Genomic DNA, 55,861 nt, shown 5'->3' with positions numbered 1-55,861 from the left:
ATCGTGTAGAAAAGGGTGAAGCCGCTCAGCGGTTTGGCGCTGTCATTGACCAGCTGAATCTCGAGGTGATCGGGCGCGTCCGTATGGGTCGCGGGGTCGACATTGTTCTCGACCAGCAGTTCTCCGATATGGAACAGCGCGGCGGTACCCCCGGGCTGGATCGGGCTTTGCGCCACCACCGGGTTCTTGTCGGCCAGATCGTTCTGCCCGTCGCCATCGGTGTCGGGGTTCTGCGGATCGGTGTGCAGCAGTGGCTCTGCCATGTCGGGCACGCCATCCTTGTCGGTATCGGTCTGCGCGGCTTGGGCGCCGCCAGCGGCGAGCATCAGCAGCACGGTCAGGGTAGAGAGAGTCTTGTTCATCGTCAGGTCTCCTTGGTCAGACGGTCGGCACGGATCGGACGCAGCAGGACGAGCCCGCCGAGGCCGAGGGTGAAGAGAACGAGGAACCAGGCATCGCCCTTCTTGTCGGCCCAGATCGGCCCGAGCGCTTTGCCGGTGTAGATGTCCTTGATTCCGAGCACCGCGAAGGTGAAGCGCTCGTAATGCTTGGTCACGGACGAGACCTCGATCCCGTTGCGGATGGTCTCGTAGGTGGCGAAGCCCTGCTTGATCTTGGTCTGCTCGGCCTTCGGGATCGAAAGCTGCGCGAAGACACCGCCCGCGACCTGATTGTCGGGGTCCATCGTGTCGCCGATCTGCGGCGCGACGAGGACCACCAGCAGCCACAGAGCGAAGGCGTAGAGCAGCCCGCTCGCGGGGCTTTTCAGCCAGAGGCTGAGGCCGAAGCCCACCGCGAAGATCGCGCTGAGATAGAGCGTCGAAGCCCCCCAGGTGATCGCGAGCCGCAACAGGTCATTCGCCCCGATGCCAATGCCTGAACCGAGCGCGAGCACTACGGCGCAAAGCGCGAAGACGAAGGCCAGCGCGGTCGCCATCAACCCGGCCCCGCCTAGCAGCTTCGCGGCGAGGAACTGCCAGTTCGAAAGGGGGCGCGTCAGGATCAGCGCCAGCGTCTGGCGCCCGCGCTCTTCGACGGCGGCGCGGTAGCCCGCGATCAGCGCAATCACTGCGCCCATGATCTCGATCTGCTCGATCGTGCCGCGCATCAGCTTGAGCGGGTAGAATTCGGGGGCCGCGATCGAACCGAGGCTTTTGCCGAGCGCCAGCAGCTGCTGTTTCGCGGCCATGTAGGTGGCGACATCGGTGCGCATCGCGACCGTGCCGGTGATCAGCGAGATCAGCGCAGCGGCGACGAGCGCCAGGGTCGCGGCCAGCAGGAAACGGTCGCGCAGCGCGATCCGTGCATCCTTGAGCGCAATGGTGGGAATAGCGGAGAGATCAGGCATCGGGGCCTCCCTTCGTCATGTCGAGCTTGAGGCATCCGCGCAGCGCATAGAGGCCGGAGCCCGCAGCGAAGAGCATCATCACGACCAGCGGGGGCACGGGGCCGCGCGGCGGCAGGCCGTCGGGCAGATAGCCCATCAGCTCCGCGCCGAGATACTTGTAGGCTTCGGCCAGAGAGAACGGCCCGAGCAGCATCGCGGAGAGGTCGAAGATCGTGGATTGCGGGGCGGGTGCGAGCGCCGAGATCGGGTTGATCGCAGCGGTGGGCAGGATGTTCCCGGTCAGCGCGGGCCAGACGAAGGTCAGCACCAGCCAGACCACCGTCGGAACCATCAGCCCCACGGTTTCGCTGCGCGCCCGCGCCGAGGCGCCGATCGCGATCAGCCCGAAGGTCATCATGTAGAGCCAACCCAATGTGAAGAACGCAGCGAGCCGCGCCCAGTCCCCGGCGGCGAGATGCACCGAAGGTAGGATGGCGAGGGTCGCAGCCCCCACCACACCCGCAAGCGCCGCGAGACCGCCGACGGCCAGCGCCAGCGCCGAGACCTTGCCCCGCGCGTAATCGAGCCGCTCCAGCGGGCGCGCGCCGATCAGCGGCAGCACCCCGGCCCGACGGTCGGTCTCGACCATCCGGTAGCCGATCACGATGGCCGAGAAGGCGCCGATCAGGCTGATATAGATCGTGAGATTGCGCAGCAGCGCCAGCGGCGAGCCTTGCGTGACCGGGTTCGACGGCACCAGCTTGCCATTGGCTTCGAACCAATGCGTGGCGCTCGCGTAGATCGCGTCGACCGTCGAGGTCGCGGACCAGCCCAGATAGGCCGAGACCAGCACCAGCGCGGCGAACAAAGCGGCCACCAGCGCGATCGTCCGCTCGCGCGCAAGCGCGGCGAGCGCGTGGCGGCGTAGGATCGTGGAAGGTGTCACGCCGCGACCTCGCGATCCGGCACCACCGAGAGGTAAAGCTCCTCGAGGGCCTCTTCCGAGCCGTAGCGCGCGTTCACCGTCTCGATCGTGTCGTGGAAGACCAACTGGCCATGCGACAGCACGCCGATGGAGGAACAGGACCGCGCCACTTCGCTCAGCAGGTGGGTATTCATGAAGATCGTCATGCCCTGCCCGTTCAACCGCTCAAGCACCTCGCGCAACTGGCGTACCCCCATCGGATCGAGCCCCGAGGTCGGTTCATCGAGGAACAGGACCTGCGGGCGGTGGACGATGGCCTGCGCGAGCCCGACCCGCTGGCGCATCCCCTTCGAGAAGGTCGCGATCCGGCGGTCGGCAAGGTCTGTGATGCCGAGGAACTCCATCACCTCCTCGACGCGGTCGCGGGCGTCCTCGATCCGCGAGAGGGCCGCGAAGAAGCGCAGGTTCTCGCGCGTGGTGAGCGTATCGTAGAGGCGGACGTTTTCGGGCAGGTAGCCGATGGCACGGCGCAGCGCGATCCGGTTATGCGCGAGGTCGCAGCCGGCGACGCTCGCCGTGCCGCCGCTGGGCTCCATAAGTGTCGTCAGAAGCCGGATCGTCGTCGTCTTGCCCGCACCGTTATGGCCGAGAAATCCGAAGATCTCGCCGCGGCCAATGTCGAGGTCGAGCGGCTGGAGCGCGGTGAACTCGCCGCAGCGCAGGGTAAGCCCCCGCGTGCTGACGGCCGGTGTGTCTGTTTGCATCTCTGGGCACCTCCTTTTGATGTTGAGAGGAGCTTGCCCGCCGCGATCCGGATCGAATTCGCCCGTTTCTTACAAATCCGTGAGAAGCCGGGTTTCTGACTTGGCCAGAACGAAAAACCCTCCGCCCCGGACGGTCGGGACGGAGGGCCACGCGGCGTACGATCTGGAAAGGGAGTCAGACGCGCCTGCGTTTCACAGTCATCGCGGCAACGGTGATCGCGATGACGGCAAGGAAGCCGAGGCTGGTGGGAATGGTGCCGAAGCCCAGCCCGCCATACTCGGTGGGTTGCGAGAGAAGATCGCCGAAGGACGCGCCCAGCGGGCGGGTGAAGATATAGCACAGCCAGAACGCCCAGAGCCCGTCGAGCTTGAGCGCGGCATATCCCGAAGCGAGCGACGCGATGATCAGCCCGAAAAGAATGCCGGTCGCGAGATAGCCGATGCCGAACTGCTCCGAGATCAGATCGCCGACCGCTGTACCGAGCGCGAAGGTGAACAGGATCGCGAGCCAGTAGAACCCTTCGCGCCGGGCCGTGTAGACCTCATGGATCGAGAGCGTGCGCTCGGAGGCGAACCACGCCGCAAAGGTCGCGCCCAGCAGGATCGTGAACCCGATCGTCGAGTCGATCAGCGGAATCCCGAGATTGTCGGTCATGTTGTCGGTGATCAGCGTCCCCACGATCGAGATCAGCACCACCGCCGACCAGTAGACCGCGGGCACATAACGGCGCTGCGCGAATTGCCAGCGGATCACGAGGGCGAGGATCGCGGTCATCAGGATAGTCGTCGCGGTCAGGCCGAGGCCCAGATTGACAGCCAGAAAGTCGGCTGCCGTCTCGCCCATCGTCACCGCCATCAGTTTGATGAGCCAGAAGCCCGGCGTGACCTCGGGAACGCGGCTGACTGGATTGGTCAACTCTTCGTCGGGGTAGATGAAAGTCTGTTGGTAACTCATGATGCGCCTCAGTTGTTCAGCATTGCCAGCGCCTGCGCCGAGAAGGCATCGGCGCGGGTGTCGTCATCCGCGTTGCAGCGCTCTAGCGCTTTCGCCTGAAGATCGGAGACCGCTTGCGGCGCGGTTTTGCCGCCGAGCGTATCTCGCACTTGCCCGATCATCGCCTCGCAGGGCAGCGCGTGGCCGGTCTTGTCGGTCACCGCGATGCCCGCGACTTTCTGCACGGCCCCGACTTCCGAGGGCACCGGATCGGCAAGCGCCGTCTGCAGCCCGTCAAGGCTCTGCATCACGCTCTTCGCGTTCGGCGACTTCGTCCGCAGGGCGGCGAAAGCCTTGTCCGCCGCCCCGTCGATCACGCCCCAGGCCGAAGGATCGGCCTTGCGCAGCTTGGCCGCGTTCTTGTCCCAAAGGGTCTCCAGATCGGTGATGCGTTTCTCTGCGGCGGTGAACTCGCCTTTCTTGGCAAGCGTCTGTGTATCGCTCACGATCGTCTCGTAAGGGCTCATATCGCCGAGGCTCGCAGCTTGCGGCGCGGAAGCGCCCGGCGCTCCCGTACTCATGGCCATTTCGACCATTGAAAATGACGCGACCGGCACCGCGATCAGCGCGGCGGAGAGAAGCAGGTTTCGCATAAGGTCCTCATTGCTTGCGATGCATCCACATCGATGCCGCCAGCAATCCCCTGCAGAAGGACGAAGCGTTTTGCTCCCGTCTTACGAATTTGTAAGAAATCGCACAGACCTTGCGGAGCCGCCCGTGACAATCCCGGTCCGTTATCGAAGGATGGTGCGATGAAGATCCTGATTGCCGAAGACGATGCCGAAACCGGAGACTACCTTCGCAAGGGGCTGACCGGCGAAGGTCATGCCGTCGACCTGCTCCGCGACGGGCGCGAAGCGCTGACGCAAGCGACCGCGCAGAGCTACGATCTGTTCATATTCGACCGGATGATGCCGGGGCTCGACGGGTTGGCCCTGCTCAAGGCGCTGCGCGCGGCGCAGATCGCCACGCCCGCCATTCTGCTGACCGCGATGGGCAGCGTCGAGGATCGCGTCGCCGGGCTGCGTGCGGGGGCCGACGACTACATGGTCAAGCCCTTCGCCTTCGTGGAACTGCTCGCGCGGATCGACACGATCGCGCGCCGCCCCGCCCTCAAGGCCGAGGTGACCGAACTGGTTCAGGGCGATCTGCGTCTCGACCTTCTCGCCCGCGAGGCATGGCGCGACGGCCAGTGCATCGAATTGCAGCCGCGTGAATTCATGCTCCTGAAGCACTTCATGGAACGTCCCGGCCGGGTGCAGACCAAGACGATCCTGCTGGAGGCGATCTGGGACATCCATTTCGACCCGAAAAGCAGCGTCGTCGAGACCCATATCAGCCGTCTGCGCGGCAAGATCGACAAGCCTTACGCCACCCCCTACCTGACCACGCTGCACGGGATCGGCTACGTGTTCGAGGCCTCGTGATGCGTGCGTTCACTTGGTCGATGCGCTTCGCCATCGCGATCTCCACGGTCTTCGCATTCGCGGCACTCGTCGCGGGCGGCGTGTCATACGTTCTGCAATCCAAGGAAATGAGCCTCCGCCTCGAGGGCGAGGTCCGCGCCGATACTGAGGCGCTCGCCCTCTCCGCCCGAGGCGCCGACATGCAGGACCTGAGCGAGCAGATCACAGCGCGGATGACGACGAGCCGCGACGGCGCGAATATCGTGACCTTCGTGCCAGCCGATGGCTCTGACGCACTTGGCAATGTCCGCGTCGCCGCCTCGTTCGAAGGCACGCGACACCTCGAACCGGGGTCCGGCCTGACGCTGCTCGACCCACCCGGTGCGAATGTGCCCGAGGGCTATGTCACCTACGGGATGCAGCTTCCGTCAGGCTGGCTGATGACGGGGCGCGACGATGCGTGGCTGCGCGAACAGGGCGAAATCCTCGCCACGAGCTTCGGCTGGGGCCTCGGGCTCGCGCTTCTGCTGTCGATCAGTTTTGCGGTCTTCATCGCGCGGCGAAACGAGGCTCGCATCGACCGGATGGAGCAGGTCCTTCACGCGGTTGGCGAAGGCCGCCACGGATTGCGCATCCGCGACGAAGGCGATGACGACGTGGCGCGTCTGGCGCAAAGCGTGGATGAGGCACTCGACCAGTTGGAGGCAGGGATCGCGTCGATCCGTCAGGTCTCGACCGATGTCGCCCATGACCTGCGCGCGCCGCTCGCCCGACTGCGGCTGCGGCTCGAACCGGTGGCATTGGATGCGTCCCTGCCGTTGGCGCAGCGCGGCGAGATCGGGAAAGCCCTGAGCGATCTCGATCAGGTCTCGGAAACCTTCGATGCGATCCTGCGCCTCTCCCGGATGCAAGCCGGAATGGTCGAGATCACGCGCGCGCCCGTCAATCTCACGCAGCTCTGTCAAGATGTCGCGGAGATGCTCGGCGCGGGGGCGGAGGATGCAGGGCAGGAACTGGCACTTGATCTGCCCGAGGACATTTCTATCGAGGGCGACCGCGAGCTTCTGTTTCAGGCGCTCGTGAACCTCGTGGACAATGCGCTTCGCTACAGCCCCTCCCCGGCACGGGTCTCGATAGGCGTGCACGAGGCAAGCCAGAATGTCGTGCTGAGCGTGACAGATAACGGCCCCGGCATCCCGGACCGCGATCTGGCGCGGGTGCGCGAACGTTTCGTCCGCCTGGACCAGAGCCGTAATACCCAAGGCAGCGGTTTGGGCCTGAGCCTCGTCGACGCCATCGCGCAGATACACGGGGGCGAGCTGCGCCTGCAAAACCTCGAACGCGGTCTGCGGGTGGAGATGCGCTTTCCAACGTTGTGATGGGGGAAATGTGCCGCGCTAATGACGTTCTACCAGCGAAGGGACAAACGCAGGTGACATGCACGCATTCACACGCTTCTCGATGAGCCCGCCCGACCCATGTCTCTCGCGGCTGGGACACGGTTTCGCGAGCTTTCTTTCCCGCCTTCATCGCCGCCACACCTTCAGATTGCCCCACGACCGCAAGGCTGTGTCTTTGCCGGAAACCTCAGGGGAAGCACTGGGCCAGATGCGGGAGGAATGAGACATGATTTCAGGACTGATGGGAGCCATCGCGGGCTTTATAACCCATGCGATCAGTTCCATGGGCTATGCCGGGATCGCTGCGCTGATGGCGGTTGAATCCGCCTGTATCCCGCTCCCATCGGAAGTGATCATGCCCTTCTCGGGCTATCTCGCCTCGAAAGGTCAGTTCTCGCTGCTTTTGGTCGCCACCGTTGGCGCAATCGGCTGCAATATCGGGTCGACCCTCGCCTATTTCGTTGGTGCTTACGGCGGTCGCCGCGCCGTCGAACGTTGGGGGCGATACATTTTGCTCAGCCAATCGGATCTGGACCGGGCCGATCGCTGGTTCTCCCGTTATGGCAGCGCCGCGGTCTTCGTCTCGAGGCTCTTGCCGCTGGTGCGGACCTTCATCTCCCTCCCGGCCGGAATCGCTCGGATGCCGTTCTGGAAATTCCAGATTTACACGTTCATCGGATCTTGGCCCTGGTGCCTCGTCCTCGCCTATGTCGGCCTCAAGCTCGGCCAAGCGTGGGACAAAAGCCCAGCCCTGCGCAACACGATGCACGCCCTCAATGGCGTGGTGCTCGTTGCGATCCTGATCGGGGTCGGCTTCTACGTCCGGCGCTTTTTCAAAAGTCGTGAGGCGTAACTGTTCGGTGCAGCCGCGTAGTCCAGCGAACTGGTGCGATGCCCGCAGGGCCGACCGAGGGTGTCGCGGCCACGGCTATCGTAGCCGTCTGACCTGTTCTCCAGCGCCAATCATGCCGAACCCCATGGGCGGCATTTGACCCGGATCGTCCATTGAATTGTAGCCCTCGTCCCAGAGCGACACCTTCACGCAGGACCTACATCAGTCCAAACTGCAAGGCGATGGCAACGGCCTCCGCGATGGTCCGTGCCCCGAGTTTGCGGCGAAGATTGGCGCTATGCAGATCGACTGTCGGAATGGCGATGTCGAGATCATTGGCGAGTTGGTCCCGCCTGCGGCCCCGGATAATTCCCTGAAGAACGTCCCGCTCGCGTGGCGTGAGCCGCATCTTCTCACGTGGGGCCGCGACCAGATTTCGTATTCCATCCTCTTCGTCACTCGTCGCGATAACCCAGACCTTCCGGCCCCCGTCAGTTCGCGGCAGGAGGTTCAGCCTCAGTTTCGGTATAATTCGCCCGTCAGTCGCGCGCATTTGAGGTAGGTCGAGCGCGCCTGCCTGGCTCTTCACCGCATCTGTCGACCGTCCGATGGCTTGGCGCAAAACCCCGTGCATCGGCCCGCGTGACCGTAATTTCCGTTCGAAGTCGAGCACCAGCAGCGGATGAAGATCGAGCAGCAGCTCGGCTTTCCCGTTCATCCGCACGAGCCGCCCTTCGTGGTCGAGCTCGAAGATCGGGGCGTCATCAAGCAGGCTACGGTCGGGCGCGGTGACCTGCTGGATACTGGCGCGATGCAGCTCCCGGCGGATCTTGTGCAGGCGTCCCAGATCCTGGACATGCAAACCGAGAGTCTCCACCTCGGGATCGGTGAAATCGCCCCCGCGCTTGCCTTTGTGGAAGGCCGTAGCGACCAGACCGTCGCGGGTGCTCTGCATCATCGCGAGACACCAGTAGCGATCGACACCGTTCTTCACGATGAAATCGTTATACATTTCGCTGCGCTCGAACTCCTGTGCGCTCACGTGGTTCGACAAACGAAACAGGCCTCTGCCGCACTTCTCCGGCGTACCGTGGGCCAACCAGGGATCGTGACCTTCGAAAGAATTGTAATCGAGATTGGCATCCGCCTGCGTTCCGGCGGTAACTTCCCGATAATCGCCGGGATGGAGCCAGATGAAGACAGCGGACGGGATGCCGATCACCTGCGCGAGCATGTTTGGCAGCGCGGTGAAAAGCTCGTCATCGAGCGCGGCATCGTAAATTTCGTGATGCGATATGAAACGTGGCATCGTGTCAGGTCAGCCGGTGCGGTCGGGTCAAATCTAAAATTGCGTGCGTTTCTCGGAAAACGACGCGCCGCGGATCGAAACTCGGCATGGGACCCCCAAAACTCTTCAAATCAAAGCCAACCGGACCGCCGAGCAATGCGCCGAAAAAAACACTGAAGCTAAAATGCTCACCGATTAACATTCGACATAGATGCCGAATTTCGCTCAAAAATCAAGCTTTAGGGACAAAGCGCAATCAACCGAGTTCGTCGTGTAGAGCGCGACATTCGACCGGGTGCGCCGCGCGCTGCAGGTGATCCGGGGCGTTTGACCGAGGATTTTCGCTCGTTTCAATTCGAGGCTCAGCCCGAGGCTCGCGGTCCGGTCCCGACGGTGCACCCCGACGATCGGAAAGGCGGCGTCGTAGCGGCGCTCTCCGTAGCTGAGCGACAGCCCCCCACGTACTCCGTCGAAAAGCGGTCGATCGAAGCCCACGCGCAGCTCGACGCCGGAATAGCGGTGGTAATCCTTTCGCGGCAAGGCGCGTTCCAGCCGCAGGCCATAGCTCAGAGCGCTACGTTGCCCCAATCTCGTTCGGCGCGCGAGGTCCACGAAATATCTCGGGCCCGTCAGGTAGGGCTTCTCACTGTAGCTGGCATACTCGCCGTCCAGCCGGAAAATCGTGCGCCCGCCCCCTGCGGACCGCCACACTTTCGCGAACCGCACTCCCCGCGTGAGGTTGTCCGACGTGATATCCTGCGACCCGCCTCCATAGCGCCGGTCGCGCAAAAACGCCTCGACCGACCAAGGCGCGCCCCCGCCGAGATACTCGTAGCGCAGGGCGAGCCCGGGCTCCGAATAGCGCAAAATCGCGGTGTGATACCACGCCCCCGCATAGGAGGCGCGCAACCGGATGCGATGGCCCGGGCGCGGCTGAACGAACCAGTCGAGGTTCGCGCCATAACCGAGCCCGACCCCGGAAGTCTCGTTGCCGCCATCATTTATCAGAAACGTGCCGAAATCGGTCACCAAATACCGTTCGGAGGCGACGTGATCGACATTGCTGCTCGGCAGGATCGAGGCCGTGGCGGAAAAGCGAAACGGATGCGCCCGATCCAACGCCTGCCATGCCGCGAGAAGCGCCGCTTCGTGCTTTGGATCCTTGGCGAGCGCGTAACGCAGGAACGCTTCGTTGCGGCGAACGGAGCCAAGCTTGGTGAAGCTCTGCTCCAACCCGGTCTGCGCCGGGGCAAATTCCGGATGGCGCGCCGCGATTTCTCCGAAAATCAGAAGCGCCCGCCCCGGTTTGCCCTGCGCGAGCTGCGCATTCGCCACGCCGAGCCAATCCGAAACCGTCTGTTCCGCAAAGCTGCGCGACGGTGAGAGCAGACAGACGACAAACGCGAAGGCGAGCCAGATCAGGAGGAAGGAAGAACGGTATCGCATCGCGCTTGTCGTTTGCCTCTCGGCGAGACGGAAAGAGACCGGGCGCAGAACGCCCGGCCTGTGCAGGAAAAGCCCCGCCTCAGTTCTCGGTGGCGTAATAATTGCCGTCGACGTTCTGGACGTCAGAGCCGTCGGTCATCGTCCCGGAGATATCGCCCACCGCAGTCAGCGTGCCCGCGTCGTCATAGAAACTGCCGGTCATATCCAGAGCGAAGTCGGCGCCCGCAGAGGAGCCATCCGACATCGTACCCGTCGCGGTGGCGGTCATGTCCGAGGTCGAAACCGTGCCCGCAACGTCGAGCGAGCCTGTCACATCTGCTTCCTTGGTCAAGACGTCGCCGCTATAGATGCCGAAATTGGACCCTTTGCCGGTCAGCGTCCCCGCGTCGAAATCGACATCCATCGCCAGTTCCCCCATCACGGTCGTGGTCGGGTCGTCGGGATTGACGTTGCTCACGCCCATATAGCCCGACATCGACGCCTGCCCCGTCGGCACGGTCGTCGTCAGGTCGCCCGTACCGATCCTGTCCGCGTAGTCGGAATAGGTTGCTTCGACGTTTTGCGCCTCTGCCGAGGTCAGCGCCGCGGAAGACCCGTTGCTGCTGTTGCACGCGGCCAGCGCAAGACAGGCGGCTGACGCCGCGAGCGCGAATTTGAATGTCATGAGAATACCCCGATTTATTGGTGTTTTGTCACGGCCCAAACACACGAACCGATCACGCGCATTTCACGTCACAGTCCCCCGCGCGCGCAATCTATGAGAAACTATAGGCTTCAGCGCGATCTCGGCTTGGCCGCCGCGAAATCGTTCCGCGTAATGCAGCAAGCTGCGCCAATGCTTCAGGAGCAGACAAACGCGAAAGAGCCTTTTGACAGCCTCAATCTCCACAATAGTCATGCAGTGATCCAACTGTTAATGGGGCCGAAGCATCATCCAAAGTCGACGAGAACATCCGGAAGCCGAACCGAGATAGAAATTCGAAGCTGACCTTCGCCGCTCAGGCCATAGATGTCCGCTATGGGCCGAGATTTTCCCTCTCGCCAAAGGGGGAGCATGGATATTAGGTGCACCCGGCGCGAATGGCCGGTTCCATGCTCAGACAGTTTGGGCAGTCCGCCGCATGACGTGCCTTCCCTGATCACCATGCAAGCGGGCGGAACAGGTGCAAACTCGGAGAGCAATCTTCTTCGTCTGTTTCTCATAAAATGCTAGAATTCGCCGTGTCCCCAAGGATTTCGGCGGCGGCGAGGAAAATTTGGACTGCAGGGAGCGAGGCTCGGCGATGGAAGCGACAACGGAACGACATCACATCGTCGGCGGCGGCATCGCGGGCCTCGCCACGGCGGTCTTTCTGCTACGCGACGCGGGGGTGGATGGCGCGGCGATCAATGTCTACGAACAACTCGGCACGGCGGGCGGTTCGCTGGACGGCTCGGGCGATGGCGAGGACGGGTATCTCGTCCGCGGCGGCCGGATGTTCGAGGAGCATTTCGCCTGCACGTTCGATCTGCTCGGCTCGATCCCCTCGGCCGACGATCCCGCCACCTCGGCAGCACAGGATATCTTCGCCTTCAACCGCATGGTGCCCGGCTCGGCCAATTGCCGCATCGTGCGCAAGGGCAAACCGGCAGAGGACCGCTTTGACCTCACGCTCACGGCGCAGGACATCGTCGATATCAACCGCCTGATCCTGCATCGCGAAAGCACGCTCGGGGCCCAGACGATCAAGGACTGGTTCCAGCCCACGTTTCTGGACAGCAACTTCTGGCTGATGTGGTCGACGATGTTCTCCTTCCAACCATGGCATTCCGTGGTCGAGATGCGGCGCTACCTGCGACGCTTCATCCATCTCTTTCCCGGTTTCACCCGGATCGCCGGCATTCTGCGCACGCGCTATAATCAGTATGATTCCCTTATCGCACCAATCGTGAGCTGGCTGCGCGACCGAGGCGTGCAAATCGTCACCGGCACGCAGGTCGTCGACGTGCGGATCGAGGGCACGCGGCAGGACCGCCGCGTCAGCGCGCTGGCCTTTGCCAGCGGCGAGGAGGTACCGGTCGCCGAGACCGACAAGGTCTATCTCACGCTCGGGTCGATGACCGATGCCTCGGTGACGGGGGCGAACGATCGCGCGCCCAGCCGCGATGACCGCGAGGGCGGCGCCTGGACGCTGTGGCGAAAGCTGGCGGCGGAACATGAGGGCTTCGGCCGTCCCGAGGCGTTCTGCGGCGCGACCGACAAGACCGCCTGGCATTCCTTCACGGTCACGCTCGATGGGCCCGATTTCTTCGAGTTCATGGAGGATTTCACCGGCAACCGCACAGGCACGGGCGGGCTCGTGACCTTCGCGGATTCGGGCTGGACGCTCTCGATCGTGCTCTTCCACCAACCCCATTTCCGCGGCCAGAAACACGGCACCTATGTCTTCTGGGGATATGGCCTGCGCGGAGATCGTCCCGGCGACTTCACCGCAAAACCGATGTGGGAGGCGACCGGCGACGAGATCCTGACCGAACTGTTCGGCCATATGGGCCTGACGCCCGAACAGCAGGCCTGGTTCAAGACCGCCCGCGTGATCCCCTGCCGGATGCCCTTCATCACCAGCCAGTTCATGCCGCGTCAGCCCGGGGATCGCCCCTACACCCGGCCCAGCGGCGCCAGCAACTTCGCGATCATCGGGCAATTCTGCGAACTCCCGCGCGATTGCGTCTTCACGGTGGAATATTCCGTCCGCTCGGCCCGGGCCGCGGTGGCGAGCCTGACGGGACGGATCACACCTCCCCCGCCGGTCGCACGCACGGACCTCGACCCGAAAGTGCTCTTCAACGCCGCGCGGGTGCTGGTGGGCATGTAGCCCTTCAGAACGTGCGGCCTGTGGCCGATGCCGGCTCGGTCTGCCACAGCCTTCGACGACGCGCGGACCGGGACGGCGACGCGGCTCAGGAGGCGAGCTTTTTCTCGGCTGCGAAGGGGCTGAGGCCCAGCCATTTCTGCATCGAGGCCACCACGTCTCGGGACCCGATGAGGTCGAGCTTGCGGGCGGCCTTCGATACGGTCGTGAGGCCCATCCAGATCTCTGTCATCGTGCGCAGATCCGTCGTGACAAAGAGGTCGACATCGAACCCCGGGTCGACCTGACACAGATCGACATCCCCGCTCGCCTCCACGATCAGCCACCATGAGGATTTTGACGCCGCGAGCTCGGGGAAGTGGAAATTCAGGATAGTCCGGCCCGGAGGAAGCGGTGAAGGATCGAGATTGCGGCGCATGTCCCACATCAGCAGCGACACATCGAGCCGCTCCAGAGACGGCTCGGATTCCACCCATTTCTGCCCCCAGATCCCGAAGGCCTCGACGAGCGGCAGCAGGTCCTTTCCCGCATCGGTGAGAAGGTAGTCGACGGCTTGAGTGCCCTCGACCGGGTGTCTCTCGACGATCCCGGCTGCCTCCAGCTCCCGCAGGCGCTGCGCAAGCAGTGTGCGCGACATGCGCGGGACACCTCGCCTGATATCGTTGAAGCGGGTCGATCCGGCCACGAGTTCGCGCACGAGGACCATCGTCCACCGGGTGCAGAGGATTTCAGCGGCCATCGCGACCGGACAGAACTGGAAATAGCTGGCGTTGGACATCGGAGATCTCCTCCATGGCTTTTCCCAGCATAGCGCAAATTGCGCTTCTTGTATCCAACTATGTGCCCACACCCTGTGCCCGAGCGGGCCGGTCCAGTTTCGCCACTGGTTTGAGACCCGCGGCGCGCTCATCCTTTCAGAACCGCAAACAATCGAACGCGGCAGACGCGCGAGGGGTGGATCGCGTCGCTGTGCGCCATGATCTCACAGGGAGAAAGACATGTCGGATATCATTGAAATGAACGGGCTGGACGGCACGCGCAAGAAGATCACCGGCGCGGACCGGGAGGCCCTTGGAGCCGCTCTGCGCGGCAAGGCCCTGATCGAGGGAGATGAGGGCTATGACACCGCGCGGTCGATCTGGAACGGGATGATCGATCGCAAACCGGGGCTCGTCGTGCATGCGATGGGAGCCAGCGACATTCAGGCCGCGGTCGCCTTTGCCAAGGATAAAGGGCTTCGGATGGCCGTTCGGTCCGGCGGCCACCAGATTGCCGGTCTCGCAGTCGAGGACGGCTCGCTGATGCTGGACCTGTCGGGCATGCGCTCGGTTCACGTCGATCCTGAGGCCGGAACCGTCCGGGCCGAGCCGGGCGCGACACTGGGCGATGTCGATCGCGAGTCGCAGGTGCATGGGCTTGCCGTGCCTGTCGGCGTGAACTCGACAACCGGGATCGCGGGGCTGACACTTGGCGGCGGCTTCGGCTGGATCACCCGGAAATACGGGATGACCATCGACAACCTCTTGTCGGCCGATGTGGTGCTGGCCGATGGGCGCTGCGTCAAAGCGTCGAAGACGGAGCATCCGGACCTTTTCTGGGCGCTGTGCGGCGGGGGCGGGAATTTCGGGGTGGTGTCCTCCTTCGAATTCCAGGGTCACGCCATCGGCACCGAGGTTCTGTCCGGCCTCGTCATCCATCCCTTCGCGGAGGCGGCCACTCTGCTGCCGAAGTTTCAGGAGATATGCGACAAGGCGCCGGACGAGCTGACGGTCTGGTCGGTCCTGCGCAAGGCGCCGCCCCTGCCCTTCCTGCCGGAAGACTGGCACGGGCGCGAGGTGCTGATCTTCGCGGCCTGTTACGTCGGCGACATGGCCAAGGGCGAAGAGGCGATGCGGGAGCTGCGCGCCCTCGGCACGCCCATTGTCGATGTGATCGGCCCGCATCCCTTCACCGGCTGGCAGGCGGCCTTCGATCCGCTGCTGACGCCCGGCGCGCGCAATTACTGGAAGAGCCGGGACTTCCTGAAGCTCGGCCCCGGCACGATGGAGGCGATTCTCGGCGCGGTCGAGGAGCTTCCCGATCCGCAATGCGAGATCTTCATCGCCCATGTCGGCGGCGCGATGGCCCGCGTCCCCTCCGACGCGACCGCCTATCCGCAGCGCGACAGCCACTTCACCATGAACGTTCACACCCGCTGGGACGACGCGTCGAAGGACAAGGCCTGCATCGCATGGGCGCGCGATCTGTTCAACGCAACGGCAGCGGACGCGGCGCCCAGTGTCTACGTGAACTTCCTGCCAGCGGATGACGCGGATCGCCTTGCCGAGGCCTATGGCGGCAACCTCAACCGGCTGCAGGAGATCAAGGCGCGCTACGACCCCACGAACCTCTTCCGGGTCAACCACAACATCCAGCCGCAGCGTGTGCAGCAGGCCGCGCAATGAGCCCTCATCCCGGGCGCAAGCCAGCGCCCGGGGTCCAAGCTGCAAACAGTTCGGATAGCGAACAAGGAGCAAGAACGATGGAACAGACCCTCTACGACCGGCTGGGCGGAAAGCCCGGGATCAAGGCGCTCGTCGACGATGTCCTCGAGGCGCATATGGTAAACCCCGCAATCAGCGCCCGTTTCCTGCCATACCGCGAAAGACCGGACGACCTGAAAGACGCCAAGGCCCAACTCTGCGCTTTCTTCGGCGCAGGCAGTGGCGGCCCCGAGCAATATACCGGGCGCGACATGGTGGCGGCGCATCGCGGCATGAATATCAGCACCGGCGAATACATGGCGGCAATCGACGACATCATGTCGGTCCTCGCCGCGCATGAGATCGACGAGATGACCCGCAAGGACGTGCTGATGATCGGCTACTCTCTCAAGGGCGACATTACGAACCAATGAACGTGTCGGACGGGGTGGCTGTGTCGTCAATATTCGGACGCAGCTATGGAAACCTCGCTGCCTTTTACGCTCCGGTTGGTCGGCACTGACACTCGGCGTGCCAAGCTCAGGCGACCAATACCTCGAAGCATTGGAATTTCGACTCCAATTCGACTGGCACCTTCTGGCTGGTCGGAGCTAATCTCGAGATGAGCTAAGAACACTTGGTGAACGCAGCTAAACCAACCCTTTTGTCAAGCCGAGCGATTTTTCGGCTCGATAGCGTGATCGGACTACCGAAAATACCTTGCCGCGCCGAAATCGAGCACCTATCCGCAGGGCATTCAACTGTGGCAAAAACCACGGAACTACGCAGACAATCATTAACGATTTCAAACCATTAAGACTGAAGCCAAGACAACGCTGCCCCCTGCCACCGGGGCCAAATATCTCGCAAGAGACTGATTTCGAAGAGAAAAGCCCAGAGTTCGCTCCGGGCTTTCTTTTTTCTGGCTTCCCGAAGGCACAAACGCGGCACGCTCCAAGGCACATTTGCGGCACGGACCGACGGAGCCGCGCCGGGGGCTTACTGCGCGTCGCGCGCCGCCTGCACCGCTTGCATCCGCTCGGGCCATGTCGATCGGATGAAGCCGAGGATATCGAGGATCTGCGCGTCATCGAGCGTTCCGCCGAAACCCGGCATCCCGCTTGGGAAATCGGCAACCCCGCGCGCGGCCAGCGCCTCTGCCCCACCCTGCTTGACGTAATCGAACAGCAGCGCGGTCTCGTGGTGCCATGTGTGGCCGGTTTCGTCATGCGGCGGGGCGGGAAGGACGCCATCGGGTCCCGCCTCGCGCCAGTCCGGCTGACCTTCGAGATTGGCACCGTGGCAGCTCGCGCAGCTCTGCGCATAAAGAGCTTTGCCCGCCGTGATGTCGCGCCCGTCGAGCAGGCTGGCGCCGTGCGCGCCCCCTGCCCCGAGCGCGATCACGGCAACCAGACCTACGGCTTCAATTCGCATCGCCGCTTACTCCCGATACTCGTCATGGCACTCCTTGCAGGTCACCCCGAGCTTGACGAGAGCAAGTCCAAGCGCTTGCCGGGACTCGATCGGCTCCGAGAGCGAACCGGCCGCTTCCTCCAGCGCATGCGCCTGACCGCGGAAGTCATGGAATTCATCCCAGATCGACGGATGGGCCTCGGATTTCGGGTCCTGCGCCTCGGGCTCGAAAAGCACCGGAATCTGTCCCGCTTCCGCCTCGATCCGGGTGATCGCGCGCCGGACCTTTTCGGCTTCGAAGTCTCTCTCCCCCTTCGCCATCGTGCTGAGAAGCTTCATCTCAGTCCCGAGCCGCTTCATGCCTTCCATCCGCGCGAGAACCTGCGGGTCCTCCACCCCGCCATGGGCAGACGCCATCGGCGCCCAGCCGAGCAGGAACAGGGTCGTCATCAGGGGTTGTTTCATAGTCACTCCTTTCAACGTCATCTCAGGTCACCTCGATCCAGGACGACATGCCCGCCGCCGCATGGGCGAGCATGTGACAGTGCAAAAGCCATTTGCCCGGATTGTCGGCAGTGAACGCGACCTCGTGACTGCGTCCGGCAAAGGTCAGCACCGTGTCGCGCATCGGGCCGAGGCGTCCATCCTCGAGCACCTCGCGGAAATGCATCCCGTGCAGGTGCATCGCATGCGGGAAGGCGGTGTCGTTGACGAAACGCAGCCGCACCGGCTCGCCCTGTGACAGCCGCGCAAACGGCGCATCCCCCGGCCCGGCCTTGCCGGCGAGCGTCCAGAAATTGCCGCTCTGCATCAGCCCCTGCATCTGGCTGCGTGACATCCGGCCCATCGCGCCGCCTTCGATCTTCATCTCCAGCGGGCGGGCCTGCGTCAGATCGGTCGGGGCCATGTTCGGATTGGGCGGCAGTGGCGCAGGCGCGTCGCGCCGCGTGCGGCTTGCCTCACCCGAAATCTCGAACGCGACCTGGCTGTGCCATTGGTCATCATTGCCCAACCGTTCGATCGCGGCCTGAGCCCCGTCGCCGGTGACATCGACGATCAGATCGACGCGCTGCGCGGGCGCGAGGACCAGTTCCTCGGGAATGGCCTCTGGCGCGGGCAGCGGCATCCCGTCCAGCGCCACCTGCCAGCCCGAGAGCCCGGTCAGCCGCAGCACGAAGATCCGCGCATTGGCGGCGTTGATCAGGCGTAGCCGCAAGCGCTCGTGGCGTTTCGCCGTCAGGGTCAGGGCGTAATGCCCGTTGGTCCCGACCAGATTACCGAAACGCCCACCGTGGCTGAGGTCCATCGGATGGGTGAAATCCGGCTCCAGCTGCGCGGTGTCGGGATTGAGCAGCCAATCGTCGAGCAGCAGCACCTCGTCGCGATCGACATCCGGCACGTCGGGCTCCTCGATGATCAGCGCACCCGAAAGCCCGCGCGCGACCTGCTCCATCGAGTTCGTATGCGCGTGATACCAATAGGTGCCCGCATCGGGTGCGACGAAATCGTAGTCGAAGCTTTCTCCGGGCGGCACGGCGTCCTGCGTCAGCCCCGCCACGCCATCCATCGCATTGTCGATGCGGATGCCGTGCCAATGCACCGAGCTTGGCACGTCGAGCTTGTTGACGAAGCGCCGTTGCAGGCGCGCGCCCTGCGGCACCCGCAGCTGCGGCCCCGGCAGCGTGCCGTCATAGGACCAGACCTCGGTCTGCGGATAGCCCTCGGGGGCAATCTGGGCCATGGCGCGCTGCGCGGTCAACGGCGTCGGGGCGGTTGCCGCGTTTCCGATGCGCGCCGTCAGCGCCGTGGCCCCCATTCCGGCAAGGACCGCGCGGCGGGTCAGTTGGAAATTCTGCATCTCACTCGATCCCGTTCGCGCGCTGCAATTCGCGCACATAAGTGACGATATTGGCGACATCGCCACGGGTCAGGCCCTCCTGCGGGGGCATGTTGCCGAACTTCCAGTGATGCGCGCGCACGCCCGCCTGAACGGCGGCCTGGAAGGCCATGTCGCCGTGATGGGACGGCTCGTAGATTTTGTGCACGAGGGGCGGGCCGAAGCCCATTTTTCCGGTGGCATTCGCGCCGTGACAGGCCGCACAGGTCGCGTCAAAAGCGCGTTTGCCCATCTGGGCCTGTTCGGAGAGCGTGTTCGGCAAGGAGACAGCGACGAGCGGATCGCCTTTGGCAGGCGTGGCCGCCTCTGCCTCACTCGCGGTGTCGGGCTGCATCACGAGCCAACCGCCCGCCGCGAGGGCCGCGACGACGGCGGCAGAGAGAATATAGCGTTTCATAGAGTATCCTGTTCGATCATGCGTCCGGGATTGGGACGCGACAGACGAGCCCCCTCAGGGGCCGGTGACGGTGTGATCGATCAGATACGCGGTGGCGGAAGGTCGAGCTGGGGCTCATGCGCCAAGGGCGCGGGCGTCTCCGCAGGCAGGAGCGTCACGGACAGGTCGGCCCGGCTCAGAGAGAATTCCGGCGCGAAGTCCAGCGTAGCCGAGACCATCATCTGCGCGTGGGGGCAGGTCTTGTCCTGCATCGGCCCCGCATCGTGATGGCTGTCGGGACAGGCCGAACAGTCGCTCACGGCGACCGTCTCCATCGCATCCATCGCACGCACATGGGTCATCGCAGCGGCAGGTGCGCCCAACTGCGAAAGACCGATCAAACAGACCAGCCCGATGACGACGATATGCAGCGCTTTGCGCATGGCTCTCCCGGTTCTCCCTGCCCTCTATCTGGTGGGCTCTGGCGCGGCTGTCAATTCCCGCGCTGCCCCATCAGGTCATCGAGGATCGCACAATCGGGGGCATCATCGCCATGACATTGCGCGATCAGCCGCTGGAGCTGCGCCTCCAATGCACTGAGAGAGGCGATCTTCTCGCGCACCGCTTGGAGGTTTTGCTGCGCGAGCGCGCGCACATCGCGACTGGCCCGCCCCTCATCGGCGCTCAAGCTGAGCAAACGGCGACATTCCTCGAGCGAGAACCCCAGATGCCGCGCCTGCGCCAGAAGCCGCAGCTGCTCCACGCAAGCCTCCGAGAAATCGCGATAGCCATTCGCGCGCCTGTCCGGCGTGACGAGGCCGATCTCCTCGTAATAGCGGATCGTCTTGACCGGCAGCCCGGTCTGCGTCGCGGCGGTTCCGATATTCATCTGCATAGGCCTCCTGCGTTTGGTATATAAACCTTCCAGTCACTGGAAGCAAAAGTCACGCTCACGTGAGGGCCGCTGGAACATAGGGACGCGGGACCGGGTTTAGGAAAAAGATCGGTTATACTCTTGACCCTCCAGCAGCTGGAAGCCCTATCTGATCGGGCGAAGTTGCCGAAAGGATGAACGGATGACATCGCAACACGCCCACAACGAGACCCACGACACGCAGGAAACGACGGACGCGATCACCCGCGATCCGGTCTGCGGAATGACGGTCGACCCGAATGCCGACAAGCCCAGTGCCGAGCATGACGGCCATCTCTACCACTTCTGTTCGCAAGGCTGTCACGACAAGTTCGTGGCCAAGCCGAATGACTACATCAAGGCGACCGACCCGGTCTGCGGGATGTCGGTCGAGCGCGCGACGGCGAAATACATGGCCAAGCTCGACGGCGAGCGGTTCTATTTCTGCTCCGAGGGCTGTCAGCACAAGTTCGAGGCCCGGCCCGAGGATTATCTGGGCGTTCGTCCCGCTGCCAAGGCAATGCCCGAAGGCACGCAATATACCTGCCCGATGCATCCCGAGATCGTCGAGGACAAGCCCGGCGATTGCCCGAAATGCGGCATGGCGCTGGAGCCGATGAGCCCCAGTGCCGATAGCGGCCCGAACCCCGAGCTCGTGGATTTCCGGCGCAGGCTGTGGATCATGGGGCCTCTGGCGGCTGCGGTCTTCGTGCTGGAGATGGGCGCGCATATCGGGCTGCCCTTCGCGGAGTGGATCGGGCCGAAAGCCTTCCTCTGGCTGCAATTCGCGCTGGCGACGCCGGTGCTGTGGTTCGCGCGGCCCTTCTTCGTGCGCGGTTGGAAATCGGTGGTGAATGTTTCGCCCAACATGTGGACGCTGATCGCTTTGGGCACGCTCGCGGCCTATCTTTTCTCACTCGCGGGGCTTCTGGTGCCGGGTATCTTTCCCGCCGAGATGCTCAATGAGCACGGCCTGCCGCCGGTCTATTTCGAAGCCTCGGCGGTGATCCTCGTGCTGGTGCTGATCGGCCAGATCATGGAGCTGTCCGCGCGCGAGAAAACCGGCGACGCGATCCGCGCGCTGATGGACCTCGCGCCGAAAACCGCGCGCCGCGTGGGGGAAAACGGCGAGGAAGACGTGCCGCTCGATCAAGTGCAGACGGGCGACAAGCTCCGCGTGCGCCCGGGCGAGACCGTGCCGGTGGATGGTGTGGTCGCGGAAGGCTCCTCCGCCATCGACGAGAGCATGATCACCGGCGAGCCGGTCCCGGTCGAGAAAACACAGGGCGATGCGGTCACCGGCGGCACGCTGAACAAGCAAGGCAGCTTCGTGATGGAAGCGCAGGCGGTGGGCGCGGAAACCACGCTCTCGCGCATCGTCGAGATGGTCGGCAAGGCGCAACGCTCGCGCGCACCGATCCAGGGGCTGGCCGACCGTGTGGCGCTCTACTTCGTGCCCGCCGTGGTGGCCTGTTCGATCCTCGCCTTCATCGCATGGCTCGTCTTCGGCCCCTCGCCCGCACTGGGCTATGCGACCGTGGCCGCCGTCTCCGTCCTGATCATCGCGTGTCCCTGCGCGCTGGGTCTCGCCACGCCGATGTCGGTGATGGTCGGCACCGGGCGCGGGGCCAGCGCAGGCGTGCTGATCCGCGACGCCGAGGCGCTGGAACGCTTCGCCAAGGTCGACACGCTGATCGTCGACAAGACCGGCACGCTGACCGAGGGCAAGCCCGCGCTGACCGATGTGATCGCGGACGGGGCCTCCGAAGAAGAGGTCAAATCCCTCGCCGCCGCGCTGGAACGGGGTTCAGAACACCCGCTGGCCGAGGCCATCGTGCAAGGGGCCGAGGATGCGCCCACACTCGACGCCGAAGGCTTCGAGGCGGTCACCGGCAAGGGCGTCACAGGCCGCGTCGATGGTGCGCAGATCGCGCTCGGTAACGCCGCCCTGATGGAGCAGATCGGCGCGGATACCTCCACTCAGTCCGAGACGGTCGAGCGTCTGCAATCGGACGGCAAGACCGCGATGTACCTCGCCCGCGACGGCAAGGTGATCGGCGTGATCGCGGTGGCCGACCGGATCAAGGAGACCACGGCGGACGCCATTCGCGCGCTCCACGAGGAAGGCCTGCGGATCGTCATGGCCACCGGCGACAGCGAGGGCACCGCAAGGGCCGTCGCGCGCGAGCTGGGCATCGACGAGGTTCATGCCGGGGTCTCGCCCGAGGACAAGGCCGCGCTGGTCGAGAAACTGCGCAAGGATGGCGCCTCCATCGCGATGGCCGGTGACGGGGTGAACGACGCACCTGCACTCGCCGCTGCCGATGTCGGCATCGCCATGGGTACCGGCGCGGATGTCGCGGTCGAAAGCGCAGGTCTGACGCTCGTCAAGGGCGACCTGACCGGCATCGTCCGCGCGCGCCGTCTGGCCGAGGGCGTGATGCGCAACATCCGCCAGAACCTGTTCTTCGCTTTCGCCTACAACACCGCGGGCGTGCCGATCGCGGCGGGTGTGCTCTACCCCGTCTTCGGCGTGCTGCTCTCGCCGGTGATCGCGGCGCTCGCGATGAGCTTCTCGTCGGTCTCGGTGATCGGGAACGCCTTGCGCTTGCGGAGGCTGAAGCTGTGACATCCCCGATGAAAGATGGCAGGGTAACGCAAAACTCCGGAGGACCCATGACACGTTTTCTTAGCATTCTCGCCCTCGTGGCGTTGCCCGCCGTCAGCTACGCGCACGGAGATGGCAGCGCGGATGGGAGCGCGCATGACATGATGTCGGGCGATCACATGATGATGGACGACGCGGACATGGGCGACCATGAGCATATGGGCGACGACGAAGACATGCCCGCACATGACGACCACATGATGTCCGACGACGCCCATGCCGACGGCCAGATGCCAATGACCTCGACCGCGCAGATGCCCGGCATGCAATCCGAGGACACGGGCGCGATCACCGAGCCGGGTCAGTCCGCCTTCGCGGCCATTCAGGAGATCGTCGCCTATCTGCTCGCCGATCCCCACACGGATTGGAACCGCGTCAATATCGAGGGCCTGCGCCAGCATCTGATCGACATGAACAACGTCACCCTGCGCGCCAAGGTCAAAGAGGACGACATCGAAGGTGGCGCCCGCTTCGAGGCGACCTCGGACGACCCCGAGGTCACCGCGTCCATCCGTGCGATGGTGCCTGCCCACGTCGCGACGATGAACGGGGTCGAGGGCTGGAAGATGAGCGCCGAGGAAATCCCCGGCGGCAGCGTCCTCACCGTGACCGGCGCGGATCCGCAGAAGATCCGCGCGCTCGGCTTCATCGGCATCCTGACGGTCGGCGCGCACCATCAGCCGCACCATCTGGCGATGGCGAAGGGCGAGATGATGATGGGGCATTGAGGTCCCGATGTGCCTCGAAGAACTTCATTCGCGAAGGGGCGAAATGCAGGGGCTCGCCGGTGAAACTCGGCGGCTCCGACCTTCCGTTTGCGCTTTGGGTTGTGACAGCTTCGGCGTCAGAAATCGGCGAGCAGCGTCGCTTTTCCGGCTTTCCCCACGTCCCGAGATTGCAGCTCCGCCATGCCGCCAAGGCGCGCGACACGCTTGTCGTGACGGATCAGGATGATCGCCGGGTTGCCGATCGCTTCCGCCCGGATCGTCGCGGCGAGCGCGCCAAGCTGGCAGGTCGCGATCCTCTGACGGTCGGTCGAAATGTCCGAGACGATCTCGACCTCGGAGACAGCCGGGACACCCGCCGCGATAAGGTTCGCCTCGATCACGGGCGCCTGCCGCACGCCCATATAAAGCGCGAGCGTCGTGCCCGGGCGTGTGGATGCCCCCCAATCGGGCGTGTCGTCGCCCGCGCGACACATGCCGGTAGCGAAGACCACGCGGTCGGTGGCGCCGCGTTCCGTCAGCGACCGGCCAAGCGCGGCCCCTGCCGCGGAAGCCGCGGTGACCCCGGGCACGATTTCGACCGGGATACCGTTCGCGCGCGCGGCGGCGAGTTCTTCGGTGGCCCGTCCGAAGAGGCCCGGATCGCCGCTTTTCAGCCGCACGACCCGCTTACCCTGCAGCGCTGCCGCCACGATCACCGCGTCGATCCGCTCCTGCGGCCAGGCGCATGCGCCGACGGCTTTTCCGACATAGACAAGCTCGGCATCCCTGCGCGCCAGCTCTAGAACCTCCGGATCGACGAGGCGATCGTAGAAGACGATATCGGCTTGGCTCAGACGCTGAGCCGCCCGAAGCGTCAGCAGATCCCGTGCACCCGGGCCCGCGCCGACAAGTGCGATCGCGCCCGGTTTCGCGCGACCGGGTGCGGATCGGGTCGGGGTCACGGCCTTCGGCGAGACGCCTGCCAAAGCGAGCCGCCAGTCGTGGAAAACCTCGCTCATGAAAGCCAGAATCCCCGGCTTGCGGGCGCGAAGCGCGGCGTCGCTCGGGGCAAACGGGGATGCGGCAGAGAGCTTCATGATCATCTTCCTTTCAAGCGGCGCGCGCGCTGTGTCGGCGTGCCCAGAGATCGGCGGCGCGCGCGCGGGGCTGTGCGATTCCGGCGGTGTCGAGCGCCAGCTCTGCCGTGCCGAGAACGATTTCGGTAGCGAAGGGATCGTCGATCTCGCCCGACCAGAGGCGCCCCAGATCGGCGGGATCGGGGGCCGCATCGGCAAGACGGCGGGTCGCGCCGCAGCTGGCCGCACCCTGCCCGGTCCATGCCTCCCCCGACCGCAGGCCGAAGAGCGCGATGTCCTTGCCCGGATGGCGCTCGAACTCGCCGCCACCGCCCTTGATCACCGTCATCGCTTGCAAACCCAGCAGCGCGCAGGCATCGGATTGCAGCTCGCGATACGGCGGATGGAAGACACCTTGCACCGAGGCCCTTGCGCCGCCCGGGTTGAGCACGCGCAGCACGGTATTGACCGCCGAGCGCAGCCCCAGCACCTCGCGCAGCCGCAGCAGATCGAGCGCGCGCGGAGCGAAACTCTCCAGCGGCAGATAGGCTATCTTGTCACGCGCCAGCAGCGCGGCGGCGTTTGCCATATCCGTCGCAACGGCAATCCCTGCGCCTGCGAGCGCGTCGCGGACGGAAGCCACGGGCGATTGATGCGAGTTCCAGCCGTGGAGCAGAACCGGCTCTCCCGCCATTGCCACCAGCCGCGCGGACAGCAAAAACCACGGCAAGCCCCGCGAACGCCCCGCCGCATAGCTCGGCCAGTCGAGCGCGGGCGCGGGGCCGGTCCAATCCGGCAAAGTCTCACGGATCGCTTCGGCGAAACCGGCGATCTCGGCGGCACTTTCGCCGCGATAGCGCATCAGCATCAGAAGCGCGCCGACGGCTTCGGGGGCCGCCTCGCCGCGCAGGATCTGGCCCATCGCGTCACGGGCCTCGTCGCGGTTCAGCGACCGCGCCCGGCCCGGACCTCGGCCCATTGCGTGGATATAGGGGGCGAGGCTCATTCGGCGGCCTCGCGGGGTTGGGCGCTCGCCAGCAGCGCCGCGAGTTCCGGTCGGCAGGAGCCGCAATTGGTGCCCGCCTGCAGGGCTGCACCGATCGCCTCGACCGAGGCCAGTCCCTGATCGGCAATCGCGGCGAGGATCGTGTTCACGCCGACATCGAAACAGGCGCAGACGATCGCACCCGGATCGGGCTGATCGGCACCGGCGCGCCCGGCCAGAAGGCTCGGTTGATCGGTCGCGCCCAGCAGCGCCGCGACATGGCCGCGCGACACCGCGACCGGCTCGGGGGCCGCAAAGAGAACCGCCGAGACGCGGCCTTCGACCATCAGCGCGATCCGCGCGAGCCCCCGGCCCGCATCGATCATCGTGACCGCTTCGGCCTCGGGCAATGCGAAGAGGTCGCGCGCGAAGGCCTCCCAATCGGCAGGTGCCTCGCGCCCGGCCAGCTCGATCCGCCAGCCGCTCTTGCTGCGCGCCTTCGCCCAGTAACCGGTGCGCGGGGTCACGTCCTGCACGCTCGCCGCAAAGCCGAACCACGCAGCCTGATAAGGCGAGATCTGGACCGCGCAGCCCTTGCTTTCGGGCTGGCCCGAGACGGGATCGACATGGGCGGCGACCAGCGCATCGACGCGTCCATCGGAGGCGGTCTCGCCCGTCCAGTGCATCGGTGCGAAGACCGAACCGGGTTGCATCCGGATGCTTTCCAGAACGCGCAGAACTGCGCGACCCTGAGCATTTTTCACTTCCGCCAGTCCGGCCGGACGCAGCCTCAGTTTGGCCGCGTCCGAGGGGTGAATTTCCAGATAAGGCTCGGCCATATGCAGGCTCAGGCGCGGCGATTTCGCGGTGCGCGTCATCGTGTGCCAGTGATCGCGCACGCGGCCCGTATTGAAACGGAAAGGCGTCTGCGGGCTCAGCGCGGTTTTCGGCGCGCGGGGCGTGATCGGCAGCATCCGGCCCTTGCGGTCGGGCGTGAAGAACCCGCCATCCCCGAAGAACCGGCCGCCTTTCTTTGCAGAACCTTGGGGCCAGACAAACGGCGCGAGCGCCTCATAGTCCGCATTCGCGATCGACTTGTAGTCGGAGATATCGAAATCGAGCCCAAACCCTCCTGCGACCTCGGACAGCGTCGCATATTCCCGGAAGATCGCCGCCGGGCCGTCATAGGCGAAATGCTCGGCCCAGCCCATTTTCGCGGCCACGTCGCAGATGATCTTCCAGTCGTGGCGCGCCTGACCGGGCGCGGGCAGAATGGGACGCTGACGCGAGATGCAACGCTCGGAATTGGTGACGGTGCCGTCCTTCTCGCCCCATCCGGTCGCGGGCAGGATCACATCGGCCAGCTGCGCGGTGTCGGTGTCGGCGGTGATATCTGAGACCACGACGAAATCGCAGCCCGCGATGGCGGCGCGCACACGGTCGGCCTCGGGCATCGAGACGGCGGGATTGGTGCAGATGATCCAGAGCGCCTTGATCCGGCCCTCCTCAACCGCGCGGAACATGTCGACGGCCTTGAGGCCCGGACCCGGCGCCATGGTCGGGCTTGCCCAGAAACCCTGCACCGCGTCGCGATGGTCCGCGTTCTCGATATCGAGGTGACAGGCGAGCATATTCGCCAAGCCTCCCACCTCGCGCCCGCCCATCGCATTGGGCTGACCCGTGACCGAGAACGGCCCCGCGCCGGGCTTGCCGATGCGGCCCGTGGCGAGGTGGCAGTTGATGATCGCGTTGACCTTGTCGGTGCCGGAGGTGGATTGGTTCACGCCCTGAGAATAGATCGTGACGACCTTCTCGGAGCCAATCCAGAGCCGTGTGAACTCGGCCAGATCGGCGGCGCTGAGCCCTGTCGCGGCCGGATCGGAAGCCTGCGCCGCCACCAGCGCATCCTCAAACCCGCTGACATGGGCCGCGACATAGGCGCGGTCGACTGCGCCCTGCGCCGCGATCTCGGCCAGCAGAGCGTTGAACAGCGCCGCATCCGCGCCCGGCGCCACGGCCAGATGCAGATCGGCGATGTCGCAGGTCGCGGTGCGGCGCGGATCGACGACCACGACGCGCATTTCGGGCCGTGCTTTTTTCGCCGCCGCGATCCGCTGGAAAAGCACCGGATGGCACCAAGCGAGGTTCGAACCCACGAGCACGATGACGTCGGCCTGATCGAAATCCTCGTATTGGCCGGGCACGGTATCGGTGCCGAAGGCGCGCTTGTGCCCCGCCACCGACGAGGCCATGCACAGCCGCGAGTTCGTGTCGATATTGCCCGAGCCGATGAAGCCCTTCATCAGCTTGTTGGCGACATAGTAATCCTCGGTCAGAAGCTGACCCGAGACGTAGAACGCCACGCTATCGGGACCGTGTTCGGCGATGCTCGCGCGGAACTTCTCGGCCACCAGATCGAGCGTTGCGTCCCAATCCGTCTCCAGTCCGTTCACGATCGGGGCCAGAAGGCGCCCCTCCAGATCGACCGTCTCCCCCAGTGCCGAGCCTTTCGAGCACAGCTTGCCCGCATTGGCGGGATGGGCCTTGTCGCCCCGGATCTCCATCCCGCCCGCGCCGTCGGGCGTCGCCAGAACGCCACAGCCGACGCCGCAATAGGGGCATGTGGTGCAAATTGTCGGAGCAGCGCGGGTCATCGTTCCACTCCGGTTCAGGCGGCGCTTTGCGCGGCGAGCTTGCTTGCGTCGATCAGCAAACGTCCCGCTTCGACGCGCAGATCATAGGTCGGCACCTGCCCCTCGTCGGCCCCCTGCGCCTCGCCCGTCTCGAGGCTGAACACCCAGTTATGCAGCGGGCAGGTCACCTTGTGGCCATGCACGATCCCCTCCGAGAGCGGCCCGCCCTTGTGCGGGCAGCGATCCGAGAGGGCGAAAACGGCATCATCGGCGGTGCGGAATACCGCGACGCAGCCCATTTTGGTCTTGATGACGCGCGCGCCCTGCACCGGGATATCGTCGAGCGCGCCGATATCGATCCAGCTCATTCCGCGGCCTCCTTCGTGAGATCGGCGAGCGGGCTCCAGGCGCGCTCATAGTGAGGGGTCGCGCGTTCGGCCCAGGGGTCTTTCTGGTAGACGGTTTGCGAGATATCGAAGCGCTCGATCAGCGCCGCGCGATTGTCGAGATCGTCCACGACCTGTTCGATGATCCAGCCGAGCCCGCCGGTCTTGGCGATCCATTTATAGGGCCGGTCGAGGTAATTCGCGCTCTCACGATAGAGCTGCAGGAAAGCCACCGAGATATCGATCACCTCCTGTTCGGTCGCGACCTTGGCCAGCGGCTCGGTCTCTTTCAGTTCCATCCCGGCCGCGCCGCCGACGCTGATCTCGAAGCCCGAGTCCACACAGACCACGCCCAGATCCTTGCAGGTGGCCTCGGCGCAATTGCGCGGGCAGCCCGTCACCGCCATCTTGAACTTGTGCGGCGTCCACGAGCCCCAGAGGCGCTTTTCCAGCTTGATCCCGAGCCCGGTCGAATCCTGCGTCCCGAACCGGCACCAGTCGGTGCCCACGCAAGTCTTCACCGTGCGCAGACCTTTCGTGTAGGCATGCCCCGAGACCATCCCGGCCGCGTTCAGATCGGCCCAGATATGCGGCAGATCCTCTTTCTTGATACCGAGCAAGTCGATGCGCTGGCCGCCCGTGACCTTTACCGTCGCGTCGTATTTCTTCGCGGCTTCGGCAATCGCGAGCAGTTCCTCGGGGGTGGTCATCCCGCCCCACATGCGCGGCATCACGCTATAGGTGCCGTCCTTCTGGATATTGGCGTGGTTACGCTCGTTCACGAAGCGGCTTTGCGGGTCGTCTTGATACTCCAGCGGCCAATCGGCCAGCAGGTAGTAGTTCAGCGCCGGGCGGCAGACATGGCAGCCGTTGGACGTCTTCCAGCCCAGTTCCTGCATCACCGCGGGTTGCGATTTCAGCTCTTTCGCCTTGATCAGGCGGCGCACGTCCTCATGCGGGTGATCGGTGCAGGCGCAGATCGGTTTCGCCGTGGGCAGGACGAACTCGTCGCCCAGCGTGACCGCCAGAACCTGCTCGACCAGCCCGGTGCAGGTGCCGCAGGAGGCGCTGGCTTTGGTGGTGGCCTTGATCGCGTCGAGCGAAGTCGCGCCCGCCTCGATCGCGGCCACGATTTGACCCTTGCACACGCCGTTGCAGCCGCAGATTTCTGCGTCAGCCGGTAAGGCTGCAACGGCCGCCATAGGGTCCACCGAGGCGCCCCCCTGGAAAGCCGGACCGAAGATCAGCGTCTCGCGCATCTCCGACACGTCGGTGCCGTCCTTGATCAGCCCGTAGAACCAGTTGCCATCGGCGACGTCGCCATACATCACCGCGCCGATCACGCGGTCGCCCTCCAGCACGAGGCGCTTGTAGACGCCGCGCGCGGGATCGCGGAAGACGATATCCTCGCGGCCCTCGCCTTCGGCGAAATCGCCCGCTGAGAACAGGTCGCATCCGGTGACCTTCAGCTTGGTCGAGACCTCGCGGGGGATGTATTCGCTGGCCTCCCCGGTCAGGGTCTGCGCAGCGACCTTCGCCTGATCGTAGAGCGGCGCGACAAGACCGAAGATCTGCCCGTCGAACTCCACGCATTCGCCAAGCGACAGGATATCGGGGTCGGAGGTCAACATCTGCGCGTCGACCTGAATGCCGCGCCCGGTCTCGAGGCCTGCCTCCTTGGCCAGCGCGACCGAGGGACGGATGCCCACGGCCATGACCAGCAGGTCGCAGGGCAGCTCGGTGCCGTCATCCAGCTTCAGCGCCCGCAGCTTGCCATCTTCACCCAAAATCTCCTTGGAATTCGCCGAGCAGCAGACTTCGATCCCGCGATCGGTGAGCGCACGGCGCAGGAGGTAACCCGCCGCCTCGTCGAGCTGACGCTCCATCAGGTGGCCCATGATATGCACCACGGTCACGTCCATGCCGCGCAGACGCAGACCCGCCGCGGCCTCGAGCCCCAACAGACCGCCGCCGATCACCACGGCGCGCGCGCCGGGGCGCGCCGCCTCGATCATCCGGTTGGTGTCATCCAGATCACGATAGGCGATCACGCCGTCCAGATCATGGCCCGGCAGCGGGATGATGAACGGGTTCGAGCCGGTGGCGATGACCAGCTTGTCGTAAGCGACCTCACCCTGCTCGCCGATGACGACCTTGCGGTCGCGGTCGATCCCCACGACCTTTTCGCCGAAGCGGCAGGTCACGCCGTGGGCGTCATACCAAGCCTCGCCATGGGTAACGATTTCCGCGTAGCTCTTCTCGCCCGACAGCACCGGGCTCAGCATGATGCGGTTGTAATTGCCCCGCGGCTCCGCGTTGAAAAGGGTGACATCCCATGCGCCGGGCGCGGCTTCGAACAGATGCTCGAGCATCCGACCCGAAGCCATGCCAGCACCGATAACGACCAGTTTCTGCATCTTGGTCACTCCTCAAAGATACCAGGCGACGATATGCGCGATCTCGCCATCGCGATGGATCGGCAGCGCGACCATCGAGCTGTAGCCGGCAGCGATCTGCGCCCCACCGATCACCAGCGGCAAGCCGGTGCCCAGCACCTTGCCGATCGGGCCCTGCCAGTCCTGCGCCCGCTTGGGGTTGTCCTCGTTCCAAAGCGCGCCTTCTCGCTCGCACAGGCCATCCACCAGAACCGCGCCGCCGTCGCGACCGACACGCGCCTCGCGCGCGTCCCAGATCTCGAAACGGCGTGCGATCGGCGTCCCGCGTGCCGACAGCAGCGTCGCCACATAGCTCTGATCGCCCGGCACCGGGATCGGCAGGCCAAGCCCGGTGGTCAGCCCGGCCGCGCCCGCGCTTTCCGAGCGAATGAAACGATAGCCCGAGCCCAGATCGCGCATCAGCATCGGGGTCTGCGCGGCCCAGACACCGCCCGGCAGGCCCTGCCCTTTCGGGAAATGCGTGTGCTTCGAGACCCATTCGAAATGCTTGGCCGCGCCATAATATCCGTCATCGAGCATCAGGAGCCCGTCCCGCTCGGCCCAGACCTCGATCGCGCCGGTGGTCATTTCGTCATCGCCGCACAGCACGACAAGAACCGCCTTGAGCGTGTCGCCATCGAAAACCGGCAGCGCGACGGCCGAGGTCAAGCCAGCCTCTTTCGCGGCCTCGATGCGCTGGAAATAGGACCCGTCGAACCCTTTCAGGACGACCGGGCGCCCTTCGGCCCATGCTTTGCCCGGCAGGCCCTCGCCATGAGCGAAACTGGTGCGGACCGAGGCTTCCTCGAACGCCGTGTGCGCGCCGTAATCGCCCGCGGCATGGACCAGACGGTCGCCCTCGGGTACCCAGACTTCGCTGACGCCGATGAAGGCGCGTGCGGGGGTTGCAGTTGCAGCGTCCATCACGCGGCCTCCGATTTCTTGGGCGTGTGGCCCTGTTCATATTCTTCGAGGAAGTTCAGAACCTGCTCGCGGTAGAGGTAGTAGTCCGGGTGTTCGAGCAGCGCCTTGCGGGTGCGCGGACGCGGCAGATCGACCTCCATCACCTTGCCGATCGTGGCGCGCGGGCCGTTCGTCATCATCACCACGCGGTCGGCGAGCAGGATCGCCTCGTCCACGTCATGGGTGACGCAGACGGCGGTGACCTTGGTGCGGCTCCACACCTCCATCAGCACTTCCTGCAGCTCCCAGCGGGTCAGGCTGTCGAGCATCCCGAAGGGCTCGTCGAGCAAGAGCAGTTTCGGCGAAAGCGCGAAGGCGCGCGCGATACCGACGCGCTGGCGCATGCCGTTCGACATGTCCGAGGCGGGCTTGTCCATCGCATCGCCCAGACCGACGCGCTCGAGGTAATAGTCGATCACGTCCTGACGCTCGGCGCGCGACGCCTTGGGATAGACCTTGTCCACGCCCACGGCGACGTTTTCGCGCGCCGACAGCCACGGGAACAGCGAGGGCGCCTGGAAGACCACGGCGCGCTCGGGATCGGCGCCCTTCACCTCAAACCCGTCGAGCTTGATGCCGCCTTTCGACACATCGTTGAGCCCCGCGGTCATCGTCAGCACGGTCGATTTCCCGCAGCCCGAATGGCCGATCAGAGAGACGAATTCGCCCTTCTTCAGGGTGAGGTTGAAATCCTCCACCACGGTCAGCGGCCCTTTCGGGGTCGGGTAGATCTTATGGAGCTGCGAATACTCCAGATACTTGTCCTCGAGCGCCGAGCGCGCGGCGTCGGACACGGCCTTGGGCAGCGCGTGCAGCGGCGTGACATCAGGCAGCTTGCGCGAGCCTTCGGCCTTGGCCTGCATGCCCACATCCATCAGGTAGTTCGTGACGGCGGCGCGCAGACGCTTGAACCCCTCGTCATGGTTCATCGCACCGCGGTCGCGCGGACGCGGGATGGTGACCTTGAACTCTTCGCCCAGCGTGCCGTCAGGGTTCAGCGCGATGATCCGGTCGGCCAGAACGATCGCCTCGTCGACGTCATTGGTGATCAACACGCAGGTCTTCTTGTCCTGCTCCCAGATATGCTCGATCTCGTCAGCAAGGTTGCCCCGCGTGAGCGCATCGAGCGCCGAGAGCGGCTCGTCGAGCAGCAGCACCTCGGGGTTCATCGCGAGCGCGCGGGCCACGTTGACCCGCTGGCGCATGCCCCCCGACAGCTCCGCCGGGCGGCGGCTCGCGGCGTGGCTGAGGCCCACCATCTTCACGTAGTGATCGACTTTCGCCTGACGCTCTTTCTTCGACAGGCCCGGGAAGATCGTCTCAACCGCGAGAGCCACGTTCTGATCCACCGTCAGCCACGGCATCAGCGAGTAGTTCTGGAAGATCACGCCGCGCTCCGGACCGGGGCCGGTGACCGGCGCGCCCTTGAACAGGACCTCGCCCTTGGAGGGCATCTCAAGCCCCGCCATCAGGTTGATCAGGGTGGTCTTGCCGGTGCCGGAGAAGCCCAAGAGCACGAGGAACTCGCCCTCTTTCACGCTCAGGTCGATGCCGTTGAGCACGTCGCTGCGCGCGGAGCCTTCGCCAAAGCTTTTCGAGACGGATTTGAATTCAAGAATGCTCATGAGGGTCACCGGTTATTCGAGAAGGTGAACATCGACTGGATCGCGAACATGAGGCGATCGAGGATGAAGCCGATGATGCCGATGGTGAACACGGCCACCATGATCCGCGCGAGGCTTTCCGAGGAGCCGTTCTGGAATTCGTCCCAGACGAATTTGCCCAAGCCCGGGTTCTGCGCGAGCATTTCCGCCGCGATCAGCACCATCCAGCCCACGCCGAGCGACAGGCGCAGACCGGTGAAGATCAGCGGCAGCGCCGAGGGCAGCACCAGCTTGGTGATCTTGGTCCAGGTGCCCATCTTCAGCACTTTCGAGACGTTCACGAGGTCCTTGTCGATCGACGCCACGCCAAGGGCCGTGTTGATGATCGTGGGCCAGAGCGAGCACAGCGTCACCGTGATCGCCGAGATCAGGAAGGACTTGGAGAACATCCCGTCATTGGTCACGTAGACAGCCGAGACGATCATCGTCACGATCGGCAGCCACGCGAGCGGCGAGACCGGCTTGAAGATCTGGATCAGCGGGTTCATCGCGGCATTCGCGGTTTTCGACAGGCCCGCCATGATGCCCAGCGGCACCGCGACGATCGTGCCGAGCGCGAAGCCGAAGAACACCGTCTTGATCGAGGTCCAGATCTGATCGAAATAGGTCGGCGCCCCGGTATAGTCGCGGTATTTCACCCGGTCGGCCTTGCCTGCCGCCACCAGCTTGTCGTTGCGGACGTCCTGACGCTCGTAGAAGGCGGCGGCCTTGTCGCGCTCGCGCAGGTGGTCGGCATAGAGAACCTCCGCCTGCTCCCAGACCTGCGCCGGGCCGGGGATGACGCCGAGCGAGGTTTGCACTTTCGGGGCCAGAACCGCCCAGACGGCGAGGAAGGCGATGATTGCCACCACCGGCACGCCCAGAAGCTGCCAGATCTCTTTCATCTGGGCCTTGGGATTGTCACCGGCCGCGGCGCGCAGAACCGGGGTGACCCAGCTCAGGCCGAGCACCTTGAACCAGCTATCGGCCTTGTTGATGCGGGTGAAGAGACGTTCGCGGCGGGCCTCGCGGGCCTGCTGTGCAGTCAGGGCGTCAGGATCGATGGCGGTCATGGCATGGCGTCCTTGGGGGAATGTAGAGAGGAAAGGACGGGCGGGAGCTCGGCCCCGCCCGCAAGTCAGGGGAGTTACCCTTCGACCTTGTTGCCGACGACTTTCTGGCCCGATTTCAGACCGATCGGCAGGCTGTCGATATAGGCGTTGGGGGTGCGGCCGTCATACTCGACACCGTCGATGATGTCGGAGGTGGGCTCACGATACCCATCGGTATCCCAAGGGAAATCAGCCTTGTCCGCGATACCTTCATCGACCAGCATCTGAGCGGCCTGAAGGTAGATCTCCGGCTTGTAGACGGACTTGGCGACCTCGTCATACCAGTCGTCGCTCTGGCTCTCGGGGATCTGGCCCCAGCGGCGCATCTGGCTGAGATACCAGACCGCATCCGAGTAGTAGGGATAGGTCGCGTAGTAGCGGAAGAAGACGTTGAAGTCGGGAACGTCGCGCTTGTCGCCCTTCTCATACTCGAACGTGCCGGTCATCGAGTTCGCGATCACCTCGGCATCCGCACCCACATATTCCGAGCGGGCCAGGATCTCGACCGCTTCGGGGCGGTTGGCGTTGTCGTTCTCATCGAGCCACATCGCCGCGCGGATCAGCGCCTTGGTCAGCGCGAGCGTGGTGTTCGGGTTCTCCTCGGCGAATTCGGCGGTGATGCCGAAGACCTTCTCGGGGTTGTTCTTCCAGATCTCGTAATCGGTGATCACCGGAACGCCGATGCCCTTGAACACGGCCTGCTGGTTCCACGGCTCGCCCACGCAATAGCCGTAGATCGTACCGGCCTCGAGGGTCGCGGGCATCTGCGGCGGGGGCGTCACGGACAGCAGCACATCGGCGCCGATCTGGCCCGACACGTCATCGGGCGAATAGTAGCCCGGCTCCAGACCGCCCGCCGCCAGCCAGTAGCGCAGCTCGTAATTGTGGGTCGAGACCGGGAACACCATGCCCATGTTGAAGGGTTTGCCCTCGGCGCGGTAGCTCTCGACGACCGGCTTGAGCGCCGAGGCCGAGATCGGATGCACGGGCTTGCCCGCGTCATCGACGGGGATGTTCTTCTTCATCTCTGCCCAGACCTCGTTCGACACGGTGATGCCGTTGCCGTTGAGATCCATCGAGAAAGGCGTGATGACATGCGCTTTGGTGCCGAAGCCGATGGTCGCGGCCAGCGGCTGACCGGCCAGCATATGCGCCCCGTCCAGTTCGCCGTCGATCACGCGGTCCAAAAGAACCTTCCAGTTCGCCTGCGGCTCGAGCGTGACGAAGAGGCCCTCATCCTCGAAATAGCCCTTCTCATAGGCCACCGCGAGCGGCGCCATATCGGTGAGCTTGATGAAGCCGAATTTCAGCTCGTCCTTCTCGACATCGAGCATTTCCGCCAGCGCGGGGCTGACAAGGCAGGTGGTGGTGGCAATCGCTGCCAGAAGCTTTTTCATCGTTACGGTCCCTGTTGCATCGTCATGTGCGTCGAAAACGAAAAAGCCGCCCGACCCGAGCGCACCACTTCCAAGGGAGGAGGAAGATCTGCGATCAGGGTCGAACGGCTTTGTTCGGAGCCTCACAGCGATGCGAGGCGGAATATGTTGGAAATCGAAACGCCCTTGCTTCGATAGGACCAGAAAACGAGTTTTGCACCCGCAGCGTCAACAATTGGGTTTCATGCTGCGCCTGCGAAGAGCTGATTTTCTGCAGCGCGCTTAGAAAATGCTCACGAAACCGTCATGAATTCGCGAAAGGATCAAAAATCCAGCCGTCGAAGAACGCATCGCTCGGCAGAATCACCTGCCCCTGAATGGCCGGGATGGCGCCCGGAGCGGTCAGCGCGCCTTCGATCTTGTCGCGCGCCTCAGGCAGATCCGCCCCCAGATCGGCGAGATTGCGGGTGTAGAGATCGGTCCGGCAGATCGCACGCGCCGAGGCCATCGCCTCCTCGCGCGACAGCCCCAGTCTTGTCGCGAGCCTTGCCGCCACGAGCGCACCCTGCGAGGCCCAGGGGTAGCCCGCCGCGCCGGTCTGGAAGCTCATGTAGCCCGGCACGCTGCGCATCTCGCCCCGCGGCGAGATCACGAGATTGCCGGTCAACGTCCGTTCTATCAGCTCCGGCGGCAGGTCGAGATAGTCGCGCCGAGCAAGCAGCTCAGCCGCCGTCAGAAGGTTGCGCTCATGTCCAAGCCATCGCCCGGCCTGCCACACCGCCCGCATCAACCGCCGCGTCAGCCCCGGTTCGGCCTCGGCCCAGTCATGGCGCACGGCCAGAACCTTCTCCGGCGCGTTGGCGCGGATCGCCGTGCCGGGCAGCAGCATTTCCCCGACCCGGTTCTCCACCGCGATGGACCCCCAAGGCGCGCCCACGCAGAAGACGTCGATCTCGTCCGCCGCCAAGGCCTCCGCCATCAGGGGCGGCGGGACGGTGTGAACGTCGAGATCCTGCGGCGCGCTCAACCCGATCGCACCCAGCCAGTGATAGAGCAGCTCCGCATGCATCGAGAACGGGAACGGCACGCCGATGCGCAAACGTCCCGACGCGCCTGCGATCAGAGCCTCGCCCGCCGCGCGCGCATCCGCGAAATCGAACCCGTAGCCCTGCGACCGCATCCGATCGGCCAGCGCACGCGACACGCCGATCGAATTGCCGTTATGCGACAGGATCTGCAGAATATCGATGCGCGTGTTGAACCCGCCCAGACCCAATGCGGCGGCAATCGGCATCGGAAACAGCATATGCGCCGCCTCGAGCCGCCCCAGCATCAGTTGATCTCGCAAGGTCGACCAGCTCGGCGCGGCATTGAGCGTCAGCGCGAGCCCCTCTTCCTCGGCAAAACCGATCTCGCGCGCGATGATCAGCGGCGCCGCATCGACGAGCGGAATATATCCGACCGAAAGAGGCACGACACTCATGACAGAAGCCCCGCCGCGGTGACCAGCGCATGGGCGACATCCGCGACCCGCCTGCCCTGATCCATCGCCGTCCTGCGCAGCAGCGCATAGGCCGCGTCCTCGTCGATCCCGCGCGCCTTCATCAACAGACCCTTTGCGCGGTCGATCACCTTACGCTCTTCCAGCGCGCGCCGGGTTGTCTCCAGCTCGGTGCGCATCCGCTGCACCATGTTGAAGCGCGCAATCGCGGCATCCATGATCGGCTTGATCCGATCCGCGCGCAGCCCGTCGACCACATAGGCGGAGACGCCCGCATCGATCGCGGCCTTCGTCGCCCCGTCATCCGAGCGATCGACGAACATCGCCACCGGACGCTCCAGCGGCCCCGAGGCCAGCGTCAGCTCTTCGAGCATGTCCCGCGAGGGGCTCGCCATATCAACGAGCACGATATCAGGATTGATTTCGGAAATCCGCCGCGCGAGACCGGTCGTCTCGGGGATCACGGTGATCTCAAAGGAGCCCGCTTCGCGCAGACTGTCCTCGATGAGCCCCGCGCGCTCCGGGTCTGTTTCAATCACAATGATGGAGAGAGCTTCGGGCATCGATCACATTCGTTTTCCGTTGCGACCGGCATAGAGCCAGCCGACGAACATACGAAGTGCGGACGCAGATCGGACAAGCACTAATTCATGGGTGACGGATTGGCGGTCAGCTTTTGGGCTTCATGCCTGAATTTTGTGCGGTCCGTGGCGAATGCCGGCCACTCCAATAACGTGAGTCCCCGCGCGGCCCGATGGCCCTCAAAATTGGGCCGTCGCGATCAGGACGCTCCTAGGCGACCTCCCACAAAGGGCTCCGGCGGACGCCCTTTCGAAAAAGCGAAGCGGCAGGAGTTTCCCCCTGCCGCTCCACGTCCCGGCACGTCGTGTGGCGAGCATCGGCCGGCTCGCGTAGAACCTCACATCGCTCAGCCTTCATGCCGGGAATTCCGGTCCTGATCTTCGCGAAGACCTATTTCTGGGCGCTGCGCGACGCTGTGCTTTCCCCGTTCGCAGCTCTCTCTTCGGACAGAGTCCGGAAGAATTGAGGCCAGGCGAGGGCGGCATGGCCCTTGTTGTTCGCGATGTCATTCGTCTGGGGCGTCTTACCCTTGGGCAGTTTTTCGATAGCCATGTTCGGCCCTCCATTTTACCCGCGAGGGATACTCGCGGAATTCCTCTGGATGACCGAAAGCTTCGGTCAGTTTCGCTCGTGTCTCGGCGGTGCCTCCAAGGATGAGGCGCAATGCGGTGTCCGTCCGGTCCCGAGCCGTCGGGGCTTTCGGGGGCAGATCACGGAAGACGCCGTCGAAGTCGTGTTTGCGGGGCATAGTCCCGCTCTGGTCGCGAAGTCCGGTCTGAAGACCGGCTACGGAACCGCATCAGCTGGTGCCAGATTGCAGGCGGTCTCACGACCGTCGCGTCCGGTTCCGAATTCTCAGGTAACGGCCTGTCTGTCTTCGCGCAGAGAGAGACCTGCGCGCGCAAGGGCCGAGATGTGGACGAAGATATCCCGTCTGCAGAATAGATCAGCCAAGCTCAGTCATTTCAGTAGGAAGACCGGAGCCCGCAGAGAAGAGAAATTACAGATGAGACGAGCGTAGTCCGGTATACCTAAGTGACCGCGGCCCCTTTTGCAAAGGAAATCAGCAGCGAGCGAACGGCACGCACGGCCACGTCTTTCCGAGCGCGCAATTTATATCTCGTACAATCAAGCCGTTGCGCGAAAATTCCGGTGCCGAAACGCAATTTCCTCGTAATTTGGGCGCAAATCCCTTATGTCTGCACTCGCATATCTTAATTCTCGGACCCTGTTCCTCCCGGCTCAGCGACGATCTTGAGCTTTGTCGGGCCGCAACTTTTCAAAGGCGGCAGTAAGGAAAAGGAGCTTCCCATCGGCCCATGGTGTCGTGACGCCGTTCGAGCAGACCAACCCATTCAGCCCTCCTACCGGGATGAACTTGGTCGATACCGCAATTTCTGCCCCTCGCGACCTCCACGAGAGCTTCGCATGTCAGAGGGGCCGGACCGCGATCCGCGCGCATTGACGCTGACGCCTCGCGATCCGCTTGGGATACCAAACCGGCGCGCCCTCGCGCGCAGACCTAATTCACCGCATAGAAACGGCTTAGCCCGCACTATGCCTCCGTGATCGCGCGACCGTTCAAATCGGAGCCGTCACGACCGCTTAGAAAGATACGAACCTTGATCGAAATTTACTGGGGCAAACCCATCTCCCTCGTCGTGTCGCCGGACGGCGACGTTAAAACCTTCAGCACCATCGAACAGGTGCAGTACTGGCTGCGCGAGAAATGGCCGGTCACTGATACCGCACAGATCCGTGCAATTGACCGCGTCGAAGCGGCCATGGAATGTCTGGGCACCGTGGGCGACGCGCGCAGCGCGTTCCTCGGGGCCGCGACCACCGCCGGCTTTTCACCATTCGAAACGATGGATCACCCGATTGCAGCCTGATCACACAGCACATACGGCGTCGCGCGCGCGACGCGGACGGGCCGGCTCGGCCCCGCGGTTCGAAGGCCTGCGGTCGAAGCTCTTCGACGTAGCCTTCGGGGCGTGGACGGCACTGCAAGCGCCGATGATCCCGGTTCTTGCGCTGGCGCGGCGCCCCCGTCTCGTGCGCGCCGCCGTGCGGGTCTGGACCGGCGGGGTCTTCGCGCTCGCACGCGGGATCCTGCGGTTGCGCGTGCGCGAGCAAGGGCTCGAGAACAAGCATCTCGACAGCCCCTGCATCTATGTCTGCAACCACCAATCCACATGGGAGACGCTGGCCTTCAACCAGCTCGTGCCCGATGTCTGCATCATCGCGAAACACGAATTGCGGCGTATCCCGATCTTCGGCTGGTTCCTCGAACATTCGCCGATGATCCTGATCGACCGCAGCGGCGGCGGGCGCGCCCTTGCCGGGATGATCACCCAGGCGCGCGAAGAGGCTGCCAAAGGCCGCTCGATCCTGATCTTCCCCGAAGGCACACGGGTCGGCGTGACTGATCGCTGCGAATTCCAGCCGGGCCTGATCGCGCTTTATCGCAAGCTCGGCCTGCCGATCGTGCCGGTTGCGCATAACGCGGGCCATGTCTGGCGCAGGGACGTGAAGACCGGGGGCACGATCACCGTCGCCTATTTCCCGGCGATCCCGCCCGGGCTTCCGGGCGCCGAGGTGAGCGCGCAGGTCGAAGAACTTCTCAATGTCGAGAAAGACCGCCTGCCCCCCTGCACTGCTCTGAGCGACAACGGAAAATAGGTCGCGCCCTTTTGGCATTGGGCCGCTCTCGCCTCTTGTGAGGCGGCCCTGCTGGCCCCGTGCCTATCGAGCTTCGAATTTCCGACCGCGACACATCCCAGACATATTGATATCGGTGACACGCGGGCCGATCAGGCATTTCTCACGCGGCGATGAAGTCCTAGGATCGACATCCTGTTGGACGCGCGGCCCCCACCGCTATGCATGAAGGTTCTTTCCATGGCCACCAAACCGATGTTGCACCCACGCAATCAACACCGGGCTGGGTACGACTTTGAGCGTCTGATCGTGCAAACCCCGGAGCTGGAAGCATTTACCACAAGAAACCCGCGCGGACGGATGACGATCGACTTTTCGGACGTGGATGCGGTCCGCATGCTCAACCGGGCGCTCTTGCGGACGCATTACGACATCGATTTCTGGGATATTCCGGCCTCTTACCTATGCCCTCCGATCCCCGGCCGTGTCGATTACATCCACTATCTGGCGGATCTTCTGGCCGAGTGTAACGGTCATGAGACCCCGCACGGGCCCGAGATCAAGGCTCTGGATATCGGGACCGGCGCCAGCCTCGTCTACCCGCTGACCGGACAGCATGAATATGGCTGGGAGTTCACCGGCGTCGATATCGATCCGGTGTCGATCAAGTCGGCGGCCGAGATTTGCGACCGCAACGGTCTGAACATCAGCCTCAGACGCCAGTTCGATCCGGAGGACATCTTCGAAGGCGTGATCGGTCCCGACGACATCTTCCATGTCACCCTGTGCAATCCGCCGTTTCATGCGTCCATCGAGCAGGCGGACAAAGGCACCCAGCGCAAGTGGCGGAATTTGGGGAAAGGTCACTCGAAGAAACTCAATTTTGGCGGCCAGAACGCCGAACTCTGGTGCCCCGGCGGCGAGATCGGCTTCATCGCCAGAATGATCGAGCAGAGCATGGACGTCGCCGATCAATGCCTGTGGTTCACCTCTCTGGTGTCGAAGAAAGACAACCTGCAGCCCATTTCCAGACTGCTGCGCAAAGCGAGGGTTGCCGAGTCCAGGGTCGTCGAAATGGCGCAGGGGCAGAAGACAAGCCGGTTCATCGCCTGGACCTATTACCCCGAAGCACAGCGATCCCTATAGTGGGTCGGGTTCGTCGGCAGGACGCTAGGGATGGCGCCTGCTCTCGCGCGACGGGCGCATTCGAAAGGACTTCGGATCACGTCGCGCTCTGGGCGCGTCGCGCGAATGCCGCGGACATTTTTCTGGATCGCCGCCGAAGCCAGCGTCGCCCGCGCGCTGCGTGACGATCTGACCGCCCGCGGTCATCCGAAGGAATGGCTGAAGGCGGCAGGATACTGGATTGCCGGATAGGCCGACGGCTCGGCGAAGGACCTGTGAGAGGCGCAGGCCCGCGCTGGGATTTCCGACGCGGGCCGGGAACCGGGCCCGCGACACTCAAGCCGCAGGCCGCCGCCAGCTTTCGCGGTGGTAAGCGCTGTCCCAGAACCGCCATTCGTGCCAGCAACTGCGGGCGAAGGCGCGGTGCATCCGCTTGCGGGCGGCGTCATCGGCCTTCGCGCCCAGCCTGTCGGTCAGCGCCAGCATCCGTTCCACGCTCTGATCGAAAGCCTCGCCCGAATAGGTCGCGATCCAGGCGGCATAAGGGTTCGCGTCCCCGCTGAACTGCGCAATTTCCCGGCCGATATCGCGGTAAATCCAGAAGCAGGGGAGTAGCGCCGCCACCGCCTCGGGAAAATCGCCGGTCGTGGCACTGCGCAGAAGGAAGGACACGTAGTGATCGCAGGCGGCTGAGGGCTCGATCTTCGCGAAATCGTCGGCCGAGACGCCGAACAGCCCCATGTAATGCGCGTGCAACTCCCGCTCGACCGCGATCGCGCCTGCCGCCGAGCCCGAGAGCTGCGCGACGGTCGGCGCATCGGGGGCCTTCGCGGCGGCGAGTGCGAGGGCCCGGGCGAAGCCTTCGAGGTAATGGGCGTCCTGAATGATGTAGCCTTGGAACGTTTCCGGATCGAGGCGACCCTCCGCCAATTCGCGATTGAAGGGCATGTCGTGGATCTGGCGGCGCAGCGGCGCGGTCGCCTGCGCGAGGTCTTGGGTGAAGCTCATTGGCTGTCCTCCTGAAAAGCGTGGAAATGGTGCACCGGCCCGTGGCCCGAGCCGACGGACAGCCGATCCGCACCGGCAATCGCAGCGCTCAGATAGGCCTTCGCACGGCGTGTCGCGTCCGGCAGCGGCAAGCCTGCGCCGAGCCATGTGGCCAGCGCCGAGGACAGAGTGCAGCCGGTGCCATGCGTGTTGCGCGTCGCGATGCGCGGCGCATTCAGCCAAACATCGTCCCGCGCGGTGACCAGCAGGTCCGGGCTTTGATCGCCCTGCAGATGCCCGCCTTTCAGCAGCACCGCACGCGACCCGAGATCGCGCAGCGCGTGGGCCTGTTCGCGCATCTCATCGAAGCTATTAGCCTCGGCACACCCCAGCAGATCGGCGGCCTCGGGCAGGTTCGGCGTAATCAGATCGGCGCGCGGCAGCAGGCTGCGCAGCGCAGTCACCGCCGCCTCTGCCAGCAGCCGATCCCCGCCTTTCGCGACCATCACCGGGTCGAGCACCACTGGACACTCAAGCCCCGCCAGCCCCTCAGCCACGGTCTCGATGATCGCGGCATCGCCGAGCATCCCGATCTTGATCGCGTCGATCCGAATGTCGTCGCGCAGCGCGGCCATCTGCGCCGCGATCAGACCGGTGTCGCACAGGCTGACCGCCTGCACGCCGCGCGTATTCTGCGCGGTCAGAGCCGTGATCACGCTCATCGCATAGCCGCCATTGGCGGAAATGGCCTTGATATCGGCCTGAATGCCCGCCCCGCCCGATGGGTCGGAGCCTGCAATGGTGAGGATATTGGGGATCATAGGTCGCTCCATGCGCTGCGCAGGGTTCGGGTGGCGCGCGCCATGTCAGGCGCGCGCGAGATGGCGGAAATCACGGCAAGACCGGCACCGCCCGCGGCGCGGATCGCGGGAGCGTCAGCGGCAGTGACTCCGCCGATCGCGAGACAGGGGAGGTCCGTGCGTGCGGCGATCGCGGCAAAGCCCGCATGGCCGATCGGGGCGGCGTGGTCGGGCTTCGAGCCGGTCGCATGGATCGGCCCGACGCCGAGATAGTCGACTCCCGGGGGGACTGCGCCGATCTGCGCCTCGGTCTCGATCGAGAGGCCAAGGATCGTGTCGGGCCCGATCCGGCGGCGGATCGCGGCGGGGTCGCCATCGCTCTGGCCGATATGCAGCCCGACGGCGCCGATCTCGATGGCCACCGCGACCCGGTCGTTCACGATCAGCGGGACGTCATAGGGGGCGAGCGCCGAGATCAGCGTCCGGGCGAGTGCTGCGAACTCCGCATCGGGGAGCGTCTTGTCGCGCAGCTGCACCCAGCCCGCGCCGCCCTCAGCCGCAGCGATCGCCTGCGCGATCACGGGCTGCGGGGCGTCCGGGTCGGTGACGAAACAGATGGGCGGGATCATGCGGGTTCGATCCGCGCGCCAGCGGTCAGCGCCTCGGCGTCGATGGCATGGAGCGCATCGAGGAAGGCGACCTGAAAGCTGCCCGGACCTTGGGCGGTCGCGCCCGCGCGCTCTCCCGCAAGCCCGAAATAGGCCAACGCCGCGAGAACCGCCTCGAACCGGGGCTGGCCTGCCAGAAAGGCGGCGACCACACCGGTGAGCGAACAGCCCAAAGCGGTCACGCGGGGCATCATCGCATGGCCATTCGCAACCCGCGCGGCCCGCGTGCCGTCAGTCACGAAATCCACCGCGCCGGTCACTGCGACCACGGCCCCGCTATGGCGCGCCAAGGCCCGCGCGGCGCCTTCAGCCGTCGCAACGCTCTCGGTGGAATCCGCCCCTTTTCCCGCGCCAGCCTCGCCCGCAAGCGCAAGGATCTCCGACGCGTTGCCGCGGATCACCGTCGGACGCAGGTCCACGAGATGCGCACTAAGCGCGCGCCGATAATCCGTCGCGCCGACCGCGACCGGGTCGAGCACCCACGGAATATCCTTGGCGCGCGCCACCGTGGCCGCCGCCTCCATCGCCTCGGCCCAGATGGGCGACACCGTGCCGATATTGATGCTGAGCGCCTGCGCGAGACCGGCGAATTCGGCCGCCTCCTCGCGCGCATGGACCATCGCGGGCGAAGCGCCCGAGGCCAACAGCACATTCGCCATCACGTTCATCGCGACATAGTTGGTGATGTTGTGAACGAGCGGTGCGGTCTGCCGCATCTTTGCGAGATATTGTCCGGGGTCTTCCATCGCACTCTCCTTGGCTGCCGGCAGCAGGAGGTGTGCGAGGGGGCGAAGGCGGGACTGCGCCTGACCGTCTCACGCGCCTCCCTCCGCCGGCATTATCCGGTTCAGGTTCTAAGGGTTCGTCTCAGCCCGGTTGCCCGAGCGCCCCTGTCGCTTCGCCCAAAGAGGTGACACCGTCGGAGCCCCCCCGTCAAGCGGTGTGACGACAAGCGGCAGTGCCTCAATGGTCCGCGTCTGTCCAATCGCGCGATCGTTGCAATCTATCCGGCGCGCCGCTCTTGCAGAGCCCTGCCCCATCCTTTAGAGGCCCGCTCAACCGGTCGCAGCCTACCCGGTCATCAAAACAAGGGTTCAAATATGAAGACTTTGGTCATCTGCTCGGGCGGACTCGATTCCGTATCGCTCGCCCATATCGTCGCCGCTGAGGGCAATCTCACGCGGCTCGTCTCCTTCGATTACGGCCAACGGCACCGCAAGGAGCTTGATTACGCCGCCGCCGCCGCGCACCGCCTTGGCGTGCCGCATCACCTCATCGACATGCGCCCGATCGGGGCCGCGCTGACCGGATCGGCGCTGACCGACGATATCGACGTGCCCGACGGGCATTACGCCGAAGAAACGATGCGCATCACCGTTGTCCCGAACCGCAACGCGATCATGCTGGCCATCGGCTTCGGTGTGGCCGCCGCGAATGGCGACGAAGCGGTGGCGACTGCGGTGCATGGGGGCGATCACTTCATCTATCCGGATTGCCGACCCGCCTTCACCGAGGCTTTCGATGCAATGCAGCGCATGGCGCTCGACGGTTATGCCGATGTGCGGCTGGAGACGCCTTTCGTGCATCGCTCCAAGGCCGACATCGTGGCCGAGGGCGCGAAACACGGCACGCCGTTCGCCGAGACGTGGTCGTGCTACAAAGGTGGCGATGTGCATTGCGGGCGCTGCGGCACCTGCGTCGAGCGGCGCGAGGCGTTCCATCTTGCGGGCGTCGCGGACCCGACCGCCTATGCCGATCCCGATTTCTGGGCCAAGGCCGTCGCCGAGAAGGAGGCCCGCTGATGTTCCGTATCCGCAAGGAATTCCACTTCTCCGCCTCGCACCAGCTTGCGCATCTGCCCGAAGATCATCAATGCGCACGGCTGCACGGGCATAATTACATCGTGGTCGTCGAACTGGCTGCCGCGAAGCTCGATGAGAACGGGTTCGTGCGCGACTATCACGATCTGAAACCGCTCAAGACCTATATCGACGACACCTTCGATCACCGGCACCTGAACGACGTGATGGACGTGCCCTCGACCGCAGAGAACATGGCCAAGCATTTCTACGACTGGTGCAAGGCACGATGGCCCGAAACCAGTGCGGCGCTGGTCAGCGAGACGCCCAAGACCTGGGCCGAGTATCGTCCATGACCACCCTTCGCATCGCCGAGATTTTCGGCCCGACCATTCAGGGCGAAGGCGCGCTGATCGGCGAGCCCACGCTCTTCGTGCGCGCGGGCGGCTGCGACTACCGCTGCTCGTGGTGCGACAGCCTCCACGCGGTGGACAGCGCCTATCGCCACACATGGGCGCCGATGAGTTCCGAGGATGTCTGGGCCGAGCTGCGTCGGCTGTCTGGCGACCGGCCACTGACGATCTCGCTCAGCGGCGGAAACCCGGCCATTCAGGATTTCGGACCGCTGATCGCGCTCGGGCGAGCCGCTGGCTACCGCTTCGCCTGCGAGACGCAGGGCTCTGTCGCGCGGCCTTGGTTCGGCGATCTGGATACGCTGGTGCTGTCGCCGAAGCCGCCTTCGAGCGGAGAGCAGGTCGATTGGGACGCCTTTGCCGCGTGCGTGGCGGCCGGAGGTTCGGCCCGCAGCACCGTGATGAAGATCGTGATCTTCGACCGCGCGGATTACGACTGGGCCAAGTCTGCCCATGCCCGCCACCCGGATCTGCCGCTCTTTCTTCAGCCGGGCAATCCCGAGGTCGACCCGGAGGTTCCGGTCGATCCGCAGGGTCTGGCCGACCGGCTTGGCTGGCTGACGGACACCGCTATGGCGGACGGCTGGTTCGCGCCCCGCATCCTGCCGCAGCTGCATGTTCTGATCTGGGGCAACAAGCGCGGCGTTTGATCCAACCTCGGGTCGGACGCCCCGAACATCACTCGGGCGCGACCCGCGTCACGCAGGACCGCGGTTCGCGAAACTCGTGACGCGACGCACCATTTCGTCGAAATCGAACGGCTTCAGCAAGACTTCAGTATCCGTAAGCGTCGTAGCCGTTGCCGCTTCCTCGTCATAGCCGGTCATGAACATCACCCTCAGATCTTCTCGCGCTTCGCGCGCCCGGGCCGCGAATTCCCGGCCCGTCATGCCGCCCGGCAAGCCGATATCCGTCAGGAGAAGCGTCACCTCGGGCTGGTCCTGCAGCACCTGAAGCCCGGCCGCCGCATGGGCCGCCTGGTAGACCGTGAAGCCTGCCTCTTCCAACGCCTCCACGACGACGAAACGCACGATCGCCTCATCGTCCACGACAAGGATCGTGTGTCCGCCCCCTGTGGCGGGCTCCTCGCTTACAGGCAGGTCCGCTTCGGCGCGCGCGACCGTCTCGACCGAGCGCGGGAGGAAAATGTTCACGGTCGTCCCCTTCCCCAGTTCGGAGTCGATCGTCGCGCATCCGCCGCTTTGGCGCGCGAACCCGTAGACCATCGAAAGCCCGAGGCCGGTGCCCTTCTCGCTGGGCTTCGTCGTGAAATAGGGATCGAAGGCTTTCGAGATTTCCTCCGAAGTCATTCCCGTTCCGGTGTCGTGCACGGACAGACGCAGGTAGTCGCCGGGCGGAAGCTCCGAGTTATCGGTCTCGATGACCTCGTTGGTCGTGCTGATCGTGATCGTGCCACCATCGGGCATCGCATCGCGCGAATTGATGCAGAGATTGAGAAGCGCGCTCTCAAGCTGGTTCGGGTCGACCATCGCGGGCCAGGCCTCTGCGTCGTCCTCCGCCCTTACCAGAATATGCGGCCCGATGGAGTGCCGCATCAGGTCCTCCATGCTGCGGACCAGTTGCGGCACGTCGGTCGGCTTGGGCATCAGCGACTGCTGACGCGAGAAGGCGAGCAAACGCTGTGTGACGCTGGCAGCCCGTTCGGTCGACGCTTGCGCGGCTTCGAGATAACGCAGAATTTCCTCGCGACGCCCGTCTTCGAGCCGCTTCGCGACGAAGTCGAGCGACCCGGAAATCGCCGTGAGGAGATTGTTGAAATCGTGGGCGAGCCCCCCGGTCAACTGCCCGACGGCCTCCATTTTCTGGGCCTGCCGGAGCTCTCCCTCCCGCTGCATGAGCTTCGCGGTCTGCTCTTCGACGCGCTGCTCGAGGGTTTCATTCAGCCTGGACAGTGCCGCAGCCGCCTTGTCGCGCTCTTCGAGAATGGCGCGCCGGTCATCGAGATCCATCAGAACGCCTGCGAAGATGCGCGGCGTTTCGGCCTCCATCCGGCCATTGGCTTCGACCCAGTGATACAGCCCGTCGGCCCGCTTGACGCGAAACTGATATGCATACGGCGTCGTCTGCTGCGTGGCGCGATCGATCGCCGCCATCAGCCCCGGCTTGTCGTCCTCATGAACGTTCACGACAATCTGGTCGATTGTCAGACCTGCAGCGCCTTGCGCGGGATCGAGCCCCATGCTGCGCGAGAATTCTTCATCGAGATCGAAGGTTTCGCTGTCGAGATACCAAACCCAGGTGCCAAGGATCGCCCCGGCCGAGAGCGCGCGTGCGACGTGACATGCACTCTTTTCCGCGCGGCGCTGGCTTTCGCGTAGTTCGCGCTCTTTGCGTTTGCGCTCGGTGATATCGCGAAACAGAACCGCGACCTGCGCTTTCGCGGCGGGCTCCACCCGCGTCGCGGAAACCTCGATATGCCGCCCGGCCTCGACGAACTCGCGCTCGAACCTCAGAGGCTCTCCGGTTCTGAGCACTTCGCCGTAGATTTTGACCCACTCGGCCCCGTCTTGCGGGGCGACATCGAACACGGTCTTGCCGACGATACCGTCGATCCCGGTATGTCTTTCGTAGCCGGAATTGGCTTCGATATGGACATAGTCGCTGAGGGGACCTCTGGGCCCGTCGATGAACTGGATGACGCAGAATCCGTCATCGATCAGCTCCATCAGGGCCTTGTAGCCGGCATCGGGAGCCGCGTCGTCCTCAGTTCCGAGCGCATCACGCCGGAAAGCTTCTTGCCAGGTCACATAAGATCCAATGCAGGTTAATGCGTCTCCACCACTGCCCAGAGATATATCTTTTCCTTAATCTTACAAACATGTTTCCGGTACATGAATGGGGGTGGACGAATTGCCGCGAGAAAAATTATCTATAAAGTATGACAGAGACACCCCATGAAACACATTCGCAGCGCATCGCGCGGATACTTTCGGATCGTATCATTTCCGGAGAGATTCCGCCCGGCGCCCGGCTGAGACAGGACCATATCGCGAGCGAGTTCGGCGCGAGCCACGTCCCGGTGCGCGAAGCCTTTCGCGAATTGCAGGCGCGCGGATTGGCCGAGAGTGAGGCGCGCCGCGGCTTTCGTGTGACCGAGTTCGACGTGGCCGAACTGCGCGAAGTGGCGGAGATGCGCGCCAGCCTCGAACCCTTGGCGCTGCGCCATGCGGCCCCGAACATGACACGCGCGATTCTCCAAAAAGCTGAACAGGTTACGCGGATCGGCGACAGCGCCAGAACCGTCCGTGATTGGGAGGCTGCGAACCGCCAGTTCCATCGATTGATCCTGACACCCTGCGGGATGCCACGACTTCTGGAGACGATCGACAATCTGCAGACGACCAGCGCACGCTTCCTTTTTGCTGCCTGGCGTCGCGACTGGGAAGCCCGCTCGGACCATGATCACCGGATCATCATCACCGCCCTTCACAAGGGGCAAACAGACCTGGCCTGCGCAACCTTGGCACGCCATGTCGGCTGGATAGGAAAACGCAAGTCATCGATAAAAAATGCCGAAGCACACGAGACTTACGTGATTTCTGGCTAATTATCTATAACTTCAATTGATAGCTCCGGATGTGCCTGCATAGTCATAGATAGAAATTCCAACTATCGACTGAGGACAGGTTCAATGACGGTTTTCGACACTTCCCAGAAGCTCACCCACACTCTCTGGCGCGGCCTTGGCGTCGCGCTTTGCGGCGCTGCCCTGATCACACTCGGCGCGAAGCTTCAGGTGCCTTTCTGGCCCGTGCCGATGACTTTGCACACGCTTGCGGTCTTCTTCATAGCAGCGAGCGTCGGCCCCAGAATGGCGGCTGCCGCAATGGCCACCTATCTCATGATGGGCGCTATGGGAGCGCCGGTCTTCTCGGGCACACCCGAGCGCGGCATCGGACTGGCCTACATGATGGGACCAACCGGGGGCTACCTGCTGGGCTTTCTGCTGGCGGCGCCCATGATCAGCGTGCTCGCACAAGGTCGAGGCTGGCTCGGCAGAGCGCTGGCGATGCTTGCAGGGCTGATCGTGGTCTATGCCGCGGGCCTCGCCTGGCTCGCCAATTTCGTGCCCGCGTCAAAACTTCTCGCAACCGGCGTCGTGCCGTTCGTTCCCGGGGATCTGGTCAAGATCGCAATTGCCAGCGGTCTCGCAACAGGCCTCACTCGCCTGAAGGAGCGCGCGTAATCATGGCGGGAGGCATCAGAAACGATTGGAGCATGGCGCAGGCGAAAGCGATCCACGACCTGCCCTTCCCCGAGCTTCTTCACCGGGCGCAAACGGTTCACCGCGCCCATTTCGACCCGAGCGCGATCGAAACCGCGAGCCTGCTGTCGATCAAGACCGGCGGCTGCCCGGAAGATTGCGGGTATTGCTCCCAATCCGCGCATTACGAGACCGGCGTGAAAGCCACCAAGCTGATGAAGACCGAAGAGGTTCTGAGCGCGGCACGACGCGCGAAGGCCTCAGGTGCGCAACGGTTCTGCATGGGCGCGGCGTGGCGCAGCCCGAAGGATCGCGACATGGATGCGCTGTGCGAGATGGTGCGCGGCGTCTCCGATCTGGGGCTGGAGACCTGCATGACGTTGGGCATGCTCTCGCCGCAGCAGGTCGAGAAGCTGAAGGCGGCGGGGCTGGATTTCTACAACCACAACATCGACACGTCGCCGGACTATTACCAGGAGATCGCGACGACCCGCACCATGGAGGATCGACTCGATACGGTCGAAAATGTGCGCAAAGGCGGCATTCGGGTCTGTTGCGGTGGGATCTTGGGCATGGGCGAGGCCGAGGCGGATCGGATCGCCATGCTGGTGACGCTCGCCACCCTGCCCGCGCACCCGGACAGCGTGCCGATCAACCTCTGGAACGAGATCGACGGCGTGCCGGTGCAAAAGAACGCCGAGCCGGTCGACCCTTTCGCGCTGGTGCGGGTCGTCGCGCTCGCGCGGATTCTGATGCCCGCGTCGGTGGTGCGGCTCTCGGCAGGCCGCACCGGGATGAGCGACGCCTGGCAGGCGCTGTGCTTCCTCGCGGGCGCGAACTCGATTTTCGTGGGCGATCAGCTTCTGACCACGGACAACCCCGCAGCCTGGCGAGATCAGGACCTGCTGGCGCGGCTGGGCATGCATGTGGCCCCCGCGAAGCCGAGCGCCGAACCGGCACCCGTGGCTTGAGCGCGCGACCGTCTCGGGCACCGCGCCCGAGACGGTTAAGCTCTGGCCCCGACGCATACGGACGCGTCCCGCGGGTTCACGGTCGGGTCAGCGTTGACCTTCCGCCTCCGCGACGTGGCCTTTGACCTTCAGGAAACTGTCCGGCGTCACCGATATCGAGTCGATCCCGAACTCCACCAGCCTGCGGGCGAATTCCGGGTAGTTCGACGGCGCCTGACCGCAGAGCCCGACCTTCGCGCCCACGCCATGCGCTCTTTCGATGACGCTCCGGATCATCCACTGAACGGCGGCGTGACGTTCGTCGAACAGAGGCGCGAGCCGGTCGCTGTCGCGGTCGATGCCCAAGGTCAGCTGCGTCAGATCGTTCGACCCGATGGAGAAGCCGTCAAACCGCTTGGCGAATTCCTCGGCGAGGATGACGTTCGAGGGCACTTCGCACATCACGTAGATCTGCAGACCGTTCGATCCACGCACCAGCCCTTCCTCGGCCATCACCGCCAGCACGCGGTCGGCTTCCTCGGGCGTGCGGCAGAACGGAACCATCACCAGCACATTGTCGAAGCCTGCCTCTTCGCGCAGCCGCCGGATCGCCCGGCATTCGAGCCGGAACCCCTCGACATAGGCAGGATCGTAATAGCGCGAGGCGCCGCGCCAGCCGATCATCGGGTTGGATTCCACGGGCTCGAATTGCCGCCCGCCAAGCAGGTCGGCATATTCGTTCGTCTTGAAATCGCTCAGCCGCAGGATCATCGGGTTCGGGTAGGCCACGGCGGCGATCCGGGACAGGCCAAGCGCCAGCTGATCGACGAAATACTCGGCCTTGTCCTCGTATCCCCTTGTGAGCGTTTCGATTTCCTCCCGCACCTCGGCCTCCCGGATATCGGAGAAATGCAGCAGCGCCATCGGATGGACCCGGATCGTGTTCGAGATCACGAATTCCATCCGCGCGAGACCGACACCGTCGATCGGCAGCCGCCACCAGCGCGCGGCGATGGCTGGGTTGGCGAGGTTGAGCATGACCTTGGTCTTGGTCTCCGGCACCGCGTCGAGGTTCAGATCTTCGACCGTGAACTCGGCAAAGCCGTCATAGACCCGGCCCTCGTCCCCTTCGGCGCAGCAGACGGTCACCTCCTGCTCGTCATGCAGCACATGCGTCGCATCGCCACAGCCGACGATGGCGGGCACGCCCAATTCGCGGCTGACGATGGCGGCGTGGCTGGTTCTGCCGCCGTGGTCGGTGATGATGGCAGAGGCCCGTTTCATCACAGGCACCCAGTCGGGGTCCGTCGTCGAGGTGACGAGGACCGAGCCGTCCACGAAATCGTCGATATCCTTGACGTCTTCGATCAGGCAGACCCGCCCGGTCGCGACCTGCTCGCCGACCGACAGGCCGCTGACCACGACCGGGCCATGCGCGCCGATGGTGTAGCGCCGGAGCGATCCCGCAGAGACCCGCGACTGCACCGTCTCGGGGCGCGCCTGCACGATAAACAGCTTCCCCGTCACACCGTCCTTGGCCCATTCCATATCCATCGGCTGGCCGTAATGCGCTTCGATGGTGGCCGCTTGCTGCGCGAGGTCGAGCACCTCGTCATCCGACAGGACGAACTTCCCGCGCTCAGCTTTCGATGTCGGCACGTTGCGCACCGGGTTCGGGGCGTCCGGCCCGGCATAGATCATCTTGATCTCTTTCGCCCCGAGCTTCTTCTCGATGATCGGTTTGACGCCTGCCTTGCCAAGGAAGGGCTTGTATACCTGAAACTCGTCGGGCGTGACCGCGCCTTGCACGACATTCTCGCCCAAGCCCCAGGCCGCGCTGATCAGCACGACCTTGTCGAATCCGGTTTCGGTGTCGATCGAGAACATCACGCCCGACCCGCCGATATCGGAGCGCACCATCTGCTGAACGCCCACGGAGAGCGCGACATCGAGATGATTGAACCCACGGAGCTTGCGATAGGTGATCGCGCGGTCGGTGAAGAGCGAGGCGTAACACTTGCGGCAGGCGGTCAGAAGCTCCTCCTCGCCCGAAACGTTCAGGTAGGTCTCCTGCTGACCGGCAAAACTGGCATCGGGGAGGTCTTCGGCCGTGGCGCTCGAGCGCACGGCGACGGAGACCTCAGGCACCCCTGCCCGCTTCGACAGATCGCGGTAAGCCTGCCGGATCGCGGCCTCGGTCGAGGCTGGCCAATCTCCGGCCACGATCGTGTCGCGAATGCTCTGACCCGCGACGTGAAGGCTGATCTTGTCCGCATCGTAATCCGCGAGATAGCCCGCGATGGTTTCGGTCAGATTGTTTTCATCGAGGAACATCCGGTAGGCGTCGGATGTGGTGGCAAAGCCCGGCGGGACCTGAATGCCCTTGGCGCCAAGCTCCTGCACCATCTCGCCAAGCGAAGAGTTCTTGCCGCCCACAAGCGCGACATCCTCGCGGCGTAAGCTATCGAAAGGAATGACTTCTTTCTTCGTGGCCATGAGCTCGCCTCCCCTGTTTGCACCTGCCGGCACTTTATCGCAGAGGCGCATTTCGACCTTGATCTTTGTCAACGCGGGCCTCGCAAGCCGCTCCCGAAATACTTCCGTCGCGTAAGACCAAGACAGTCCGTCGACATGCGCGCGCGAATTGCCGTGCGACAGTCGGCTGCCACCGCGTCCCCAATCCGTTCTGGACAGCGCCGAATTTTCCTGCGATCAAATCCGGGATGGTGTCCGGCCCCAAAGGGTCGGCTGAAAAGGGAACACGGTGCGGGCGATGCCCAACTCCGTGACTGCCCCCGCAACTGTAAGCGGCGAGCGCCACCGGAAACGCCACTGACCTGCAAAGGTTGGGAAGGTCCGGTGAAGCTACGACCCGCGAGTCAGGAGACCTGCCATCTCGGATGCGCGCCTAGCGCATCTCGGTCACCTTAAACCCGGGCGGGGTGCCCTGGGACGGAGAGACGAGAGATGGACCAGATCGGACCTCGCATATCGCCGTGCCGCGACCACTCCCGCCCTTTTGCGCGGAGGGCGCGATGCTTTTGGAACGAACGCTTTCACTGCTACAACTCGATATAGGACCGATCTCGCCGCTGCGTGCGCGTGAGCTGGGCACGCTCGGCTACATGGAATGGCTCGGCGGGCTACCGGGCGACATGCCCTATGCGAAGGCGGCGATCATCGCCCATACGCAGGCCTATCCGTTCGGCGCAACCTCGCCTGCCGTCGCGGTGTTCTGCGAGTTGCTGCTGGACTCGCTGAGCCCGCAGCCTTTCGCCCTGCCGATCGAGCTGCCGCCCCCGCTCCGGCGCGGCGGCGCTCGCGCCCGACGCGGCCTCTGACCCGTTTTTCGTCTTGCGGTCGCATCCTGCGGCCCGGCCGAGGACCATTGCAGCAGGAAACGGCACTCCGTTTCCTGTGAGGCTCGGCTTTTCCAAACGATGGTCATGGATGAACTGAGAGGATCTCTCCATGAATGACAACAAACTGACCCGTCTGCTCGACGCGCGCCCGGTAATCTGCGCCGAGGGCTTCCTGTTCGAACTGGAACGGCGCGGCTATCTGACCGCCGGGGAATTCGTGCCCGAGGTGGCGCTCGAATACCCGCAGGCGCTGCGCAATCTGCATGTCGATTTCCAGCGCGCCGGCAGCGATATCGTCGAGGCTTTCACCTATAACGGCCACCGCGAGAAGATGCGCGTGATCGGCAAGGAAGACCTGCTGGAGCCGCTCAACCGCGCGGCGCTTAAGATCGCGCGCGAGGTCGCCAATGCGAAGACCGGCAACCTGATGGCGGGCAATATCTCGAACACGAATATCTGGGACCCGGCCGATCCGGCGCGGCAGGCCGAGGTGCGCGCGATGTTCGACG

General features: G+C 64.4%; 53 protein-coding genes and 2 riboswitches (2 of these 55 cut by a window edge). Of the genes, 20 read left to right on the top strand and 33 right to left on the bottom strand.

Annotated features, from left to right (window positions below; translation table 11 throughout):
- From BMI89_RS07930 to BMI89_RS07905, 6 genes are all read right to left on the bottom strand, one after another.
- Positions 1–362: the 5' portion of a hypothetical protein gene (locus BMI89_RS07930; protein ID WP_078570489.1), read on the bottom strand. Its footprint begins 250 nt before the window's first position; only the first 362 of its 612 coding nucleotides appear in the window; its start codon is at positions 360–362; its stop codon lies off the left edge, out of view.
- Between the two features lie 2 nt (positions 363–364).
- Positions 365–1,348 carry an ABC transporter permease gene (locus tag BMI89_RS07925; protein ID WP_078570488.1) on the bottom strand — a complete coding sequence of 328 codons (984 nt, stop codon included), beginning with the start codon at positions 1,346–1,348 and terminating at the stop codon, positions 365–367.
- Entirely contained in the window at positions 1,341–2,273 is a 933-nt protein-coding gene (locus BMI89_RS07920; RefSeq protein WP_078570487.1) for an ABC transporter permease subunit, read from the bottom strand. The genes BMI89_RS07925 and BMI89_RS07920 overlap by 8 nt, the downstream gene beginning before the upstream one ends.
- Positions 2,270–3,016, bottom strand: coding sequence for an ABC transporter ATP-binding protein (locus BMI89_RS07915; protein WP_078570486.1), 747 nt, complete (start codon positions 3,014–3,016; stop codon positions 2,270–2,272). Before BMI89_RS07915 ends, BMI89_RS07920 begins: the two co-directional genes overlap by 4 nt.
- Positions 3,017–3,191: 175 nt before the next feature.
- Positions 3,192–3,971, bottom strand: a complete 780-nt coding sequence (locus tag BMI89_RS07910; protein WP_078570485.1) for a hypothetical protein — start codon at positions 3,969–3,971, stop codon at positions 3,192–3,194.
- Between the two features lie 8 nt (positions 3,972–3,979).
- Complete coding sequence (locus tag BMI89_RS07905; RefSeq protein WP_078570484.1) at positions 3,980–4,603, bottom strand: hypothetical protein; 624 nt, start codon at positions 4,601–4,603, stop codon at positions 3,980–3,982.
- Between the two features lie 159 nt (positions 4,604–4,762).
- Between BMI89_RS07905 and BMI89_RS07900 the strand changes: the two genes are divergently transcribed.
- The 3 genes from BMI89_RS07900 to BMI89_RS07890 all read left to right on the top strand — a co-directional run bounded on the left by BMI89_RS07900 (position 4,763) and on the right by BMI89_RS07890 (position 7,669).
- Positions 4,763–5,437 (top strand): response regulator transcription factor, encoded by a 675-nt coding sequence (locus BMI89_RS07900; RefSeq protein WP_078570483.1) that lies wholly within the window; start codon positions 4,763–4,765, stop codon positions 5,435–5,437.
- Positions 5,437–6,795, top strand: a complete 1,359-nt coding sequence (locus BMI89_RS07895) for a HAMP domain-containing sensor histidine kinase (protein ID WP_078570482.1) — start codon at positions 5,437–5,439, stop codon at positions 6,793–6,795. The genes BMI89_RS07900 and BMI89_RS07895 overlap by 1 nt, the downstream gene beginning before the upstream one ends.
- Positions 6,796–7,042: 247 nt before the next feature.
- Entirely contained in the window at positions 7,043–7,669 is a 627-nt protein-coding gene (locus BMI89_RS07890; protein ID WP_210402150.1) for a DedA family protein, read from the top strand.
- Between the two features lie 196 nt (positions 7,670–7,865).
- Here BMI89_RS07890 and BMI89_RS07885 read toward each other — a convergent pair whose 3' ends face one another.
- From BMI89_RS07885 to BMI89_RS07875, 3 genes are all read right to left on the bottom strand, one after another.
- Positions 7,866–8,957 carry a LuxR C-terminal-related transcriptional regulator gene (locus BMI89_RS07885; protein ID WP_078570481.1) on the bottom strand — a complete coding sequence of 364 codons (1,092 nt, stop codon included), beginning with the start codon at positions 8,955–8,957 and terminating at the stop codon, positions 7,866–7,868.
- Between the two features lie 204 nt (positions 8,958–9,161).
- Positions 9,162–10,382: a surface lipoprotein assembly modifier gene (locus BMI89_RS07880; RefSeq protein ID WP_078570480.1), complete on the bottom strand. Its 1,221-nt coding sequence runs from the start codon at positions 10,380–10,382 to the stop codon at positions 9,162–9,164.
- 79 nt (positions 10,383–10,461) lie between these two features.
- Positions 10,462–11,046: a hypothetical protein gene (locus BMI89_RS07875; RefSeq protein WP_078570479.1), complete on the bottom strand. Its 585-nt coding sequence runs from the start codon at positions 11,044–11,046 to the stop codon at positions 10,462–10,464.
- Positions 11,047–11,665: 619 nt separating this feature from the next.
- Between BMI89_RS07875 and BMI89_RS07870 the strand changes: the two genes are divergently transcribed.
- Positions 11,666–13,237 (top strand): oleate hydratase, encoded by a 1,572-nt coding sequence (locus BMI89_RS07870; protein ID WP_078570478.1) that lies wholly within the window; start codon positions 11,666–11,668, stop codon positions 13,235–13,237.
- A gap of 85 nt (positions 13,238–13,322) precedes the next feature.
- Here BMI89_RS07870 and BMI89_RS07865 read toward each other — a convergent pair whose 3' ends face one another.
- On the bottom strand, positions 13,323–14,012 hold the full coding sequence (locus tag BMI89_RS07865) for a helix-turn-helix domain-containing protein (RefSeq protein WP_078539280.1): 690 nt from the start codon (positions 14,010–14,012) through the stop codon (positions 13,323–13,325).
- Between the two features lie 220 nt (positions 14,013–14,232).
- Here BMI89_RS07865 and BMI89_RS07860 point away from each other — a divergent pair, with 220 nt between their 5' ends.
- A complete protein-coding gene (locus BMI89_RS07860) occupies positions 14,233–15,678 on the top strand; it encodes an FAD-binding oxidoreductase (protein WP_078570477.1) in 1,446 nt (481 codons plus the stop codon).
- Between the two features lie 77 nt (positions 15,679–15,755).
- A complete protein-coding gene (locus BMI89_RS07855) occupies positions 15,756–16,130 on the top strand; it encodes a group 1 truncated hemoglobin (protein ID WP_078519148.1) in 375 nt (124 codons plus the stop codon).
- Positions 16,131–16,695: 565 nt separating this feature from the next.
- Here BMI89_RS07855 and BMI89_RS07850 read toward each other — a convergent pair.
- From BMI89_RS07850 to BMI89_RS07825, 6 genes are all read right to left on the bottom strand, one after another.
- On the bottom strand, positions 16,696–17,130 hold the full coding sequence (locus BMI89_RS07850) for a cytochrome c (protein WP_078570476.1): 435 nt from the start codon (positions 17,128–17,130) through the stop codon (positions 16,696–16,698).
- Between the two features lie 6 nt (positions 17,131–17,136).
- Positions 17,137–17,574, bottom strand: a complete 438-nt coding sequence (locus tag BMI89_RS07845; protein ID WP_168176780.1) for a cytochrome c — start codon at positions 17,572–17,574, stop codon at positions 17,137–17,139.
- Positions 17,575–17,596: 22 nt separating this feature from the next.
- A complete protein-coding gene (locus BMI89_RS07840) occupies positions 17,597–18,967 on the bottom strand; it encodes a multicopper oxidase family protein (protein ID WP_078570474.1) in 1,371 nt (456 codons plus the stop codon).
- A gap of 1 nt (position 18,968) precedes the next feature.
- Positions 18,969–19,403: a cytochrome c gene (locus BMI89_RS07835; RefSeq protein WP_078547094.1), complete on the bottom strand. Its 435-nt coding sequence runs from the start codon at positions 19,401–19,403 to the stop codon at positions 18,969–18,971.
- A gap of 80 nt (positions 19,404–19,483) precedes the next feature.
- Positions 19,484–19,825, bottom strand: a complete 342-nt coding sequence (locus tag BMI89_RS07830; RefSeq protein ID WP_078570473.1) for a hypothetical protein — start codon at positions 19,823–19,825, stop codon at positions 19,484–19,486.
- 50 nt (positions 19,826–19,875) lie between these two features.
- The gene (locus BMI89_RS07825; protein ID WP_078570520.1) at positions 19,876–20,271 is read right to left on the bottom strand and encodes a MerR family transcriptional regulator; all 396 of its coding nucleotides are present in this window, start codon (positions 20,269–20,271) and stop codon (positions 19,876–19,878) included.
- 187 nt (positions 20,272–20,458) lie between these two features.
- Between BMI89_RS07825 and BMI89_RS07820 the strand changes: the two genes are divergently transcribed.
- Both BMI89_RS07820 and BMI89_RS07815 read left to right on the top strand, forming a co-directional pair.
- Positions 20,459–22,924: a heavy metal translocating P-type ATPase gene (locus tag BMI89_RS07820; RefSeq protein WP_078570472.1), complete on the top strand. Its 2,466-nt coding sequence runs from the start codon at positions 20,459–20,461 to the stop codon at positions 22,922–22,924.
- Between the two features lie 47 nt (positions 22,925–22,971).
- The gene (locus BMI89_RS07815) at positions 22,972–23,691 is read left to right on the top strand and encodes a hypothetical protein (RefSeq protein WP_078570471.1); all 720 of its coding nucleotides are present in this window, start codon (positions 22,972–22,974) and stop codon (positions 23,689–23,691) included.
- A 116-nt stretch (positions 23,692–23,807) separates the two neighbouring features.
- On the opposite strand, the gene cobA is transcribed toward BMI89_RS07815, so the two are convergent.
- The 11 genes from cobA to BMI89_RS07760 form a co-directional block, all read right to left on the bottom strand.
- Positions 23,808–24,767, bottom strand: a complete 960-nt coding sequence (gene cobA, locus BMI89_RS07810; protein WP_246831985.1) for a uroporphyrinogen-III C-methyltransferase — start codon at positions 24,765–24,767, stop codon at positions 23,808–23,810.
- 13 nt (positions 24,768–24,780) lie between these two features.
- Entirely contained in the window at positions 24,781–25,752 is a 972-nt protein-coding gene (locus tag BMI89_RS07805) for a glycosyl transferase family protein (protein WP_078570469.1), read from the bottom strand.
- Positions 25,749–28,385, bottom strand: coding sequence for a nitrate reductase (locus BMI89_RS07800; protein WP_078570468.1), 2,637 nt, complete (start codon positions 28,383–28,385; stop codon positions 25,749–25,751). The genes BMI89_RS07805 and BMI89_RS07800 overlap by 4 nt, the downstream gene beginning before the upstream one ends.
- Before the next feature lie 14 nt (positions 28,386–28,399).
- Positions 28,400–28,732, bottom strand: coding sequence for a nitrite reductase small subunit NirD (nirD, locus tag BMI89_RS07795; protein WP_078570467.1), 333 nt, complete (start codon positions 28,730–28,732; stop codon positions 28,400–28,402).
- Positions 28,729–31,167 carry a nitrite reductase large subunit NirB gene (gene nirB / locus BMI89_RS07790; RefSeq protein ID WP_078570466.1) on the bottom strand — a complete coding sequence of 813 codons (2,439 nt, stop codon included), beginning with the start codon at positions 31,165–31,167 and terminating at the stop codon, positions 28,729–28,731. Before nirB ends, nirD begins: the two co-directional genes overlap by 4 nt.
- A 12-nt stretch (positions 31,168–31,179) precedes the next feature.
- Positions 31,180–32,109, bottom strand: coding sequence for a GAF domain-containing protein (locus tag BMI89_RS07785; protein ID WP_078570465.1), 930 nt, complete (start codon positions 32,107–32,109; stop codon positions 31,180–31,182).
- A complete protein-coding gene (locus BMI89_RS07780) occupies positions 32,109–33,773 on the bottom strand; it encodes a nitrate ABC transporter ATP-binding protein (RefSeq protein ID WP_078570464.1) in 1,665 nt (554 codons plus the stop codon). The genes BMI89_RS07785 and BMI89_RS07780 overlap by 1 nt, the downstream gene beginning before the upstream one ends.
- Before the next feature lie 5 nt (positions 33,774–33,778).
- A complete protein-coding gene (locus tag BMI89_RS07775) occupies positions 33,779–34,864 on the bottom strand; it encodes an ABC transporter permease (RefSeq protein WP_078570463.1) in 1,086 nt (361 codons plus the stop codon).
- Positions 34,865–34,938: 74 nt separating this feature from the next.
- A complete protein-coding gene (locus BMI89_RS07770) occupies positions 34,939–36,300 on the bottom strand; it encodes a CmpA/NrtA family ABC transporter substrate-binding protein (RefSeq protein ID WP_078570462.1) in 1,362 nt (453 codons plus the stop codon).
- A gap of 283 nt (positions 36,301–36,583) precedes the next feature.
- Positions 36,584–37,762, bottom strand: coding sequence for an ABC transporter substrate-binding protein (locus BMI89_RS07765; protein WP_078570461.1), 1,179 nt, complete (start codon positions 37,760–37,762; stop codon positions 36,584–36,586).
- Positions 37,759–38,343, bottom strand: coding sequence for an ANTAR domain-containing protein (locus tag BMI89_RS07760; protein WP_078519164.1), 585 nt, complete (start codon positions 38,341–38,343; stop codon positions 37,759–37,761). The genes BMI89_RS07765 and BMI89_RS07760 overlap by 4 nt, the downstream gene beginning before the upstream one ends.
- Before the next feature lie 1,641 nt (positions 38,344–39,984).
- On the opposite strand from BMI89_RS07760, the gene BMI89_RS07755 reads away from it, so the two are divergent.
- From BMI89_RS07755 to BMI89_RS21080, 4 genes are all read left to right on the top strand, one after another.
- Positions 39,985–40,254: a DUF982 domain-containing protein gene (locus BMI89_RS07755; RefSeq protein ID WP_078570460.1), complete on the top strand. Its 270-nt coding sequence runs from the start codon at positions 39,985–39,987 to the stop codon at positions 40,252–40,254.
- Positions 40,244–41,044 (top strand): lysophospholipid acyltransferase family protein, encoded by an 801-nt coding sequence (locus BMI89_RS07750; protein WP_210402149.1) that lies wholly within the window; start codon positions 40,244–40,246, stop codon positions 41,042–41,044. Before BMI89_RS07755 ends, BMI89_RS07750 begins: the two co-directional genes overlap by 11 nt.
- 219 nt (positions 41,045–41,263) lie before the next feature.
- A complete protein-coding gene (rlmF, locus tag BMI89_RS07745) occupies positions 41,264–42,169 on the top strand; it encodes a 23S rRNA (adenine(1618)-N(6))-methyltransferase RlmF (RefSeq protein WP_078570459.1) in 906 nt (301 codons plus the stop codon).
- A gap of 105 nt (positions 42,170–42,274) precedes the next feature.
- A complete protein-coding gene (locus BMI89_RS21080) occupies positions 42,275–42,400 on the top strand; it encodes an SIP domain-containing protein (RefSeq protein ID WP_246831984.1) in 126 nt (41 codons plus the stop codon).
- An 84-nt stretch (positions 42,401–42,484) separates the two neighbouring features.
- Here the strand turns inward: BMI89_RS21080 and tenA are convergent, their stop codons facing one another.
- The 4 genes from tenA to thiM are packed head-to-tail and all read right to left on the bottom strand — an operon-like array spanning position 42,485 to position 45,349.
- Entirely contained in the window at positions 42,485–43,156 is a 672-nt protein-coding gene (gene tenA, locus BMI89_RS07735) for a thiaminase II (RefSeq protein ID WP_078570457.1), read from the bottom strand.
- On the bottom strand, positions 43,153–43,956 hold the full coding sequence (thiD, locus tag BMI89_RS07730; RefSeq protein WP_078570456.1) for a bifunctional hydroxymethylpyrimidine kinase/phosphomethylpyrimidine kinase: 804 nt from the start codon (positions 43,954–43,956) through the stop codon (positions 43,153–43,155). Before thiD ends, tenA begins: the two co-directional genes overlap by 4 nt.
- The gene (gene thiE, locus BMI89_RS07725; protein WP_078570455.1) at positions 43,953–44,564 is read right to left on the bottom strand and encodes a thiamine phosphate synthase; all 612 of its coding nucleotides are present in this window, start codon (positions 44,562–44,564) and stop codon (positions 43,953–43,955) included. The genes thiD and thiE overlap by 4 nt, the downstream gene beginning before the upstream one ends.
- Positions 44,561–45,349: a hydroxyethylthiazole kinase gene (gene thiM, locus BMI89_RS07720; protein ID WP_078570454.1), complete on the bottom strand. Its 789-nt coding sequence runs from the start codon at positions 45,347–45,349 to the stop codon at positions 44,561–44,563. The genes thiE and thiM overlap by 4 nt, the downstream gene beginning before the upstream one ends.
- Before the next feature lie 61 nt (positions 45,350–45,410).
- Positions 45,411–45,505, bottom strand: a riboswitch (TPP riboswitch).
- A gap of 198 nt (positions 45,506–45,703) precedes the next feature.
- Between thiM and queC the strand changes: the two genes are divergently transcribed.
- From queC to queE, 3 genes are read left to right on the top strand one after another with little or no spacing between them, the layout of a single operon-like run.
- Entirely contained in the window at positions 45,704–46,405 is a 702-nt protein-coding gene (gene queC / locus BMI89_RS07715) for a 7-cyano-7-deazaguanine synthase QueC (protein WP_078570453.1), read from the top strand.
- Positions 46,405–46,758, top strand: a complete 354-nt coding sequence (queD, locus tag BMI89_RS07710) for a 6-carboxytetrahydropterin synthase QueD (RefSeq protein WP_078570452.1) — start codon at positions 46,405–46,407, stop codon at positions 46,756–46,758. The genes queC and queD overlap by 1 nt, the downstream gene beginning before the upstream one ends.
- Entirely contained in the window at positions 46,755–47,465 is a 711-nt protein-coding gene (queE, locus tag BMI89_RS07705; protein WP_078570451.1) for a 7-carboxy-7-deazaguanine synthase QueE, read from the top strand. The genes queD and queE overlap by 4 nt, the downstream gene beginning before the upstream one ends.
- 48 nt (positions 47,466–47,513) lie before the next feature.
- On the opposite strand, the gene BMI89_RS07700 is transcribed toward queE, so the two are convergent.
- Positions 47,514–49,583 carry an ATP-binding protein gene (locus BMI89_RS07700; protein ID WP_078570450.1) on the bottom strand — a complete coding sequence of 690 codons (2,070 nt, stop codon included), beginning with the start codon at positions 49,581–49,583 and terminating at the stop codon, positions 47,514–47,516.
- A gap of 131 nt (positions 49,584–49,714) precedes the next feature.
- Between BMI89_RS07700 and BMI89_RS07695 the strand changes: the two genes are divergently transcribed.
- From BMI89_RS07695 to bioB, 3 genes are all read left to right on the top strand, one after another.
- A complete protein-coding gene (locus BMI89_RS07695; protein ID WP_078570449.1) occupies positions 49,715–50,383 on the top strand; it encodes a GntR family transcriptional regulator in 669 nt (222 codons plus the stop codon).
- Between the two features lie 84 nt (positions 50,384–50,467).
- A complete protein-coding gene (locus tag BMI89_RS07690; RefSeq protein WP_078547038.1) occupies positions 50,468–51,022 on the top strand; it encodes a biotin transporter BioY in 555 nt (184 codons plus the stop codon).
- A gap of 2 nt (positions 51,023–51,024) precedes the next feature.
- Positions 51,025–52,011 carry a biotin synthase BioB gene (bioB, locus tag BMI89_RS07685; protein WP_078570448.1) on the top strand — a complete coding sequence of 329 codons (987 nt, stop codon included), beginning with the start codon at positions 51,025–51,027 and terminating at the stop codon, positions 52,009–52,011.
- A gap of 87 nt (positions 52,012–52,098) precedes the next feature.
- Here the strand turns inward: bioB and ppsA are convergent, their stop codons facing one another.
- Positions 52,099–54,486, bottom strand: a complete 2,388-nt coding sequence (gene ppsA, locus BMI89_RS07680) for a phosphoenolpyruvate synthase (protein ID WP_078570447.1) — start codon at positions 54,484–54,486, stop codon at positions 52,099–52,101.
- A gap of 211 nt (positions 54,487–54,697) precedes the next feature.
- A riboswitch (cobalamin riboswitch) is annotated at positions 54,698–54,901 on the top strand.
- A gap of 124 nt (positions 54,902–55,025) precedes the next feature.
- On the opposite strand from ppsA, the gene BMI89_RS07675 reads away from it, so the two are divergent.
- Both BMI89_RS07675 and BMI89_RS07670 read left to right on the top strand, forming a co-directional pair.
- On the top strand, positions 55,026–55,331 hold the full coding sequence (locus tag BMI89_RS07675; RefSeq protein ID WP_078570446.1) for a hypothetical protein: 306 nt from the start codon (positions 55,026–55,028) through the stop codon (positions 55,329–55,331).
- Positions 55,332–55,461: 130 nt separating this feature from the next.
- Positions 55,462–55,861, top strand: the start of a protein-coding gene (locus BMI89_RS07670; RefSeq protein WP_078570445.1) for a homocysteine S-methyltransferase family protein. The gene runs 650 nt beyond the window's last position; the window shows 400 of its 1,050 coding nt (coding positions 1–400); the start codon lies at positions 55,462–55,464; its stop codon lies beyond the right edge, outside the window.

Origin of the sequence: Thioclava sp. F36-7 (assembly GCF_002020075.1) — a bacterium.
Taxonomy (GTDB): Bacteria; Pseudomonadota; Alphaproteobacteria; order Rhodobacterales; family Rhodobacteraceae; genus Thioclava; species Thioclava sediminum.
This window is presented reverse-complemented; position numbering and strand designations above follow the sequence as displayed.

Excerpts from the sequence above, each read along its gene's own strand:
- thiE (WP_078570455.1), bottom strand. The coding sequence starts at position 44,564 with ATGATCCCGCCCATCTGTTTCGTCACCGACCCGGACGCCCCGCAGCCC.
- BMI89_RS07905 (WP_078570484.1), bottom strand. The coding sequence starts at position 4,603 with ATGCGAAACCTGCTTCTCTCCGCCGCGCTGATCGCGGTGCCGGTCGCG.
- bioB (WP_078570448.1), top strand. The coding sequence starts at position 51,025 with ATGGCGGGAGGCATCAGAAACGATTGGAGCATGGCGCAGGCGAAAGCG.
- BMI89_RS07760 (WP_078519164.1), bottom strand. The coding sequence starts at position 38,343 with ATGCCCGAAGCTCTCTCCATCATTGTGATTGAAACAGACCCGGAGCGC.
- BMI89_RS07675 (WP_078570446.1), top strand. The coding sequence starts at position 55,026 with ATGCTTTTGGAACGAACGCTTTCACTGCTACAACTCGATATAGGACCG.
- BMI89_RS21080 (WP_246831984.1), top strand. The coding sequence starts at position 42,275 with ATGCCGCGGACATTTTTCTGGATCGCCGCCGAAGCCAGCGTCGCCCGC.
- BMI89_RS07785 (WP_078570465.1), bottom strand. The coding sequence starts at position 32,109 with ATGGACGCTGCAACTGCAACCCCCGCACGCGCCTTCATCGGCGTCAGC.
- BMI89_RS07815 (WP_078570471.1), top strand. The coding sequence starts at position 22,972 with ATGACACGTTTTCTTAGCATTCTCGCCCTCGTGGCGTTGCCCGCCGTC.
- thiM (WP_078570454.1), bottom strand. The coding sequence starts at position 45,349 with ATGGAAGACCCCGGACAATATCTCGCAAAGATGCGGCAGACCGCACCG.
- BMI89_RS07825 (WP_078570520.1), bottom strand. The coding sequence starts at position 20,271 with ATGAATATCGGAACCGCCGCGACGCAGACCGGGCTGCCGGTCAAGACG.
- BMI89_RS07895 (WP_078570482.1), top strand. The coding sequence starts at position 5,437 with ATGCGTGCGTTCACTTGGTCGATGCGCTTCGCCATCGCGATCTCCACG.
- queE (WP_078570451.1), top strand. The coding sequence starts at position 46,755 with ATGACCACCCTTCGCATCGCCGAGATTTTCGGCCCGACCATTCAGGGC.
- BMI89_RS07855 (WP_078519148.1), top strand. The coding sequence starts at position 15,756 with ATGGAACAGACCCTCTACGACCGGCTGGGCGGAAAGCCCGGGATCAAG.
- BMI89_RS07695 (WP_078570449.1), top strand. The coding sequence starts at position 49,715 with ATGACAGAGACACCCCATGAAACACATTCGCAGCGCATCGCGCGGATA.
- BMI89_RS07860 (WP_078570477.1), top strand. The coding sequence starts at position 14,233 with ATGTCGGATATCATTGAAATGAACGGGCTGGACGGCACGCGCAAGAAG.
- BMI89_RS07915 (WP_078570486.1), bottom strand. The coding sequence starts at position 3,016 with ATGCAAACAGACACACCGGCCGTCAGCACGCGGGGGCTTACCCTGCGC.
- thiD (WP_078570456.1), bottom strand. The coding sequence starts at position 43,956 with ATGATCCCCAATATCCTCACCATTGCAGGCTCCGACCCATCGGGCGGG.
- BMI89_RS07820 (WP_078570472.1), top strand. The coding sequence starts at position 20,459 with ATGACATCGCAACACGCCCACAACGAGACCCACGACACGCAGGAAACG.
- nirD (WP_078570467.1), bottom strand. The coding sequence starts at position 28,732 with ATGAGCTGGATCGATATCGGCGCGCTCGACGATATCCCGGTGCAGGGC.
- ppsA (WP_078570447.1), bottom strand. The coding sequence starts at position 54,486 with ATGGCCACGAAGAAAGAAGTCATTCCTTTCGATAGCTTACGCCGCGAG.
- BMI89_RS07770 (WP_078570462.1), bottom strand. The coding sequence starts at position 36,300 with ATGAAAAAGCTTCTGGCAGCGATTGCCACCACCACCTGCCTTGTCAGC.
- BMI89_RS07840 (WP_078570474.1), bottom strand. The coding sequence starts at position 18,967 with ATGCAGAATTTCCAACTGACCCGCCGCGCGGTCCTTGCCGGAATGGGG.
- rlmF (WP_078570459.1), top strand. The coding sequence starts at position 41,264 with ATGGCCACCAAACCGATGTTGCACCCACGCAATCAACACCGGGCTGGG.
- queD (WP_078570452.1), top strand. The coding sequence starts at position 46,405 with ATGTTCCGTATCCGCAAGGAATTCCACTTCTCCGCCTCGCACCAGCTT.
- BMI89_RS07885 (WP_078570481.1), bottom strand. The coding sequence starts at position 8,957 with ATGCCACGTTTCATATCGCATCACGAAATTTACGATGCCGCGCTCGAT.
- BMI89_RS07780 (WP_078570464.1), bottom strand. The coding sequence starts at position 33,773 with ATGAGCATTCTTGAATTCAAATCCGTCTCGAAAAGCTTTGGCGAAGGC.
- queC (WP_078570453.1), top strand. The coding sequence starts at position 45,704 with ATGAAGACTTTGGTCATCTGCTCGGGCGGACTCGATTCCGTATCGCTC.
- BMI89_RS07775 (WP_078570463.1), bottom strand. The coding sequence starts at position 34,864 with ATGACCGCCATCGATCCTGACGCCCTGACTGCACAGCAGGCCCGCGAG.
- BMI89_RS07830 (WP_078570473.1), bottom strand. The coding sequence starts at position 19,825 with ATGCGCAAAGCGCTGCATATCGTCGTCATCGGGCTGGTCTGTTTGATC.
- BMI89_RS07690 (WP_078547038.1), top strand. The coding sequence starts at position 50,468 with ATGACGGTTTTCGACACTTCCCAGAAGCTCACCCACACTCTCTGGCGC.
- BMI89_RS07880 (WP_078570480.1), bottom strand. The coding sequence starts at position 10,382 with ATGCGATACCGTTCTTCCTTCCTCCTGATCTGGCTCGCCTTCGCGTTT.
- cobA (WP_246831985.1), bottom strand. The coding sequence starts at position 24,767 with ATGAAGCTCTCTGCCGCATCCCCGTTTGCCCCGAGCGACGCCGCGCTT.
- BMI89_RS07850 (WP_078570476.1), bottom strand. The coding sequence starts at position 17,130 with ATGCGAATTGAAGCCGTAGGTCTGGTTGCCGTGATCGCGCTCGGGGCA.
- BMI89_RS07910 (WP_078570485.1), bottom strand. The coding sequence starts at position 3,971 with ATGAGTTACCAACAGACTTTCATCTACCCCGACGAAGAGTTGACCAAT.
- BMI89_RS07890 (WP_210402150.1), top strand. The coding sequence starts at position 7,043 with ATGATTTCAGGACTGATGGGAGCCATCGCGGGCTTTATAACCCATGCG.
- BMI89_RS07925 (WP_078570488.1), bottom strand. The coding sequence starts at position 1,348 with ATGCCTGATCTCTCCGCTATTCCCACCATTGCGCTCAAGGATGCACGG.
- BMI89_RS07835 (WP_078547094.1), bottom strand. The coding sequence starts at position 19,403 with ATGAAACGCTATATTCTCTCTGCCGCCGTCGTCGCGGCCCTCGCGGCG.
- BMI89_RS07865 (WP_078539280.1), bottom strand. The coding sequence starts at position 14,012 with ATGTCCAACGCCAGCTATTTCCAGTTCTGTCCGGTCGCGATGGCCGCT.
- BMI89_RS07900 (WP_078570483.1), top strand. The coding sequence starts at position 4,763 with ATGAAGATCCTGATTGCCGAAGACGATGCCGAAACCGGAGACTACCTT.
- BMI89_RS07845 (WP_168176780.1), bottom strand. The coding sequence starts at position 17,574 with ATGAAACAACCCCTGATGACGACCCTGTTCCTGCTCGGCTGGGCGCCG.
- BMI89_RS07870 (WP_078570478.1), top strand. The coding sequence starts at position 11,666 with ATGGAAGCGACAACGGAACGACATCACATCGTCGGCGGCGGCATCGCG.
- nirB (WP_078570466.1), bottom strand. The coding sequence starts at position 31,167 with ATGCAGAAACTGGTCGTTATCGGTGCTGGCATGGCTTCGGGTCGGATG.
- tenA (WP_078570457.1), bottom strand. The coding sequence starts at position 43,156 with ATGAGCTTCACCCAAGACCTCGCGCAGGCGACCGCGCCGCTGCGCCGC.
- BMI89_RS07875 (WP_078570479.1), bottom strand. The coding sequence starts at position 11,046 with ATGACATTCAAATTCGCGCTCGCGGCGTCAGCCGCCTGTCTTGCGCTG.
- BMI89_RS07765 (WP_078570461.1), bottom strand. The coding sequence starts at position 37,762 with ATGAGTGTCGTGCCTCTTTCGGTCGGATATATTCCGCTCGTCGATGCG.
- BMI89_RS07800 (WP_078570468.1), bottom strand. The coding sequence starts at position 28,385 with ATGACCCGCGCTGCTCCGACAATTTGCACCACATGCCCCTATTGCGGC.
- BMI89_RS07805 (WP_078570469.1), bottom strand. The coding sequence starts at position 25,752 with ATGAGCCTCGCCCCCTATATCCACGCAATGGGCCGAGGTCCGGGCCGG.